Consider the following 49412-nt stretch of genomic DNA (forward strand, 5'->3'; position numbering starts at 1 on the left):
GGGCCGGAACCGCACCGGCGCGAACCCGGCCGCCCAGTCCTGACCCGTTCCTGCGTACCGATGGGACCCCGATGACCAGCAGCACGCCCCTCGCCCCGCACTCCGGCCTGTCGACCGTGAAGGCCGCGAAGCTCGCCGCCGTCGGCCTGCTGGCGGACCGGAAGGAACGCCGGGACCTGGAGCGGCCGGTGGAGGCCGCCAACCGCAAGCTCAGCCTGAAGGTCGAGCGGCCGATCTTCATCCTCGGCGCGCCCCGCTCCGGCACCACGTTCCTGGGCAGCTGCGTGGGCGCGCTGCCGGACGTGTCGTACCACTTCGAGCCCCGGCTGACCAAGGCGGTGGCCCGCTGCGTGTACGAGGGGAGCTGGACCCCGCAGCGGGCGGCCCGCTACTTCCGCGGCTACTACGGGGCGCTGCTCGCCGCCTCCGGTCACGGCGGGCTGCGGTTCGCCGAGAAGGACCCGGAGAACTGCTTCATCGTGCCCTTCCTGACCGAGGTCTTCCCGGACGCGGTCTTCCTGCACGTCTACCGGGACGGCCGGGACGTGGCGGTGTCGCACGCCGAGCAGCCGTGGCTGAACGCCGCCTCGACGGGCACCGGCAGGAGCGGCCGCGGCGGCACGCCGTGGGGGGCCGCGCCCCGGTTCTGGGTGGAGCCGGAGCGGCGCGAGGAGTTCAGCCGGGTCTCCGACCTGCGCCGCTCGGCCTGGATGTGGCGCCGCTTCACCAGCAGCGCGCTGGCCCAGCTCGCCGGCCTGCCGGCGGAACGGGTCCGGCACCTCCGCTACGAGGACATCGTCAGCCGCCCGGCCGAGGCGGCCGAGGTGGTCGCCGACTTCCTGGCGGTCGGCGACCCGGCGGGCCGGGAGGCGCTGCACGCCCGGTTCGCCAAGGCCCGGCCGAACTCGGTCGGTCGCTGGCGGCAGCGACTGACCGAACAGGACCTCGCCGACGTGCTCGCCGAGGCGGGGCCGCTGCTCAGCGAACTCGGCTACACCGCGTGAGGTCCGTCGCACCGGTAGAGTGCCAGGGGTCGCCCGCCCGTCCCGGCGCGCCGCTCCGCTGACGCGGGGCCGCCGGGGCCGACGACCGTGGGGCCGGCGACCATCCTGGGGAGAGGTTGCGGTGGTACGACGGTTACGACGGACGATGGCGGCCGTGTTCGCCCTGGCCTGTCTCGTTCCGGCGATGACGGCCTGTGACTTCGGCTCGACCGACCGGCCGGAGGGCGGGACGACGGCGGCGGCGCCCCCACCCACGGTGACGCCCCGGACCGCCCCGGTCCGGACCACCGGGCGCGGGCCGGACCTGCCGGACGAGGGCGCCTGGGTGGGCGCCTGGGTGAAGCCGCAGTTCCACAACGCCACCGGGCGGGCGGCCGCGTTCGATGACTTCAACCGCGCGGCCGGCGGCGAGCTGACCATCGCGCACATGTTCCACGAGTGGAACGAGGCCTTCCCGGGCGCCACCGAGCGGGCCTTCCAGTCCCAGGGGAAGCTCCAGATGATCTCCTGGCAGGGCACCGACACCCGGTCGACGGTCAGCGGCGTCTACGACTCGCTCATCCGCCAGCGGGCCGCGGACGTCAAGGAGTTCGGTGTTCCGGTGCTACTGCGCTACCGGTGGGAGATGGACCGGCCGAACCTGGCCGCCAGCATGCACTCCCCGGAGGACTACGTCGCGGCCTGGAAGCACGTCCGGGCCATCTTCACCGAGGCCGGCGTCACCAACGCGGCCTGGGTGTGGTGCCCGCACGCGGACGGCTTCGCCGAGCCCGAGCGGGACGCCGCCGCCTACTACCCGGGTGACGACCAGGTCGACTGGCTCTGCGCCGACGTCTACCCCGGCCCGGAGTGGAACAGCTTCACCGACCGGATGGACCACTTCATGGCCTTCGCGCAGAAGCACCCGCGGCCGGTGGTCATCGGCGAGTACGGGCTCACCCAGGAGGGCCGGCCCGGCCAGCGGGCCAACTGGATGCGCGAGGTCGGCCCGTACCTGAAGAAGCACCCGCAGATCAAGGCCGCCGTCTACTTCGCCGCCCGGCAGACCACGAAACCGTTGTACGACAGCACGTTCGGCAACGACCCGGAGAGCGCGGCGGTGTTCCGCGAGATGGCCACCGATCCGTACTTCAACCCTCCGCCGCCGGATCTCAGCGTGTCCTCGGCGCCACCCTCCGTGCCGAGTCGATGATCTTCCCTCGTCTTTTCGTGTGACCTGGGGCGTTTCCTCGGTCAAAAAGGCCGGTCCCGGGTGGACGGGCGACGGGCGGATGCGAGAAGGTGTTGCTCTCACGTCTGCGGTCGGCCGTGCGGCGCCCCACCTCGCACCGACACCGGCCATGACCGCAGCGCCTCCGACATTTCCCCCGGAGTAGCCTGTGGCTTCCTCGATCCTGAGACACCGCTCGGTGTCCGCCCTCGGCGTCGCCGTGCTCGGCATCGCCGCCTTGTTCACCCCCGTGCCCGCGCTCGCCGCGCCCGCGCCGGACCACACCACGATGGTCAGCGAGGTGCCGACGGACAAGACGCCGAACATCAACGACGGCAACGTCGTCGCCATCCATGACGCCGGCACCAAGGTGATCGTGGGTGGCTCGTTCACCAAGGCGCAGAACCGCGGCTCGTCGCCCGTCGAGGTCACCCGGAAGGGCGTGCTGGCCTTCGACAAGGCGACCGGCAAGCTCGACGAGGCCTTCGCCCCGGTGCTCGACGGCGAGGTCACGGCGATCATCGCCGGCCCGACGCCGGGTACCGTCTACCTGGCCGGCACCTTCAACCAGGTCAACGGCACCAACTTCAGGAAGCTCGCCCTGCTCAACGTCGCCGACGGCACGCCGGTCGCCGGCTTCAAGGGCCCGGCGTTCAACGGCACGGTGAGCGACATCGCCCTGGTCGACGGGCGACTCCTGGTCGGCGGCATCTTCTCCACGGTGACCGCGACGACCACCCGTAACGGGCTGGCGTCGCTGAACCCCACCACGGGCGCGGTGACCGACTACCTCACCGTGGCGCTGACCGAGAACCACAACTGGACCAGCACCAACGGCGGCGCCAAGGCCGGCGTCGGCGTGGAGAAGCTGACCGTCTCGCCGGACGGCAAGCACCTCGTGGTCATCGGCAACTTCAAGAAGGCCAACGGCGTCGTCCACGACCAGATCGTCCGGATCGACCTTGGCGACAGCGCCGCCACCATCGCCGACTGGAACACCGACCGCTACTCGGCGGCCTGCCGGTACATCTCGTTCGACTCGTACGTGCGGGACGTGCAGTTCTCCCCGGACAGCAAGTACTTCGTCGTGGTGACCACCGGCGCGGCGTACCCGGGGACGCTCTGCGACTCGGCGGCCCGCTGGGAGACCACCGCCAGCGGTGACGGCCAGCAGCCGACCTGGGTGAACTACAGCGGCGGCGACACCTTCCTCTCCACCGGGATCAGCGAGAAGGCCATCTACGTCGGCGGCCACTTCCGCTGGTCGAACAACCCGATCGGCCGGGACAAGGCGGGCCCCGGCGCGGTGCCGCGGGCCAGCATCGCGGCCCTCGACCCGGCCAGCGGCCTGCCGCTGTCCTGGAACCCGGGCCGCCACCCGCGCGGCTACGGCGTCACCGAGATGCTGGTGACCCCGGAGGGCCTCTGGCTGGGCAGCGACCAGGAGTACATCGGCAACTTCGACTACCAGCGGAAGCGGCTCGCCTTCTTCCCGCTGGACGGCGGCAACGCCCCGCACTCGACCAGCACGAAGGGCCTGCCGGGCGACGTCTACCAGGCCGGCCGCGCGGCGCAGACCGAGGTCCTCTACCGGGTCAACGCCGGTGGTCCGGCCATCCCGGCGACCGACGGCGGCCCGGACTGGGCCGGCGACACGGCCACCGAGCCGAGCCCGTACCACAACAGCGGCAGCAACGTGCAGCCGTACTCCACCAACGCGACGTTCGACGCGACGGTGCCGGCGAGCACCCCGGCGACGCTGTTCAACAGCGAGCGGTGGGACCAGGCGACCGCGCCGGACATGCAGTGGGACATCCCGGTCGCCGCGGGCACCCGGGTCGACGTGCGGCTCTACCTGGCCAACCGGTACGCGAAGACCGGCGTGGTCGGCGCCCGCAAGTTCGACGTCAGCATCGACGGCGTGCTCAAGCTGAACGACTTCGACCCGGTGGCCGCCGCCGGCGGCACGGACCGCGGCACCATGCGGTCCTTCTCCGTGGTCAGCGACGGCGTGGTCGACATCGACTTCGGCCGGGTCGTGGAGAACCCGCTCGTCCAGGGCATCGAGATCGTCAAGACCGCGCCGACGCCGGACGCGGCGGACGTCCTCTACCGGGTCAACGCCGGTGGCGACCAGCTGGCCGCCCCGAGCGGGCCGGCCTGGGCCGGCGACACCGTGGCGGCGCCGAGCCCCTACCACAACACCGGTAGCAACGTTCAGCCGTACACCACCAACGCCAAGCTCGACGCCACCGTGCCGGCCGGCACCCCGGTCGCGCTGTACAACAGCGAGCGCTGGGACCTGGCGACCGCTCCGGACATGCAGTGGGACTTCCCGGTCCCGGCGGGCACCCCGGTCCAGGTGCGGCTCTACCTGGCCAACCGCTACGCGAAGACCGGCGTGGTCGGCGCCCGCAAGTTCGACGTCAGCATCGACGGCGTGCTCAAGCTGAACGACTACGACCCGGTGGCCGGCGCGGGCGGCACGGACCGCGGCACCATGCGGGCCTTCGCGGTCACCAGCGACGGCAACATCGACATCGACTTCGGTCGGGTCGTGGAGAACCCGCTCGTGCAGGGCATCGAGATCGTCAAGCTCCCGCCGGTGCCGCCGACGACCACGCTGGACACCGTCACCAAGCGGTCGTACGACGGCGCGACCGCGGTGGGCAACGCCAGCTCGGTGGCCAACCCGGACAACACCAAGTGGTCCGCGGTCAAGGGCGCCTTCTGGGTCGGCGGTGACCTGTTCTACGGCGTCAACGGCGACCTCTACAAGCGCTCGTTCGACGGCACGACGTTCGGCACCCCGAAGAAGGTCGACCCGTACCACGACGCCAAGTGGGACCTCGTCGTCACCGGCTCGGCGCCGGAGGGCTCGACCTACGCGGGCATGACGGTCGACTTCTCCGCCGAGCTGCCGAACGTGACCGGCATGTTCTACACCGGCGGCCGCATCTACTACACGCTGGCCGGCCAGAGCACCCTGTTCTGGCGCGGGTTCGCGCCGGACACCGGCGTCGTCGGCGCCGAGCGGACCACGGTCACCGGCACCACGGCGTTCGCGGACGCGGGCGGCCTGTTCCTGGACGGCAGCACCCTCTACGTCGTCTCCCGGATCACCGGCAACCTCTCCTCGATGGCGTGGTCGGACGGCGCGCCGACCGGCTCCGCCACGGTGCGCAGCGGCCCGGGCGTCGACAACGTGGACTGGCGCGGCACGTCGGTCTTCGTCGGCCCCTGAGCCGAAGCGGTACGACACGACGATGGCCCGGCCGGTATCGGCCGGGCCATCGCCCTTTCCGTCGTCGGTTCAGACGCGGGGCGCCGCGTGCTCCCGCGCCCAGACCCGCATCAGGTCGCGTACCGAGATGACCCCGGCCACCTCGCGACCGTCGAGCACCACCAGGTGCCGGAAACCGCCCCGGGCCATCGCCGCGGCGGCCTCCTCCACCGTCCAGTCCGGGCCGGCGTAGACCACGTCCCAGGTCAGATGGGCTCCGGTGCGTTCGACGTCCGGGTCGAGCCCGGCCCCGATCGCGTTGAGGACGTCGCGTTCGGTCATGATCCCGACCCCCTCGGAGTCCGGGTCGATCACGACCGCCGACCCGACCCGCCGGGCCGACATCATCCGGGCCGCCTGGCGGAGCGTGTGCTCCGGGCCGACCACGAGAATCTCACTGGACATCGCTTCCCGTACCTGCATCACATCACCCCTGTGGGACGGCGGCCTCGGTACGGACATGGTGGGCCATCGATGCGGAACGGGACAAGACCGGGCATCGCCACGAACGGCGCGGGATCGCTACTGTCGTGAGGTGCCCACCGAGCCCCTCCGCTGCGCCGGCGCGCTGATCGTGGACGACGACGGCCGCATCTTCATCCAACGCCGGTCCCCCGAGCGGCGCCTCTTCCCCGACTGCTGGGACATCGTCGGCGGCCACCTCGAACCGGGCGAGGAGGTGGAGGACGCGCTGCGCCGGGAGGTCACCGAGGAGACCGGCTGGACCGTGTCGCACGTGCTCGGCCAGGTCGGCGAGTACCGGTACACCGGCGACGACGGGCTGACCCGGGTGGAGACCGACTTCCTGGTCCGGGTGGACGGCGACCTGAGCCGGCCGCGGCTGGAGGCGGGCAAGCACACCGAGTTCCGCTGGCTGGCGGAGCAGGACGTCGACCTGCTCGACGAGCACCGCGACGTCAACGACGGGCTGATCCGGCGGATCGCCGAGAACGCGTTCGCCGCCCTGCGTTCGATCGGTCTGTGAGCGCGACCGTTCCGGGTCGCGGCGCGCCGCGGTCTCCGACGCACCGGGCCGCAGCGGGCGACGGGGTCGAGTTGCCGCCGCACCGGTTCGCGGGGCTGGTCGCCCCGGCCGTCGACCGGGCCTTCGTCGCCGGCATGCTCGCCGGCCGCGACGGCGGCGGCGCGGAGCTGAGTTCCCGGTACGGGGGACCCGCCGCCACCGGCTTCCTGGTGGAGTTCCGCACCCGGCTGGCCGTACCGGGCGGCACGGTGGACGCCGAGGGCTTCGCGGCGGTGACCCGCTACCGGGACCCGGCCGCCTGCCAGCGGGCGCTGGACAAGCAGGTCGCGTACGGGATGATCCAGCGCTTCCCGGGCGGCGGCTTCTGCGCCACCGAGCGTGGGCTCGCCTTCCTGGCCGAGCTGTTCGGCGTGCACGGCGAGGTGACCGAGGAACTCTGGGCGGGGCACGACGAGCGGGTGGCGCGGCTGGTCCCGGCGCTGGGCCGGGTGCTGGCGTACGCGGTCGCGGCGGCGGAGCCCGGCGCCTTCGCGACCATGGCCCCGCCGTACGAGCCGGACGGCACCCCGCCCGGGGTGCTGCTGCTCAACCGGCTGGGGACGCTGCGCTACCACCGCGCGGACGCGCACGCGGCCGCGTGGACGGCCGCGGGGCACACCGCGGCCAGCGTCGTCGAGCTGCCCGAAGGGCCGGAGCGGCTGGCGATCGAGCAGGAGACGGACCGCCGGGCGGCCGGCCCGTGGGCGGTGCTCGCCGCGGAGGAACGCCTGGAGCTGCTCGCCGACCTGGCCGCCCTACCGGGCTGAACCACGGCCGACGGCGGCGCGACGATATCCTCCCCCGGTGGAGCGGAGTCGAGAAGAGGATGGTGCCGGCATGATCGGGATGGTGCTCGCGGCCGGTGCGGGGCGCCGACTGCGCCCGTACACCGACACCCTGCCCAAGGCCCTGGTGCCGGTCGACGGGGAGACCACCATCCTCGACATCGCGCTGCGCAACCTCGCCGAGGTGGGGCTGACCGAGGTCGTGATCGTGGTCGGCTACGCGGCGGACGCGGTCCGGCAGCGGCAGGCCGCGCTGGAGGAGAAGTACGGCGTCACGATCACCCTCGTGCACAACGACAAGGCCGAGGAGTGGAACAACGCGTACTCGCTCTGGCTGGCCCGTGAGCACTTCTCCCGGGGCGTGCTGCTGGTCAACGGCGACACCGTGCACCCGGTGAGCGTGGAGAAGACCCTGCTGGCCGAGCGCGGCCCGGGCATCCTGCTGGCCATCGACAACATCAAGGCGCTGGCCGAGGAGGAGATGAAGACCACCTTCGACGCGGCCGGCCAGCTCACCCGGATCACCAAGCTGATGGACCCGGGCGAGGCGTACGGGGAGTACATCGGCGCGACGCTCATCGAGCCGCAGGTGGCCGACGCGCTCGCCGACGCCCTGGAGGCGACCTGGCGGCGCGACCCGAACCTCTACTACGAGGACGGCTACCAGGAGTTCGCCGATCGGGGCGGCGAGGTGCGGGCCGCCCCGATCGGCGACGTCTCCTGGGTCGAGGTCGACAACCACGCCGACCTGGCCCGGGCGCGGGAGATCGCGTGCCGCTACTAGCCCGGACGATCCTCACCCCGCTGCACATCGACGTGCGGCGTGGTGCGGTGGCCGACCTCGCCGCGATCCTGGTCGACGGGCGGATCTCCGCCGGGGGCGACGTGGCGGTGGTGGTCGGTCCCGGGCAGGGCGAGCAGATCGCGGAGCTGATCCGCCCCTCGTTGCGGTCGGCGGACCTGTTCACCGTGGCGGGCGGCACCCTGGACGCCGCCGACGACCTGGGCGCCAAGCTGCGCAACCGGTCGTACGACGCGGTGGTGGGCATCGGCGGGGGCAAGACCATCGACGTGGCGAAGTACGCGGCCACCCGGCGCGGGCTGCCCATGGTCACCGTGGCGACCGCGCTGGCCAACGACGGCATCGCCTCGCCGGTGGCCAGCCTCGTCACCGACGGGATCAAGGGCTCCTACGGCGTGCACATCCCGATCGCCGTGATCGTCGACCTGGACTTCGTCGAGGCGGGGCCCGAGCGGCACAACCGCGCCGGCATCGGCGACGTGGTGAGCAACATCAGCGCGCTGGCCGACTGGGAGCTGGCCCGGCAGGTCCGTGGGGAACCGGTGGACGGCCTGGCCGCCTCGCTGGCCCGGATGGGCGCCGAGGCGGTGCTCGCCCACCGGGGCGACATGAGCGACGACGCCTTCGTCACCGTGCTGGCCGAGGCGCTGATCTCCACCGGTCTCGCCATGGCCGTCTGCGGCACCAGCCGCCCGGCCAGCGGCGGCTGCCACGAGATCATGCATGCCGTCGACGCGCTCTACCCGGGCACCGCGTCGCACGGGGAGCTGGCCGGGCTCGGCGCGCTGTTCTGCACCTTCCTCCGCGGCGACGAGCGCCGGTTCGCGGAGATGTCGGCCTGCCTGGCCCGGCACGGCCTGCCCCGGCTCCCGGCCGACGTGGGCCTGAGCGACGAGCGGTTCGTCGAGGCGGTGCAGTTCGCGCCGGCCACCCGGCCGGACCGCTACACCATCCTCGAACACCTGGCGATGTCGCCTACCGAGACGCGGGAGCGGCTGGCAGACTACGCCGGTGCACTCCGCGACCACCTTGGCTGAGCCGTCCCGCCCCTCCGTCGCCGACTTCCACCGGGTCAACCGGGGCGGCGGCCTGTTCAGCGAGTCGATCAGCCAGTGGATCGGCGCGGTCTTCGCGCTGGCCGCCCAGCGCCTGGGGCTGCGCCCGACCGCGCTGACCATCACCAACCTGGTGCTCGGCCTGGCCGCCTCGGTCACCGTGGTCGCGCTCGCCCCGAAGGTCGCCGCCGGCTCCGTGCCGGCCTGGGCGGTCGGCCTGCTCGCTCTGGTCGCCTGGCAGATCGCGTACGCGCTGGACTGCGCGGACGGTCAGCTCGCCCGGGTCACCAAGCAGAACAACCCGGCGGGCGCCCGGGTCGACGTGCTCTGCGACGTGGCCGCCCAGATCGCCCTGGTCACCGCGCTGGGGGCGACCGCCGTGGCGCAGCGCCCCTCGACGCCCACCTGGCTGGTCGCGGTCTTCGCCGGCACCTGGATGGTCAACCTGGTCACCTCGGTGATGCAGGCCGGCCCGAACGCGGCCAGCATGGTCACCTCGACCTCGCTCCCGGTACGCCTCGCGAAGCTGGTCCGCGACTACGGCGCCGTGATCTTCCTGGCGGGCCTGGTCCTGACCTTCGCCCCCGCCCTGACCGTCTGGGTGGTCGTCGCCTTCACGATCGTCAACGGCGGCTTCCTCCTGGCCAGCATCGCCTTCTCCGCCCGCGCCTCGCTGCGCTGAGCCGCCCGGCGGGGCCGGATCAGCGGCGGCTGCCGGCGACGTCGGCGTAGATGTCGATGAGGCGCTTGGTCACCACGTCGGGGTGGAAGGTGCGCTCGTAGCGGGCGCGGGCCGCGGGGGCGAGCGTCGCCGCGCCGGCCCGGGCCACCGGGAGGGCGGCGGCCAGCGCCTCCGGGTCGGGTGCGACGACCCAGCCCGCCTCGCCGCGCTGCACCCCCCGCGGCAGGGAGACGTGCCCGTCGCCGGGTGCCGCGGTGGCCACCTCGGCCGGGCCGGTGCCGGCGGGCTCCCGGGGAGCGTCGGCGCCGACCAGGTACGGGATGCCGCCCAGCGCGGTGCCGAGCACCGGCCGGCCGCTGGCCAGCGCCTCGATGATCACGGTGGGCAGCACGTCGTGCCAGGTGGAGGTGGCCAGCACCACGGCGCTCCCGGCCAGCGCGGCGCGTACCCCGGGCCGGTCGAGCTGGCCCAGGTAGACCACGTCGGGCCGGTCGGCGGCGGCCGCCTCGGCCAGCGGTCGCAGCTCGCCGTCGCCGGCGATCCGCAGCGGGCCCAGCGAGCCCACCGGGTGCCGCCGCCACGCCGCCAGCAGCAGGTCGAGCCCCTTCTCCGGGCTCAGCCGGCCCATGAAGAGGAACCCGTCCCCGGGCGGCGCCGGGGTCCCCGGGTCGGGCACCGCGTTGGGCTTGACCACGATCCGCTCGTCCGGGATGCCGTAGTCGCGCAGGTGGTCGGCGACCGCCGTGGTGAGCGCGATGTACCGGTCCACCGACTTCCAGGTCGGGCGGTGCACGGCGAGCGTGGTGGCCATCAGCGCGCTCTGCGCCCGGGAGCCCCGGTAGCAGCGGTGCACGATAGCCGGCACACCCAGCGCCCGGCCCCGGCAGTCTTGGCAGATCACCCCGTCGCGGAAGTAGAGCCCGGAGGAGCAGACCTGGCGGTAGTTGTGCACGGTCTGGACGACCGGCACCCCACGCTTGTGCGCGGTCCGCACCACCCAGGGCGAGAGCAGCGGGTACGGGTTGTGCAGGTGCAGCACGTCCGGACGGTGCTCGGTGAGCAGGCGGTCCAGGTCGTGCTGGGCCTTCGGCGCCCAGATCGGCGAGATCGGCAGCAGCGCCTTGGCCGGCTTCGACATCGCCGGGATCTCGTCGGAGCTGCGCAGGAACGGCAGCACCTCCACCCCGGCCGCGGTGAGCTGGGCGATCTCCGCGTCGACGATGGTGTTCTCGCCGGAGGGCTGGGCTTCCCGGTACCGGTTGTGCGCCACCACGATTCTCACGGGAAAGAAGGCTACCGTTGTACGGTGCCTGAACTACCGGAGGTGGAAGCGCTCGCCGGCTACCTGCGCGAGCGGGCGGTCGGCCGGCGGGTCGAGCGGGTCGAGGTGGCCGCGATCAGCGCGCTGAAGACGTACGACCCGCCGCCGAGCGCGGTCGCGGGCCGGGCGGTCGTCGGTGCCGGCCGGTACGGGAAGTTCCTCGACGTCCGGTTCGACGAGGGCCTGCACCTGGTGGTCCACCTGGCCCGGGCGGGCTGGTTGCACTACCGGGAGGCGTTCCCCTCGGCCGCCCCGCTGCGCCCCGGCAAGGGCCCGATCGCCCTGCGGGTACGCCTCGACGACGGCTCCGGCTTCGACATGACCGAGGCGGGCACGCAGAAGAAGCTGGCCGCGTACCTGGTGACCGACCCGGCCCTGGTGCCCGGGGTGGGGAAGCTGGGCCCGGACGCCCTGGAGGCCGACCTGGCCACCTTCGGCGCCCAGCTCCGCAGCCGCCGGGGGCAGGTCAAGGGGGTGCTGACCGACCAGTCGGTGCTGGCCGGGATCGGCAACGCCTACTCCGACGAGATCCTGCACGCGGCGAAGCTCTCCCCGTTCGCGATCACCGACCGGCTGACCGACGACCAGCTCGCCACGCTGCACGCGGCGACCCGCGCGGTGCTCGGCGACGCGGTCCGGCGCTCGATGGGGCAGCGGGCGGCGGAGCTCAAGGGGGAGAAGCGCTCCGGGCTCAAGGTGCACGCCCGGAAGGGGCTGCCCTGCCCGGTCTGTGGCGACCTGGTGCGGGAGGTGTCGTTCGCCGATTCGAGCCTCCAGTACTGCCCCACCTGTCAGACCGGCGGCAAGCCGCTGGCTGACCGACGGTTGTCCCGCCTCGTACGGTGAGTAACCGCACTCCGCGATTACGGAGCGGAATCGCCCCGGGATCGTGGAAGGTCCCACTCCGCGCCTCTACCGGGGCCGCCATCCATCGGTATAGTGGCTCGGTCCCCGGCTTCACAACCGACTCGAAGCCGGCCAGATCTCCGCGAGCACCATCGGACGGCTTCTCCCTCGGGGACGGTCCGGCCCGGGCCCGCGTGGGAGACTGGGACGGTGGGCGACCCGGGTTCTCACGGCGAGTGAGGGCGCGCGTCATGCGGGAGGACACTGGTTGAGGTGACGACAAGCCTCCAGCGCCCGGTAACCAACACAGGCCGGAGCAAGAGCGTGCGGCACGTCGACAGCTTCGAGATCCAGCCGCCGACTCCGCCGTCGCACAACGGCGTACCCCGGTTGGCGTGGGCCCGTGCCCGGCGCCGGGTGTCCCGCTGGCATCGCCCCTACATCGCGATCCTCCTGCTGCTCGACTTCGGCGCGGCGGCGCTGGCCAGCTTCCTGGCCATCCAGATCTTCGAGCAGGCCGACTCGGGCTTCCGGCACGCGCCCCAGTCGTGGTTCTACACGGTCGCGTTCGTGCTGCTGCCGCTCGGCTGGCTGCTCATCCTGTGGGGCAACCGGGCCTACGACCGGCGCTACCTCGGCCTCGGGCCGGACGAGTTCAAGCGGGTGACCCGGGCCGGGGTGGCGGTCGCCGCCACCGTCTCCTTCATCGCCTTCGCGACGAAGACCTACTCGCTCTCCCGGTGGACGGTCGGCTTCGCCCTGCTCGGCGCGATGCTGCTGATCCTGCTGGTCCGGATGGTGGCCCGGCTGGCGCTGCACACCATCCGCCGCCGCATCGGCCACGCCGGGCACCGGATGGTGCTGGTCGGCACCCTGCCGGAGTGCCTGGAGGTCTACACCGCGGTCACCCGCAACCCGGGGGCCGGCCTGGTTCCGGTGGCCATCCACCTCACCGACGGGTACGCCGCCGCCCGCGGCATCGAGACCCCGGTGCCGGTCTACGCCGGCCGGGACGTGCTCGCCCTGGTGCGCGAGGTCGGCGGGGACACCATCGCCGTCTGCGGCTCGGCCAGCGCCGAGCCGGGCGAGCTGCGCCGGATGGCCTGGCAGCTGGAGGGCTCCGGCGTCGACCTGGTGGTCGCGCCCCAGCTCACCGACATCGCCGGCCCGCGGGTGCACATCCGCCCGATCGAGGGCCTGCCGCTGCTGCACGTCGAGGAGCCGACCCTGTCCGGGCCGGCGCTGCTGGCCAAGAGCCTGATGGACCGGGTCGCCGCCGGGCTGGGCCTGGTGCTGCTGGCCCCGCTCTTCGCCGCGATCGCGATCGCCATCCGGATCTCCGACCGGGGGCCGGTCTTCTTCCGGCAGCCCCGGGTCGGGCACGAGGGGCGGACCTTCCGGGTCTGGAAGTTCCGCACCATGTACGTCGACGCCGAGGAGCGGCTGGCCGGCCTGGTCGACCAGAACGAGACCGACGGCATGCTGTTCAAGATGAAGCAGGACCCCCGGGTCTTCCCGGTGGGCCGCTTCCTGCGCGCCTCCTCGCTGGACGAGCTGCCCCAGCTGATCAACGTGCTCTGGGGCGAGATGTCGCTGGTCGGCCCGCGCCCGCTCCCCGCCGACGACGGCGACTTCCTGGGCGACGTCCGGCGCCGGCTGCTGGTCCGTCCGGGCATGACGGGGCTGTGGCAGGTCTCCGGCCGCTCCGACCTCTCCTGGGACGAGGCGGTCCGGCTCGACCTCTACTACGTCGACAACTGGTCGCTGGCGTACGACCTGAGCATCCTGTGGCGGACCGTCGGGGTGGTGCTCGCCCGCAAGGGCGCGTACTAGGCGGAGCGCCCGGAGCGACCGACGCGGGAGGTCACGTTGCTCCAGGAGGAGATCCGCCGACGCAACCTCGGCACCCTGCTCCGGCACGTCCATCTCGACGGGTCGGTCTCCCGGGCGGCGCTGGCCGAGCGGATGGGCCTGAACCGCAGCACGATCATGGCCCTGACCCTGGAACTCACCGCCGCGGGGCTGGTCCGCGAGGAGGCGCCGACGGACACCGGCCGGACCGGCCGGCCGTCGCTGGTGGTGCGACCGGAGACCACCGGGGTGTACGTGCTGGCGTTCGACGTCGCCGTGGACTGGCTGACCGCCGCCCGCGTCGGGCTGGGCGGCGTCATCCTGGACCGCCGGTGGGCGGCCCGCCCCCGCGCCGGCGCCGACCTCGACCGGGTGGTCGAGGTTCTCGCCGGGTTCGGTCGCGAACTGCACGACGCGGCGCCGCCGGAGGCGGTGTGTGTCGGGGTCGGCGCGTCGTACTGCGGGATGATCCGGCCGGGCGACGGGATGGTCCGGTTCGGGCCGGACATGGGATGGGTGGACCAGGCGTTCGGTGCCGAGCTCGGCCACCGGCTGGGCCTGTCCCGGCCGGTGCCGGTGGGCAACGAGGCCCATCTCGGGGCGGTCGCCGAGCAGCAACGCGGCGCGGGCCTCGGCTTCCAGAACATGATCTACCTACATGGCGACGTCGGCGTGGGTGGCGGGATCATCGTCGGCGGCAAGCTGCTCGACGGTGACGGCGGCTACGCCTGCGAGCTGGGGCACATGGTGGTCAACCCGCATCACGGGCGGCCCTGCGGGTGCGGCTCCCACGGCTGCCTGGAGGCGGAGGTCGGCGAGCGGGCGCTGCTCGACGCCGCCGGGCGGCCGGCTGACCTGTTCGGCCGCGACGCCCTGCGGGACGTGGTGACCGACGCCGGCCGCGGCGACCCGGCAGCCCGCGAGGCGCTGCACCGCATCGGCGACTGGCTCGGAGTAGGCGTCGCGAATCTGATCAACCTCTTCAACCCGGGCATCGTGATCTTCGGCGGAATGCTGCGCGACGTGTACCCGGGCGCGACGGAACAGGTCCGTACCCGCATCGCCGACAACGTGCTGCCGGTGGCCAGGGAGCGGGTACGGCTGCGTACCTCGGCGCTCGGCGACGACGCCACCCTGGTCGGCGCCGCCGAGCTGGGCTTCTCGGAGCTGCTGGCGGATCCGCTGGGCGGTGTCGTCCCGGCGCTGCCACCCCGCCGCTAGGCGACCGGCGAACGACGCCGGGTTGGCGTAGCGGCCGGCACCGGCCAGGATCTGTGTCGTGGGTGGCAACCTCTCGGCCGCGTTCGGCGTCGTCTCGCTGGTCACCGCGCTGGCCGCGGCGCTCTGGGCGGTGCTGCGGCTGCGCGCCCGCCGGGGCATCGCCACGGCCACCCAGCGGGCCACGTACGAGGTGCTGCACACCGCCGGGCTCGCCGCCGAGCCGCTGCGGGGCGGCCTGAGCGCGGCGGGCGCGGCGAAGGCCGTACGCCATCTGCGGGCCCTGGTGGGCGCGGCCGGGCTGGCCCTGACGGACCGGGACGCCCTGCTCGCCCTCGACGGGCACGGCGCGCACCACGGCGACCAGCTGCTCGCGGCGGCCCGGAAGGCGGTCGGCACCGGACGCTCGACCGTGCTGCGCGAGTCGGAGCTGCACTGCGACCTGGTCGACTGCCCGGTCCGCGGCGCCGTGGTGGCCCCGCTGAGCGCCGACGGCCGGGTGCTCGGGGCGCTGGTGGCGGTGGCCGACGAGCAGCCGGCCCCGGGCCTCGTGCAGGCGACCCTGGAGACCGCGCACTGGGCCGGCGACCAGCTCGCCCTGGCCGAGCTGGACTCCTCCCGGGAGCGCCTGGCCCGGGCCGAGGTACGCGCACTGCGCGCCCAGATCAGCCCGCACTTCATCTACAACGCGCTGACCGCGATCGGCTCGTTCGTCCGGACCGACCCGGAGCGGGCCCGCGAGCTGATCCTGGAGTTCGCCGAGTTCACCCGCTACTCGTTCCGGGCGCACGGGGAGTTCACCACGCTCGCCGAGGAGCTGCGCTCGATCGACCGCTACCTGACCATCGAGCGGGCCCGCTTCGGCGAGCGGCTCCAGGTGCGCCTCCAGATCGCGCCGGAGGTGCTGCCGGTGACCCTGCCGTTCCTCTGCCTCCAGCCGTTGGTGGAGAACGCGGTCCGCCACGGGTTGTCCCGCAAGCCGGGCACCGGCATGGTGAGCATCGAGGCCCGGGACGCGGGCGCCGAGTGCCACATCACGGTGGAGGACGACGGGGTGGGGATGGATCCGACGACGTTGACCGCCGGCATCGCCGAGGTCTCCGGCGCCGGCAGCGACCCGGCCGACGACCCGGGCCAGCACGTCGGCCTCTCGAACGTCGACGAGCGGCTCCGGTCGGCCTTCGGGGACCGGTTCGGCCTGGTCGTCGAGACCGGCCTGGGCTCGGGTACGAAGGTCAGCATGCGGGTGCCGAAGTTCCACCCCGGGGTACGGGCGACGTCATGAACGCCGCGACCGGATTTCTCCGCGTGCTGGCGGTCGACGACGAGCCGCCGGCCCTGGACGAGTTGGCGTACCACCTGCGGGCCGATCCCCGGGTGGCCCGGCTGGACACCGCCGGCGACGCGACCGAGGCGCTGCGGGTGCTGCGCGACGGCGACGTGGACGTGGTCTTCCTGGACATCCGGATGCCCGGGCTGGACGGCATGGAGCTGGCCCGGGTGCTGCGCCGGTTCGCCCGGCCGCCGGCGATCGTCTTCGTCACCGCGTACGACGACGGCGCGGTGGACGCCTTCGACCTCGGCGCCACGGACTACGTGCGCAAGCCGGTCCGCGCCGAGCGGCTGGCCGAGTCGCTGCGCCGGGTGATCGGTGCGCGGGTGGTCCCGTCGCACCCGGCGGCGCTGGCCCGGGCCGAGGAGGACCCGACCATTCCGATCGAGCTGGCCGGCACCACCCGGATGCTGCCCCGCTCGGCGGTGCGCTGGGTGGAGGCGCAGGGCGACTACGCCCGGCTGCACACGTCGGACGGGTCGCACCTGGTCCGGGTCTCGCTGGCCACCCTGGCCGAGCGGTGGGCCGACGCGGGGTTCGTCCGGATCCACCGGTCCTACCTGGTGCAGCTCAAGCTGATCGCCGAGCTGCGGCTGGTCAACTCCGGCTACGTGGTGGTGATCGACGGGACCGAGCTGCCGGTGAGCCGCCGGCACACCCGGGAGCTGAAGGACAAGCTGGTCCGCGCGGCCAAGCAGGACTGGAACCGCTGATCCCAGAAATTCTTCCGCCGGTCGGGAATACGCGCCCGTTGTCGTACGCTGTACGGCAGGCCGTACGACAAAGTGGAGGCCCCATGCCCGACAGCCGCTACGACGCCGCGACCGAATTCGACCGTCAACTCGACCGCCTGGTGCAACTCGGCTACCCCGCCCTGGCCGGGCTGACCGAGGGCGCCTTCCGTGACCTGCTCACCCCGCTGCGCGGGGCGGCCGTCGCCGGGGCGGCCGACCTGGCCGCACCCACCGACGGCCGGGTGCCCTTCCTGCTGGTGACCACCCGCGAGCTGGTGCCCGTCCAGGAGCGGATCGCGCTGACCACGCTCGCCGGCAAGCGGAAACCCGGCATCCTCGACCGGAACTTCCCCGCCGACGACCTGCCGACGTTCGACCCGATCAAGGAGCTGGAGGTGCCGGCCGGGCCGGCGTACCTGCTCTTCGACGTCGACCGGGGCGAGGAGTACCGGAACCTGCCGCCCTCGACCGCGCTGGCGGAGATGACCGCCTGGGGCCGGCTGCCGATCACCATCGACGAGGGCCTCGCCTTCGTCACCCTGCACCCGCCGGCGCTGGCCAGCAACCGGTGCTTCTCGCTGGTCGGCTCCCGCTGCGGGGACAAGCGGGTCCCGGCGCTCTGGATCAGCCAGGGTGCCCCCAAGCTCGGCTGGTGCTGGTTCGGCAACCCGCACACCTGGCTCGGCTCGGCCACCGCCCACCCGGTGCGGACAGGGCTGGAGTGAGGTACGGCGTCGGCGCGGCCCCTCGGGGGTGCCGCGCCGACGCCCCGCTCAGTGCGGCAGCGGGAACCGGGTCCAGCCCATCCCATCGGCGGTCACCACCACGTGGTCCGGCGCGGCGTCCGACCGGTCGTCCCGCCCGTAGAGCCACGCCGCGCCCGGACCGGCACCGACGGCGCCCTCGAGGCGCCGGTACTCCCGGGCCACCGTGAAACGCCAGCCACTGTCGCGGCTGACCAGGAGCCGCCCGACGATCTCCGGATCGTCGTACCCCGACATCGGCACCAACAGCGCCCCGTCCCGCCCGAGGGCGAGGCCCGGGAGTTCCTGCGTCGCCGGCAGGTCGGTGCCGGTGTCCGCCCAGGTCTTCCCGCCGTCGGTGGTGCGCAGCAGTGTCGCCGGGCCGGTCGGCGTGGTCGACCCGGCCGGCGGTGCCGGTTCGATCAGCAGGTACGCCTCGCGGTCGTCCACCCCCACGACCGCCACCACGTTCGTGCGGACCTCTGGCCGCCAGGTGCTCCAGGTCGCACCGCGGTCGGCGCTGCGGGCGACGACCGTCGGCCGGTCGATCTCCCCCGGCCAGTAGGTCACCCAGACCGTCCCGTCCGCCGCCGGATAGATGCTGAAGGGCGGGTACGGCGACGGTGGCTTCCCGGTGAGCCGGTAGACCGTGGAACCGGCCACCGCCAGCGGCTCCCGGACCGCGCCGCAGCCCTGCTGGCAGAAGACCGGGCGGGCCTTCGCCGGGAACGCCGCCACCGGCACGATGGCCCGGTCCGCGTCCCGCCAGGTGCGGCCGGCATCGGTGGAGAGGCGCGACCCGCCCTCCTCGCGGACGAGGTAGACGTCCTCGGCGAGCACGGAGTACTCCAGGTCCGCAGGGCTGTCGTCGGACTGGCAGGTGCCGGGCCGGTAGTGGGCCTCGTCCCAGTCGGACCAGTTCCGGCCGCCGTCGTCGGAGTGCGCGAACCAGACCGCGCAGCGGGACCGGACCACGGCGACCCCGGAGTCCGGGCCGGTCAGCACGAACTCGCCAGCCCGCGTGGGCCGGGCCGGCGGCTGGTCCGGGCCGCCCCAGCCGGTACCGCCGGAACGGGCGGCCAGGGGCACCGCCCCCAGGCCGGCCAGGGCCACCAGTACGGTCACCGCCAGCACCGCCGACCGCTGCCGACGGCGGGACCGGGCCGCCGCCCGCAGGTCGGCCAGGGGCGGCTGTCGTATCGCCTCGGCCACGGTGTCGACGTCGAAGCCGGCGAACTCACGATCGGACATCGATCCTCCCGATGCTGGTCTCGGCGGTGTCGGAATCGGCGAGCAGGGCCGCCAGCGCCTGCCGGCCACGGGAGAGCCGGGACTTGACCGTGCCGGGGGAGACACCCAGCGTCACCGCGACCTCGTCCACCGGCAGGTCGACCAGGTAGTGCAGCGCCAGCGCCTGCCGCTGCCCCTCGGGCAGCCCGCGCAGCGCGGCGAGCAGGGCCAGATGCTCGGGCGACCGGTCGGCCACGGTGGGCGGTGGACCGATCCGCCGCAACAGGGTGTCCAGCACGCGGCGCCGCCGGTGTCGGCTCCGGGCGACGTTCACCGCTACCCGACGCAGCCATGCCTCCGGGTTGTCCAGGCCGGCGAGACGCCGGGGCGCGGTCAGCGCGCGGGTGAACGCCTCCTGGACCGCCTCCTGCGCCTCGCTCAGATCACCGGTCACCGCGTACAACTGAACGACCAGCCGGCGGAAACAGCCGGCGTACAGCTCGGAGATCAGCTCGCCGTCGGACACCGTCACCTCCCCTCTCCACCTGTTCCACTCACCAGGCGGGCGGAAGGTTCCGGGGAACGCTCAGAAGATGTCGCCGACGGGCAGCGCCAGTGGGGAAGGGCTCGTCGCTCCGGAGGACGTCGGTCACGGTGAGCACGGCGGCCTCGCGGTAGGCCCCGCCGACCTGCTCCAGCACGGTCAGGGTCTGCATGCGCGGCTCGACCAGCCAGTAGCGGGGGATGCCGGCCACCCCGTACTCGTGCCGCTTGAGGACCAGGTCACGGCCCGCGTTGCCGGGCGAGACCACCTCGACCACGAGGAGGACGTCGGCCGGGGCCAGCGCGGGCCCACCCCGGTCGAGGGCGTCCTCCCGGGCCACGAAGAGATCCGGGACGAAGTACGACGAGCGCTTCGCGCTGACCCCGATGCCCTGCCCCACGAGCAGGCCGGGTGGCGCCTGCCGGTCGAGGAGGCGGCGGAGGCGGTTGGTGATCGCGCCGCGGAAGACGTCCGCGTGGGGGGACACGAGCAGGCTCCCGTCGAAGATCTCGTAGTCCTGGCCGTCCTCCGGAAGATCCTGGAGGTCGTCCAGCGTCCAGGCGCCGCCGTCGGGACGAGCTGGGCTGGTCACCGTCACACCTCCTCTCTACCGGCTCACCCTGACATCCCGCTCCGTCGTCCACAACGAGGTGGCCGTCATCCACCGGGTTGTCCACAGGAGTGAAGCGTTATCCACAAGTTGTGCACAGGGCCGTCCCGGCGCTCTTGACATTCCCGCTGATCAGGCGAGACTGCCGAGGATGACCGGAGCGGAGGAGCGGGACGTTCCGGGGCGGCCCGCGCAGGCGGCTCCGGTGCCCGTCCCGCGCGCCCCGCAGCCGGCCCGGACCCGGGTCGTGCTGGCCGAGGTCTCCCGGCCAACCAGCCGCGCCGACCGCACCCGCTCCGAGCTGACCCAGCAGACCCGGGTCGGCGAGACGCTGGTGCGGGGCCTGATGCGGGCCCAGCTCTCGCTCGCCCTCCGGCTGAGCCTGCTGGTGCTGATCGGGCTGGGCGGCCTGCCGTGGCTCTTCGCCATCGCGCCCTCGGTCGGCCGGGTCACCCTGCTGGGCGTCAACCTGCCCTGGCTGCTGCTCGGGGTGGTCGCCTTCCCGTTCCTGATCGGGGTCGGCTGGGCGTACGTGCGGCTCGCGGAACGGAACGAGCAGGACTTCACCGACCTGGTCCAGCGGCCGGAGCGCTGATGGCCAACGACTACGTGGTCCCCGCGATCGTGGCGGTCACCCTGGTCACCGTCGGCATCGGCTTCTACGGGCTGCGGCTGGCCCGAACCACCTCCGACTTCCTGGTCGCCTCCCGGGCGATCAGCCCGACCTGGAACGCCGCCGCCATCGGCGGGGAGTACCTGTCGGCGGCGAGCTTCCTGGGCGTGGCCGGGCTGATCCTCAAGTACGGCGTCGACGTGCTCTGGTACCCGGTCGGCTTCGCCGCCGGCTACCTGGCGCTGCTGCTCTTCGTGGCCGCCCCGCTGCGCCGCTCCGGCGCGTTCACCCTGCCCGACTTCTGCGAGGTGCGGCTCGGCTCGCGGCGGCTGCGGAAGCTGGCCACCGTCTTCGTGATCTTCATCGGCTGGCTCTACCTGGTGCCGCAGCTCCAGGGGGCCGGGCTGACCCTGGCCACGGTGGCCGGCTCGCCCTACCCGGTGGGAGCGCTGCTGGTCGCCGTGGTGGTGACCGCCAACGTGGCGCTGGGCGGGATGCGGGCGATCACCTTCGTGCAGGCCTTCCAGTACTGGTTGAAGCTCACCGCGCTCGCCGTACCCGCGATCTTCCTGGCGTTGCAGTGGCAGGCCGACGCCCGCCCGGCGGTGACCCCGCCCGACGGGCCGATGTTCCGGACCGCGACCACCGTGGTGGTCGAGCACCGCGCGACGCTCACCCTGCCCGACGGCGACATCCGGGAGGTACGCCCCGGCGACCGTCTCGACTTCGCCGCCGGCGACCCGGTGCCCGAGGTCTCCGGCACGGCCACCGCCGCCACCGACTGGCTGCTGCCGGACACCGCCGGCGACGACGACCGGGGCCTGTTCGGGACGTACTCGCTGATCCTGGCCACCTTCCTCGGCACCATGGGCCTGCCGCACGTGCTGGTGCGCTTCTACACCAACCCCGACGGCGCCGCCGCCCGGCGGACCACGCTGGTGGTGCTGGCCCTGGTCGGCGTCTTCTACCTGCTGCCCACGATCTACGGCGTGCTGGGCCGGATCTACACGCCGCAGTTGCTCGTCACCGGCCAGACCGACGCGGTGGTGGTGCTGCTGCCCGGGGCGACGCTGGGCGACGGCATCACCGGCCGGCTGCTCGCCGCGCTGGTCGCCGCGGGGGCGTTCGCGGCCTTCCTCTCCACCTCGTCCGGCCTGCTCACCAGCGTGGCGGGGGTGATCTCCACGGACGTCCTCGGCCGCGGCTCGGTACGCGGCTTCCGGCTGGCCACGGTGATCGCCGGTGGGGTGCCGGCGGTGCTCGCGCTCAACGTCTCCGGGCTGGACGTCTCCCAGGTGGTCGGGCTGGCCTTCGCGGTGGCCGCGTCGAGCTTCTGCCCGCTGCTGGTCCTCGGCATCTGGTGGCGCGGCCTGACCGACCTGGGCGCCGCCGCGGGGGTGCTGGCCGGCGGCGGCGCCGCGATCGGCGCGGTGCTGCTCACCGTGCTCGGCCCGCCGCTGTCCGGCTGGCCGGCCACGCTCACCACCCAGCCGGCCGCGTGGACGGTGCCGCTGGCGTTCACCGTGATGGTGGCGGTGTCCATGGCCACCCGGCGGCGGCTGCCCCGGGACGTCGGCGTCACGATGCTCCGCCTGCACACCCCGGAGACGCTGCGCCTGTAGCTGCTGGCGTCCGGCTCAGGTAGGACGAGAAGATCATCCTCCGGCGGGAGCGATCGCTGGTCGGCGCGGGCTACGGTCGTGGGCATGACCGATCAGCACCCGGCGCTGTCCCTCCGTGGCCTGGCCAAGCGGTTCGACACCAAGGTGGCGGTCGCCGGCGTCGACCTCGACGTGCCGACCGGCTCGTTCTACGGGCTGCTCGGCCCGAACGGGGCCGGCAAGACGACCACCCTCTCCATGGCCGTCGGCCTGCTGCGGCCCGACGCCGGCCAGGCCCGGGTCCTCGGGCACGACGTCTGGGCCGACCCGGTGCACGCCAAGGGGCTGCTCGGCGTGATGCCCGACGGGGTACGCCTCTTCGACCGGCTCAGCGGGGCGGAACTGCTGGCGTACCAGGGTCTGCTGCGCGGCATGGACCCGGCGGTGGTCGACCAGCGGGCGGCGGAGCTGCTCGACGTGCTGGCGCTCACCGACGCCGGCCGCACCCTGGTGGTCGACTACTCGGCCGGCATGAAGAAGAAGATCGGCCTGGCCTGCGCGCTGCTGCACGGCCCCCGGCTGCTGGTGCTGGACGAGCCGTTCGAGGCCGTCGACCCGGTGTCCGCGGCGCTGATCCGGGACATCCTGCACCGCTACGTCGTGGGCGGCGGCACGGTGATCTTCTCCAGCCACGTCATGGAGGTCGTCGAACGGCTCTGCTCGCACGTGGCGATCCTGGCCGACGGCCGGATCAAGAGGGTCGGCACGCTCACCGAGGTGCGCGGCGACCGGTCGCTGGAGGAGGTCTTCGTCGAGGTGGTCGGCGGGCGTACGGCGACGGGCGAGGAACTGTCGTGGCTGTCCCGGTGACCGCGGCCGAGCCGCCGGCCCGGGCCGTCTCGCCCCGGCACTTCGTCCGCCTCAAGCTGCGGGTGCTTCGCAACAACTTCCGCGGCCAGGCGTGGCGGATCGCGCTGTTCGTGGGCGGTGTGCTGTTCGGGCTCTGGTTCGCCGCCGGGGGCTTCTTCCTGTTCGCCGCGCCCGGCCTGGCCGGTGAGTCCCGGTACGCGCTGATGACCGCCGCGTTCGGCGGCGGCCTGCTGACCCTCGGCTGGCTGCTGCTGCCGCTGGTCTTCTTCGGTGTGGACGAGACCCTGGACCCGGCCCGGTTCGCGCTGCTCCCGCTCTCCCGCCGCACCCTGGTCACCGGGCTGTTCGCGGCCGCCCTGGTCAGCGTCCCGGTGCTGGCGACGCTGGTGACGGCCGCCGGGCTGGTGCTCACCGCCGGCGCGCTGGGCGGCTGGTTCGCCGCGCTGGTCGCGGTGCTCGGGGTGCTCCTCGGCCTGCTGCTCTGCGTGGCCGGCGCCCGCGCGGTGACCAGCGCCTTCGCCACCATGCTCCGCTCCCGCCGGGTACGCGACCTGGCCGCCGTGCTGCTCGCGGTGCTCGCCGCGCTGCTCGGCCCGTTGCAGTTGCTGGTGCTCGGCGCGGTTCAGCAGGCCGACTGGGACCGGTTGACCGGGGTGGCCCGGGTGGTGGGCTGGACCCCGTTCGGGGCGCCCTGGACGGCCGGCGTCGACGTGGCCGAGGGCCGGTCCTGGGCCGCCGTGCTGAAGCTGCTGATCACCGTGGCGGCGATCGGCGTACTCCTGTTCTGGTGGTCGCGGTCGCTGGAATCGGCGATGGTGGGCGCGGCGAGCGCCGGGCCGGCCCGGGACCGGCGCGGCGCTGCGGCCGGCGGCGCGGTCGGGCAGCTCTTCCCCCGGGCGGTCGGCTGGGCGCGGCGGGACCGGTTCGGCGCGCTGGTCGCCCGGGAGTGCCGCTACTGGTGGCGGGACGCCCGGCGGCGGGCCAACCTGATCACCGTGGCGGTGGTCGGCATCTTCGTGCCACTGATGGTCAACCTGGGCGGCTCCCGGTTCGCCACCGAGGGCGGGGCCGCGTTCGGTCAGGCCACGGCCGATGCGTCTCCGGTGGTGGTCAGCCTCTCGATGCTCTTCGTCGGGGTGCTCGCCTCGGTGACCCTGGCCAACCAGTTCGGCTTCGACGGCAGCGCGTACGCGGCCAACGTGGTGGCGGGCGTGCCGGGGCGGGTGGAGCTGCGGGCCCGGATGGCCGCGTTCTCGCTCTACGTGGTGCCGATCCTCGGCACCGTCGCCGTGGTGCTGGCCGTCCTGCTCGGGCGACCCGGCTGGCTGGGCCTGATGGCCGGCGGGCTGTTCGCCGCGTACGGCTGCGGGCTGGCGATCAACGCGGCGGTCTCGGTGCTCGGCGGCTACGCGCTGCCGGAGACCAGCAACCCGTTCGCCATGAACACCGGCGCCGGGATGGCGAAGGGCCTGTACGCCCTGGTGTCGATGGTGGCCTCGGCGGTGGCGGGGGTGCCCGTGGTGGTGGCCGCCGCGCTGCTCGGCGACGTCTGGCTCTGGCTGGCCCTGCCGGTCGGCCTGGCGTACGGGCTGGGCGCGGCGCTGCTCGGCGCGTACCTGGCCGGCGACGTGCTGGACCACCGGCAGCCGGAGCTGCTGGCCGCCGTCACCCCGAGGCGCTGATGCCGGTCGTCGAGGCGGTGACCACCGTTCCGGTCCCCCCGGAGCTGGCCTTCGCCGTGTCGCAGACCGTGGCGCCGGTCCGCTACCGCTGGGACCCGTTCGTCCGCGAGCAGCACTTCGTCGACGGGGCGACCCGCCCCGGCCGGGGCGTGCGCACCTTCACCCGGTCCCGGCACGGCCTCGTCATGGTCAGCGAGTACATCTCCTGGGCCCCGCCGACAAACGTGGGCATGAAGATGGTCCGCGGGCCCTGGTTCTTCGAGCGGTTCGGCGGCGGCTGGCGGTTCGCCCCGGGCCCGGAGCCCGGGACGACACTGGCCACCTGGCGGTACAACTTCCGGTGCTGGCCGGCGTTCCTGCGCCCGGTCGCCGAGCGGCTCGGGGTCTGGCTGCTGCGCCGGGACATCCGCCGCCGGATCGCCGGGTACGCCGCCGGCTGCGCCGACCCGGAGGTGCTGGCCGCCGCCCGCCGCTCCCTCGCCGAATAGCCGGTTCAGGCCGAGCGGCGCATGGCCGCGTAGAGATGGTGGCCGTCACCGACGCTGGTCACGTTGACCAGCTCCCAGCCGTAGTTCGACAGGTGCTCGACCGCCTCCATGAGCGGCCGGAACCCGCTGCGTCCCCAGGAATGCTTGGCGGTGACCACGAGGTGCCGGTGCGGGTAGGCGCGCAGGTCGACCTGGCCGCCGAGAATGGCGTCCGCGCTGACGACGCGCTCCTGGGCGAGCTGCTGCGGTGAGACGAGAGACATGCCCGGCAGGGTAGGGCCCTCAGTCGAGCGCGCGCCGGCGGAGGCTGGTCACCAGGGAGCGCCAGGCGTCCGGGGTGAAGGCGAGCGCGGGCCCGGACGGGTCCTTGCTGTCCCGCACCAGCACCACCCCGGGCAGGTTGTCCGCCACCTCGACGCAGTTGCCCTCGTTGGCCGACCGGACCGACTTGCGCCAGCGGGGCGCGACACTCGTCATGGCGTCACCTTCAGCTTGTTGATCAAATCGAGTGAGGCGCTTTCGCCGAGCGCCTCACCAAGCAGATGCTCCCATTTGCGCTGCACCAAGCCTATCCACTCCGGATAGTCGGCGATCTGACCGCGAGCGGCGTTGTCGAGACAGAGCAGACGGTCGTGTCCGGGTAGCTCCGCGAGCACGAAGCCACCGCCCATCGAGACATGCGCGCCGACATCGAGCGGCAGGACATGCAGCCGCACGCCGGGAAGCTCGGCAGCTTCGAGCAGCCGGCCAAGCTGGCGGTCCATGGCTGCCGGTCCTCCGATCGGCCTGCGCAGAGCGCTCTCGTCGATGACGAACATGCACTCAGGCGGATTCTCCCGGTAGAGCAGGCGCTGCCGGCTCATCCGGAGGCTGACCAACTCCTCCACCCGATCGCTCCGGTACAAGCCGCCGGCCGAGGCGACCGACCGGGCATACTCCTCGGTTTGCAGGAGGCCAGGGACCAGACACGGCTCGAAGTAGCACAGCCGGATCGCCCGCTCTTCGTGGCCGGGCCACGACTCGAACCAGGCTGGCCCGCTGTTCTCCTCGCCCGCCGCCAGCAGGCTGGCGAGGAGGCCGCCGGTGCCGAGGGCCTGGTCGGCGGCGACCGCGAACTCCATGGTCGGCCGGCGTCGCCCGGTCTCGATGGCGGCCACCGTGGACGGGCTCCACCTGATCAGCGCGGCCAGCCCTTCCTGCGAGACGTCCGCACCCGCCCGGGCGGCCTTCAACGCCCGGATCCACACCTCGATGTTCATCCTTACCTCTCCGGTAAGTACGTGATCGCGCTGTGTAGTAAGCCCTGGCATCCTCCCCTGCCCGAGCCGCCGAGTCCAGGGTGGAGGGGCGCGGCCCGGCTGGTGGAGGCGACGACCCGGCGGCCGGTCCTGCGGCAGGTCGCCCCGGCCATCCCCCGGCCGGGGCGACCCCTTCCCGGGGAGGCCCTGATGAGCGACGACCGCCGAGATCTTGGACGCAGACGGCCCCCTGCGGGGCCGAATCCGTCCAAGATCTGGAAGAGACCGGGCCAGGCCAGGGCGCACGTGGCAATGCGGCCGGCGTGGCGGTGTCGGGCGTGCGGGGCGCACTGGCCGTGCCAGCCGGCGCGGCTCGCCCTGCTGGCGGAGTACCGGCACGACCGGACCGCGCTGCTGCTCTTCCTGGGTCGCCTCCTGGCGGAGGCCACCGAGCAGCTTCCCGGCGCCCGGGACCTGCACCGGCGCTTCCTGGGTTGGGCCCGGGGCCGGGGCGGCACAATGTTTCACGTGAATCATGAGCCGGGCGCCGAGATCCACCACACCGACCCGTTCGCCGTGCCGGCCGGGCAGCGCTCGCCGGTCCGCCGGCTGCGTGGCCGGCTGGCCGCTCCGGTGACGCTCTGGACCGCGCCCGGCCCGGCGGGGCTGACCGTCTCGTCCACCCTGGTGGCCGAGGGGGAGCCGGACCGGCTGCTCGGGCTGGTCGACCCGGAGTCGGACCTGTGGGCGGCGGTGGAGGAGGCGGGCCGGTTCGCGGTCGCGCCGCTCGGCCCGCAGCACCGGCAGCTCGCCGACCGCTTCGCCGGCCTCTTCCCCTCGCCGGGCGGCCTCTTCGCCCTCGACTCCTGGACCGACACGCCGTACGGGCCGGTGCCCACGGACGCCGGCGGGTGGGCCGGGTGCCGCCTCGACACCGCCCGGGAGTACGGCTGGGGCCTGCTGGTCGAGGCGACCGTCGAGGCGGTCGACCTGGCCGAGGAGACCGCGCCGCTGCTGCACTACCGCGGCCGCTACCGGGGGCTGACCGACTGACCACCGACCGGTGACCGGAGTGACGTAGGTCACTCGGCGCAGCCGGACTGCCGTTCGGCGCAGCCGTCGACCGTCGCCGATCCGAGCCTTCCCCGGCGGGGAGCGCGCTCTCTACCGTGCGCGGAAACTCCCCACGCCTGCGAAGGTGGTGATCCACAGATGTCCACGGACACACCCGCGTCCGCACCCGCCGAGTCGGCGGCGGAACGGTACCTCGCCGTCCAGCGGTCGGACGAGTTCGCCGGGTTGCGGCGCGCACTGCGCGGCTTCGTCTTCCCGATGACCGTCGCGTTCTTCCTGTGGTACGCGCTCTACGTCATCCTCTCCGCGTACGCGCGGGGTTTCATGGGCACGAAGCTGGTCGGCAACATCAACGTCGCCCTGGTCTTCGGCCTGCTCCAGTTCGTCTCCACGTTCGTCATCGCCTGGCTCTACTCGCGGTTCGCCGACCGGCGGATCGACCCGGTGGCCGACCGGCTCCGCGCCGAGGTGGGGGAGGTGACCCATGAACACGGTTCTCGCGGCTGAGGCGGGCGGCACGACCGCCCGCAACCTGACCATCACGCTGTTCCTGGTCTTCGTGGCGATCACGCTGGCCATCACGGTCTGGGCCAGCCGCCAGACCAAGACCGCCACCGACTTCTACGCCGGCGGCCGGTCCTTCTCCGGCTTCCAGAACGGCATGGCGATCGGCGGCGACTACATGTCCGCCGCGTCCTTCCTGGGCATCGCCGGCATCATCGCCCTGTACGGCTACGACGGCTTCCTCTACTCGATCGGCTTCCTGGTCGCCTGGCTGGTGGCGCTGCTGCTCGTCGCCGAACTGCTGCGCAACTCCGGCCGGTACACGATGGCCGACGTGCTGGCCTTCCGGATGCGCCAGCGCCCGGTCCGGACGGCGGCCGCGGTCTCCACCATCACGGTGTCGATCTTCTACCTGCTGGCCCAGATGGTCGGTGCGGGCGCGCTGGTCGCCCTGCTGCTCGGCATCAAGCCGGGCACCACCTTCCTCGGCATGGACGCCGACACCGCGAAGGTCGCCACCATCATCATGGTCGGCGCCCTCATGATCATCTACGTCACCGTGGGCGGCATGAAGGGCACCACGTACGTGCAGATCGTCAAGGCGTTCCTGCTGATGACGGGTGCGCTGGTGATGACCCTGCTGGTGCTGGCGAAGTACAAGTTCAACCTGTCCTCCCTGCTCGGTGACGCGGCCGACGCCTCGGGCAAGGGAGCGGCCTTCCTCGAACCCGGGTTGCGCTACGGCGTGGAGACACCCGGCGACGCGCTGAAGACCTTCTACAGCAAGATGGACCTGCTCTCGCTGGGAATCGCGCTGGTGCTCGGCACGGCCGGCCTGCCGCACATCCTGATCCGCTTTTACACCGTGCCGACCGCGAAGGCGGCCCGGAAGAGCGTGCTCTGGGCGATCGGCATCATCGGCACCTTCTACCTGCTCACCCTCGCCCTCGGCTTCGGCGCGGCGGCGCTGGTCGGCGGCAAGGCGATCACCGCGCAGGACAAGGCCGGCAACACGGCCGCCCCGCAGCTCGCCGAGGCGCTCGGCAAGGACTTCTTCGGCGGGAACCTGGGCGGGGCGACGCTGCTGGCGATCATCGCGGCGGTGGCCTTCGCCACGATCCTGGCGGTGGTCGCGGGGCTCACCCTCGCCTCGTCGTCCAGCCTGGCGCACGACTTCTACGCCAACGTCATGAAGAACGGCCAGGCGTCCGAGCGGCAGGAGGTGAACGTCGCCCGGATCTCCGCCCTGGTGATCGGCGCGATCTCCATCGTGCTGTCGATCTTCGCGCAGAGCCTGAACGTGGCGTTCCTGGTGGCGCTGGCGTTCGCGGTCGCCGCCTCGGGCAACCTGCCGGCGATCCTCTACAGCCTGTTCTGGAAGCGGTTCAACACCTCGGGCGCGGTCTGGGCCATCTACGGCGGCCTGCTCGCCGCCGTGGTGCTGGTCTTCTTCTCCCCGGTGGTCTCCGGGGCGCCGACGGCCATGTTCCCCGACCACGACTGGCACTGGTTCCCGCTGTCGAACCCGGGCATCATCTCGATCCCGTTCGGCTTCCTCTGCGGCTGGATCGGCACGCTGCTGTCGAAGGAGCACGACGAGGAGAAGTACGCCGAACTGGAGGTGCGCTCGCTCACCGGCGCGGGCGCGCACTGACCACACCCCCACCCCGGTGGGCCGGAGCCGTCGTCGGCTCCGGCCCACCGGCTTGAGTAGGCTGGCCGGCATGAAGGTCGCTCCCCGCTTCGGCTCCGGACATCGCATCCTCGTCACCGGCGGCGCCGGCTTCGTCCCGTCGCACCTGGTCGACCGGCTCATCGAGCGCGACTGCACGGTCGTGGTGCTGGACAACTTCGTCACCGGCTCCAAGGACAACATCGCGCACCTGCTCGAGAAGCCGACCTTCTCGCTGATCGAGGCGGACATCTCCGAGGGGCTGCCGACCGACCACCCGGCGATGGCCGAGCGGTTCGACGCGATCCTGCACATGGCCTCCCCGGCCAGCCCCACCGACTTCGAGAAGCTGCCGGTGGAGATCCTGCGGGTCGGCTCGGTGGGCACGCTGCACCTGCTGGAGCGGGCCACCGCCGACGGCGCCCGGTTCCTGATGGCCTCCACGTCCGAGGCGTACGGGGACCCGAAGGAGCACCCGCAGCGCGAGACGTACTGGGGCAACGTCAACCCGATCGGCATCCGGAGCGTCTACGACGAGGCGAAGCGCTTCTCGGAGGCGGCCACCATGGCCTACCACCGCAGCCGGGGCACCGACACCGCGATCGTCCGGATCTTCAACACTTACGGCCCGCGGATGCGGCCGGACGACGGCCGGGCCATCCCGACCTTCATCTCCCAGGCGCTGCGCGGCGAGCCGATCACCGTGCACGGCACCGGCAACCAGACCCGGTCGATCTGCTACGTCGACGACCTGGTGCGGGGCATCCTGCTGCTGCTCGACTCGACCGAGACCGGCCCGATCAACTGCGGCACCGAGCACGAGATGTCGATGCGGCAACTGGCCGAGACGATCGTGTCACTCACCGGAAGCAGCTCCGAGGTGAGCTACATCACTCGCTCGGCCGACGATCCGGAGATGCGCCGCCCCGATCTCACCCTCGCCCGCGAGCTGCTGGGATACGAACCCACCGTGGCGCCCGAAGACGGCCTCCGACGCACGATCGAGTACTTCCGCGACCGGCTAGGTTACTGAGTCCCGCTGGGAGGAGGCTGACACCCGCCTGCGCCTCAGGGCGCGGGTGGCTCGACCGACCTACCCTCGGTTACATGTCAGCGACCTCGTCTGCCGGCGTCCCGTTCCCCGCACCCCTGAGCCGGAGCGCGGGCCGCGCCCAGGTTCCCGGCTCCGGCCGGGGTACCAGCGGGCGTGCCCGCGCCACCGACGCCCGCTGGTACCCCTCGTACGACGAGGAGCCGCGCTCGGGCGGGCCCGGCGGTCCGGGTGGACCGACCGGCCCGGACGGGCCGGGTGGCGGCGCGGGCGGTCCCGGCCGGCGCGGCCCCCGTCCGCGCTGGGGGCGGATCGGCCTGGTGGCCGGCGTCGCCGTGCTGGTGCTGGCGCTGCTCGGCGGCGCCGGTGCCTGGCTCTACGCCCGCAACCTCAACGGCGACCTGGCCCGGACCGACCCCTTCTCCCAGATCACCGGGGGGCGGCCGGCCAAGCAGGTCGAGGGCGCGTTGAACATCCTGCTGGTGGGCAGCGACTCGCGGGACCCGGACGCCGAGGTGGACGCCGCCGGCAAGTGGCGGGCGGACACGCTGATCGTCATGCACATCCCGGCCGACCACAAGCACGCCTACCTGGTCTCCATCCCGCGTGACCTGTACGTGCCGATCCCGGAGAACGCCGGCGCGTCCTGCGACTCGGGTTCCCGCAACAAGATCAACGCGGCCTTCGCGTTCGGCGGCCTGCCGCTCGCGGTGAAGACCGTGGAGTGCTTCAGCGACGTCCGGATCGACCACGTGATGGCCATCGACTTCGGCGGCTTCAAGGAGGTCACCGACGCCCTGGGCGGGGTGGACCTCAAGGTGGAGCGGACCATCACCTCGATCCACAAGCCGTACCGGACGTTCACCAAGGGCGTGAACCACATGAACGGCGCCGAGGCCCTGGACTGGGTCCGGCAGCGCAAGCAGTTCCCGGACGGCGACTTCGCCCGGATGCGCCACCAGCAGGAGTTCCTCAAGGCGCTGATGGACAAGGCGGCCAGCACCGGGACATTGACCAACCCCAAGAAGCTCAACGATTTCCTCAAGGCGGTCACCGCCGCCGTCACGGTCGACCAGGGATTCTCGTTGACCGACATGGCGCTGCAGTTCCGGAGCCTGCGCGGGGAGAACCTGACCTTCGTCACCAGCCCCAACCTGGGCGGCCAGACCATCGACGGCCAGTCGGTGGTGGTCTCCGACCGGGAGAAGGCACTGGCGATGTACAAGGCCATCGCCGCGGACACCATGGCCGACTGGCTGAAGGCAAACCAGAAGACGGACACCGACGGGAGCGGCGGCTGACGCCACCCCCGCGATGGTGGCACATCCGGTCGGCGGTCAAGGCTCATCCCGCAGTGAGCCAACCGCCGGCCGGATCTTTTCATTTGGCCGTTCGGCCACAACCCGGAGTCATTGGCCGAGATTGACGGGAATAGCCCTCGCACGAGGTCGCGAGAACGGGAACAGATACGTAAAGTGGTCCCGCCCCCGATCACCGAGCTGGAGCACGCATGCCGGTCCAGACCAGCCGTCGCCCTCAGTCACTGGAGCCCGGATCACCCGGGTGGGTTCCCCCGATCATCCCGACGCAGCCCGACCCCGGCGGCCGCGGTCCGGGTGGCGGGAAGAAGCGCACCAAGCGCAAGGACCCGCTCTGGGCCAAGCTCACCGTGATCTTCGGCGCCGTCCTGATGATGACCAGCGGCCTCGCGATCGTCGGCAGCAAGGCGGTGATCGGCCAGGCGACCGGCAACATCGCGCAGCGCAACCTGCTCGGTGACGCGGGCAAGACCAACGCCGAGGGTGGCAACAGCCTGGACGGCCCGATCGACATGCTGCTGCTCGGCGTGGACGCCCGGCAGCGCTGGGCCGCCGACGACGTCCGCTCGGACACGATCATCATCCTGCACATCCCGGCCAGCCACGACCAGGCCTACCTGATCTCCATCCCCCGGGACACCGAGGCGCGGATCCCGGCCTTCGAGAAGAGCGGCTACCGGGGCGGCACCGACAAGATCAACGCGGCCTTCCAGATCGGCGCCCGCAACGGCGGCGGCTGGGAGGGCGGTGCCCAGCTCATGGCCAAGACCATCAAGTCGATGACCGGGATCAGCTTCGACGGTGCCGCGATCATCAACTTCGGCGGCTTCAAGAACGTCATCGACGCGCTCGGCACGGTGCGGATCTGCGTCAGCCACGAGGTGCCGTCGCACCACATGTCGATCGTCGACGGCAAGCCGATGTGGAACGCCGACGCGAAGAAGACCGGCAAGCCCTACAAGCCGGTGGTGCACAAGAAGGGCTGCAAGGAGATGGAGGGCTGGGAGGCCCTCGACTTCGCCCGCCAGCGCTACGGCCTGCCGAACAGCGACTACGACCGCCAGCAGAACCAGCAGCAGCTGATCAAGGCGATGGCGAAGAAGGCGACCGACAAGGGCATGCTGACCAACCCGATCAAGCTGAACCAGCTGATCAAGGCGGCCGGCAAGGCCTTCATCCTGGACACCGGCGGCGTGCCGATCGCGGACTTCATCTTCACGCTCAAGGGCGTCAGCGGGAACGACCTGGTCACCCTTCGTACCAACGGCGGCACCTACAGCCCGAACGCCGACCACACCAAGGAATCGCTCAACGAGCAGAGCATGGACATGTTCAAGGCGGTGAAGGAGGACAAGCTCGCCGACTTCGTGGTGGCGAACCCGAACGTCCTCTCCACCCGCAAATGACCTGGTGACCGGTCGGTAGCCGCGGCGAAAGCGGCACCGCCCGGCGGTTCCCCCCGTAGCCTGACGTGAGCGGGTCTCATGTCGCGGCTACGGGGGGAACGTCACGTTCAGGCCAGCACGGAACGCACGCGGGCGGACCCGATCCGCCCGCTGGCCGCGGTTCCTGCTCGGCGCCGGTCTGGCCCTGCTCCTGCTCGCCACCCTCGGCGTGGCCGGCATGCACTGGCTCACCAACCGGTACGACCGCACGGTCACCAAGGAACAACTGCTCGACGCGTCCGCCCGGCAGAAGCGCACCAACCTCTCCGGTCCGCTCAACTACCTGCTGATCGGGTCGGACCACCGGCTCGGCGCGAACCCCGAGGACCAGCGCTCGGACAGCATCCTCATCGTGCACGTGCCGGCCGGGCTGCGGCAGGCGTACCTGATCTCCGTGCCGCGCGACCTGCTGGTCGCCATCCCGGCGGCGCCCGGCTACGGCGGCGGCCAGGACAAGGTCAACGCGGCGTACGAGCACGGCGGCGGGGGCGAAGCCGGGGCCCGGCTGCTCAGCGCCACCCTGACCCGGCTCACCGGGGTGCGCTTCGACGGCGCCGCACTTGTCGACTTCTCCGGCTTCAAGCAGGTCATCGACCTGCTCGGCGGCATCCGGATGTGCGTCGACACCCCGGTCCGGTCGATCCACACGAAGACCCAGTTCGACCCCGGCTGCCAGCAGATGGACGGCGCCCGGACGCTGGACTACGTACGGCAGCGCTACGACCTGCCCGGCGGCGACTACGACCGGCAGCGCCACCAGCAGCAGATGCTCCGGGCGGTGCTCGACAAGGCCGGCGAGACCCACCTGCGCAGCGACCCGGTGAAGCTGGACCGGGTGCTCCGGGCGGTCGGCGGCGCGCTGACCCTGGACAGCAACGGCGTACCCGTGGAGGACCTGCTCTTCGCGCTGCGCGGGCTGCCCGCGGACGCCCTGCGCGGGGTCCAGGTGCCCTCCTACCCGCAGACCATCGACCAGGTCTCGTACGTGGTGCTCGACAACGGCGGCGGCGGGCTCTTCGACGCGCTGCGCGGCACCCGGATGCCGGAATGGGCCGGGGCCCACCCCCGCTGGGTCAACCAGCTCTGACCGGAGCGGGCCGCTAGGCTTGGTAGCCGTGTTCGGACCCCAGGTTCCCAGCGTGCCCGCGTCGGCCGTGCCCGACGACATCTACCTCCTCGACGTCCGGGAGGACGACGAGTGGGGCGCCGGCCACGCGCCGACCGCCCACCACCTGCCGATGACCGAGCTGCCCGCCCGGATCGCCGAGGTGCCGGACGACCGCGAGGTGGCGGTGATCTGCCGCTCGGGCGGCCGGTCCGCGCAGGTGGTCGCGTACCTGATGCGCAACGGCTGGGACCAGGTCCGCAACGTCGAGGGCGGGATGGGCGACTGGGCCGCCGCCGGCCGCCCGGTGGTCACCGACGACGGGCAGCCGGGCCGGGTCGCCTGAGGCGCGACGCGGCCATGACCACCCCCCTGGTCTTCGCGCACCGCGGCGCCTCCCACGACCTGCCGGAGCACACGCTCGCCGCCTACCTGCGCGCCCTCGACGAGGGCGCGGACGGTCTGGAGTGCGACGTCCGGCTGACCCGGGACGGGCACCTGGTCTGCGTTCACGACCGCCGGCTGGACCGGACCAGCAACGGTCACGGGCTGGTCAGCGCGCGCACCCTCGCCGAGCTGGAGACGCTCGACTTCGGCTCGTGGCACCCCGGCGGGTCGGCGGCCGACGGGGACGAACCGCTCGACGAGTCACACACCCGGCTGCTGACGCTGGAGCGGCTGCTCGACGCGGTGCTCGCCGCCGGGCGGCCGGTCCGGCTGCTCGTCGAGACCAAGCACCCCTCCCGCTACGGCCGGGACGTCGAGCGCCGACTGGTCACCGTGCTGCGCCGGTACGGCCTGGCCGAGCCCGGCCCGGACGACCCGGTCCGGGTCACCGTGATGTCCTTCTCCCCGCTGGCCGTCCGCCGGATCCGCGACCTCGCGCCGGCGCTGCCCACCGTGCTGCTGCTGGAGGTGCTGCCGCGCTGGCTGCGGCTGGGCCGGCTGCCGTTCGGCACCCGGATCGCCGGGCCGGGCATCGGCCTGGTCCGGGCCCGCCCGCAGCTCGTCCCCGCGCTGCGGGCCGCCGGCAACCAGGTCTACGTCTGGACGGTGAACGAGCCGGCCGACCTTGAGCTGGTGCTGGCCGCCGGGGTGGACGGGGTGATCACCGACCGGCCCGCCCGGACGTTGGCCCGGTTGGGCCGATGAGCCCCCGGTCCGACCGGTGGGCGGTCGCCCGGCCAGGGGGTGTCCCCGGGCCGGGCGGCACGGCACACTCGGGACATGCCGGAGCGAACCGACTTCACCGCCCTCATCGCCGGCCACACCAACGTGATCAAGATGATCAACTCGGGTGAGTCCGGGCTGGCCGTGCTCACCCGGCTGCTCCGCGAGGTCGAGCCGGCAGTCGGCGCGGCCGGCCTGGTGTTCGTGGAGTTCGCCCCCGCCGGTGGGCGGGTGATCGCGGCGACCGGCACTGCGGAGTTCCTCACCGGCTGCCCGCTGCCGGCCACCGACCCGGCCACCGTCTGCCTGCTCTCCGGCCCGCCCGTCCGCGAGGTCCGGGTCGACGCGATCCCCGGCGCGCTCGCCGACGAGGTCGCCGCGCGCGGGCTGCGCCGGATGATCCTGGCGCGCGCCGAGATCGGCGGCCTGACGGTGGGCAGCCTGCACGCCCTCTACCCGGAGGGCGGGCCGCTGGACGCCTCCCAGCGCGCGGTGGTCGGCTACGTGGCCGCCTGCATCGCCCACATGTACGGCGACCAGACCGGCCTGCCGGTGCACGGCGACGGCCCCGTGGTGGCGGCGCTCGCCGACGGCCTGGCGGTGGTCGACCGCGACCACCACGTCCGGCTCTGGAACCCGGCCGCCGCCCAGGTGACCGGCCGGCCGGCCGGCGAGGCGCTGAACCGGCCGCTGCCGTTCCCGCTCCCCCCGTCCGGCCAGGTGCTCGACCACCGGCTGCCGGACGGCCGCTGGCTGCGGATCACCTCCGGCGAGCTGCCCGGGCCGGGCGCGCTGCGGGTGGTCACCTTCCGCGACATCACCGACCAGCAGCGGCGCGACCACGACCGGGACCTCTTCGTCGCGGTGACCAGCCACGAGCTGCGCACCCCGGTCACCGTGATCAAGGGGTACGCGGACACCCTCACCGATCACTGGGAGTCGCTCAGCGACGACGACCGGCGGCAGGCCGCCCGGATCATCGGGCAGCGCGCCAACGATCTGGCCCGGCTGGTCGACCGGCTGCTCACCGCCGCCACCGAGAACCGCCCCGGCGGCGAGCCGGCCGCCCCGTTCGACCTGGGCGACGCGCTGCGCGCGGCGGTGCTGGACCTGCCGGCGGACGTCCGGCACCGGATCGTCCTCGACCTGCCGGCCGACCTGCCCAAGGCGCTCGGCGACCGGCACACCCTGGCCACCGTGCTCACCGAGCTGAGCACCAACGCCGGCAAGTACTCGCTGCCGGACACCCCGATCGAGGTCTGCGCCGAGGCCAACGAGCGGACCGTCTCCTTCCGGGTCGCCGACCGGGGCATCGGCATCCGGCCGGAGCACGTGGAGCGGGCATTCGACCGGTTCTGGCAGGGGGAGTCCGGTGACCGGCGGCGCTACCCGGGAGCCGGTCTGGGGCTCTATCTCGTCCGGCAGATCGTTGAACAGCAGAATGGATGGGTATCCCTCCGACCGAGAGCCGGTGGGGGTACGGTCGCAGAGGTGCGGCTGCCACGGGGATGAACCCGGCCCGCACGGGGGTGGGAAGGAACGACGGTGTCGACGGGTTCGGCCGAACGATCGTGGTGCGTGGTGGTGCCCCACCACGCCACCGGCGCGCGTCGGGCCCGGCACCGCCTCGCCGACGAGCTGGCCGAGGTCGTACCCCCGACCCTGCTGGCCGACCTGGTCGCGGTCCTCGCCGAGCTGGTCGGCAACGCCGTGCGACACGCCGACCCGCTGCCCGGGGGCGTGGTCCGGGTGTCCTGGCGGCTGCGGACGACGGCCGGCGGGCAGACCGTCCAGCTCCGGGTGACCGACGGCGGGGCCGCCTCCGGCCCGCTGATGCGGGTCGCCAACCCCGACGCCGTCGACGGGCGCGGCCTGCACATCATCTCCGGGCTGGCGAGCCGCTGGGGGGTCGAGCGGGACGGCCTGGGCCAGAGCGTCTGGGCGGAGTTCGACCCGACCGGCGTGACCCGGTCGGATCTGGTCGTGGCCGGTTGAGCCGACCGGGCAGGCGGGTTGCGCCCACGGCCGTCCGGTCCGGCATCTAGGCTGTTTCGCCGTGAGCAAGCGTCGAAAGACCCAGCGGGCCGCCGAAGCCACCCCCAAGCGGGAGAAGGTGCGCGACGTCTTCGTGCCCCGACCGTTCGAGGGCCTGGTCGACGAGCCGGAGTGGATCGCCCTGCGCGAGCTGGTGCCGGCCGCCTCCGCGCCGCTGCGGCTGACCCCCGAGCTGGTCGAGGAGTACGGGGACCGGGCGGTCACCCTGGCCACCGTGCTGCCGCTGGCCGCCCCGGCGATGACCAAGCCGGACGGGCGCGTCTTCATCGGCCTCCAGCGGCACCAGCAGTCCGGCGACGTCTCCCGGGACCTGGCCGACGCGCTGCTCTGCGCGCTGCGGACCGAGCCGGGCGGCCAGGTGAGCGTGCCGCCGCTGCCCGGGCCGGGCCCCCGTCTCCAGGACATCCTGGTGGACGGCCCGCTGGAGATCAGCATGCATGGGGGGTTCGAGTTCTGGCTCGACCCGGGTGCCGCCGACGACCCGAACGTGCAGGCGTCCCTGGAGCGGGCCAACGCGGCGATCTACCCGACGGTGAAGCTGGCCGCGGCGCGGGCCGCGTACTGGTGCCGGGTGCCGGAGAAGGCGCACGTGCGCTGGGTGCTGCCGGAGGACGAGGACGTGGCGCTGGACGCCCTGTCCCGGCTGAGCGCGGCCGGCACGCTGACCCTGGGCGACAACACCCGGTTCGCCGGCATGTTCCGGGCGCACGGCCGCCTGGTGCCGGTGTGGGACCTGCCCGAGGACGCGCCGGCCACCGACTGGGAGGAGCCGGTGACCGGGTTCGCCAAGCGGTACGCCGAGGCGCTGGAGGAGCGGGGGCCGCTGGACGCCGCCGGGCGCCGGGCCCGCCAGGGCCTGCTCGGCCGCCAGCTCACCCTGCGCTGAGCCGATCGTCGCCGCGGTCCCCGGTCACCGACCGGGGCCCGTCGTCGTTCAGCGGCGCAGCGGGTCGCGGACCAGCGGGCAGGACATGCAGCGCGGGCCGCCCCGTCCGGAGCCCAGCTCCGACCCCGCGATGGCGATCACCTCGATGCCGGCCCGCTCCAGCTGGGCGTTGGTCTCCACGTTCCGCTCGTAGCCGACGCAGAGTCGTGGCGCCAGGGCGAGGGTGTTGTTGCCGTCGTCCCACTGCTCCCGTTCGGCGGTGACCGGGTCGAGACCGGTGTCGATCACCCGGAGCTGGTCGAGGTCCATGGCGTCGGCGGCGGCCCGCAGGAACGGCGCCGGGCCGTCGACCCGCGGATCCTCGCCGTCCGCGCCGGCGATGACCGTGTACGCGGTGAGCTCGTTGGCGATGTTCGGGTACATCAGCACGGCGTCGACGTCGACCATCGTGCAGACCGTGTCCAGGTGCATGGTGGCCCGCTCCTGGGCGATCGGCACCACCAGGATGGTGTGCGCGAGCCCGGCGGCGAATACCTGCCGGGCCAGCCGCTCCGCGCCGGCCGGCGTGGTCCGCTCGCCGACGCCGACCGCGAGCACCCCCGGCGCGAGCAGCAGCACGTCGCCGCCCTCCAGGTGCTCCAGCTCGGGGTGGTAGACGAACTCGGTGCCGACGAAGCGGGGGTGGTAGCGGTAGATCGCGTCGGTCAGCGTGGTCTCGCGGCGGCGGGCCGGCATGGCCAGGCTGGTCACCCCGACCCGGTCCCCGATCCAGACCGACGAGTCGCGGGTGAAGAGCAGGTTGGGCAGCGGGTCGATGACGAAGTCGTGCCGGTCCATCAGCGTCCAGACCAGACCGCCGGGGCGGTCCGGGCCGATCCGCACCTCCTCGTGGGCGAGCCCGGCGACGAACACGTCGGCCAGGGCGGCCGGGTCGAGGTAGGTGAGGTGGTCGGCGACCCGGCGGCGCAGGGTGTCGCCCAGCCGGGGCGAGCGGAGCACCAACTCGGTCAGCTCGGCCCGCGCGTCCGGCACGGCCAGGGTTTCGGCCAGCAGGGTGGCCAGGTAGAGCACCTCCACCCCGCGGGACCGCAGGGCCGCCGCGAAGGCGTCATGCTCCTCCTGCGCCCTGCCCACCCATGGGATAGCGTCGAAGAGCAAGGAGTCGTTGTTGCGTGGGGTGAGGCGGGCGAGTTCCGGCCCCGGGCGGTGCAGCAGCACCGTGCCGAGCCGACCGACCTCGCTGTCCACGTAGTGGGTCACCCTCGCAGCGTAGGACAGGCTTCCGCACCATCCGGGAAAAGAAGTGTGAATGAATATGGCATTCATCCGCACTCATTCCGGCGCTCCAACTTGCCGAACACCGGGGTGTGCAACGTAGGGTAGTGAAGACATAACTTCGAGAGACCTTTTGCCGGAGGTCGCGATGACTGTCTTTCCCGCTCGCCGAGCCGTACCGAGCCGGGCACTGCCGCCCGTCTCGGTGCCGCATCCCCGGGTCGAGTCCACCTCGGTGCTCGAGCCGGCCCGACCGACTCCGCTCGAGTGGGCCCGCCGCCGCCGGGCCGAGCGGGGGGCCCGCAGGTTGGAGGCGGCCGGGGCCCGCGCCCTCGGCCAACTCGACCACCTCGGCCCCGCCTGGCACGTCATCGAGTGGCCCCGCACGGACGCCGCGGACGTGCTGCTCGACCGCACCCAGGACGAGCGGGCCGGTTTCCTCGCCATCGGGCCGAGCGGGCTCTTCGCGGTCACCGTCGCCGACCACGGCCGGGCCCGGGTGCTCGTCGCCGGCGACGTCGTGCAGATCAACGGCAAGCGTCCGCCCTATGTGGCCGAGGCCCGCCGCGACGCCAAGCGGGCCGCCAAGGCCCTCTCCGACGCCGTCGGCCTGCCGATCCCGGTTACCCCGGTGCTGACCTTCGTCGGCTCCGGGGTCATCAGCGTCTACGGCCTGCCCAAGGACTGCCTCATGGCCACCCACCGGGAGTTGGACCGCCTGCTCGTGGCGGGCGGCAACCGGATCAGTCCGGCCACCGCCGAGAAGCTCTCCCGGGTCGCCCAGGCTCCGTCGACGTGGCTCAACGGCACGTACCGTCCAGCCGCCGACTACCGGTGGTACGAGGAGGGCCGAACGGCCGCTGACAAGCGGGCCGCCCGCCGGTAACGTCTCCGGCGACGCCACGCGGTCCGCGGCTCCGCCCCGGTGGTTCCGTCGGCCCGCGCCGTCGCCGGCCGCCTGACACCGGGCACCCGTCGCACCGACCCGTGTCCCCGGTCGCCGAGCCCTCGAATGCCCGTGCGGCTCCGGTGACCGGACGCAGCGCGGTCGGGCGGTCGTCGTGACGACCGGCTAGCGTGGACAGACCGTCGGTGTACATAGGAGGCGCGGTGGCCCACGTCGAGCTCTCGCTCTCGGAAGTGTTCGTGCCCGCAGCGGGGACACCGACCGAGCAGGAGTCCGACAACTTCGGGCAGTGGTCCGACACGGTCTCCCGGGCCGCCGAGCCCTGCCTGCTCATCGACGCCGACACCACCGTGGTGGCGATCTCCTCGTCCGGCTGCGACCTGCTCTGCCTCGGCGCCCCCGAGGACGTCATCGGCCGGCCGCTGCTGGAGGGCGGCCTGCGCCTGGTCGACTTCACCGCCAGCCCGAGCGAGCTGACCGAGCAGGAGACCGACAAGATCCCGCCGCTGCTCGCGCTGCTCTCCGGCCGGCTGGCCCGGGGCCTGCTCCGGGTCCAGGGGCCCGGCGCCGACGCCGTCACGACGGTGGACGCCATCTCCACGCCGGTGCTCACCGACGGCGAGGTGGCCGGCTCGCTCACCTTCTTTTCGGCCGTCTGACCTGCGACGACGTGTGGCAATCGCCGCACCGGGCGGTGCTGGGGCGGTGCCGCGTCAAGGCCGTAGGGTGCCCTCATGCTCGATGTCGCTCTGTTGCCGGGCGAGTACGCCGTGTGCCGCCTGCCGGCCGGCACCGTGCTGCCTCCACGGCTCTGGGGTGCGTTGACCGGCCGCGACGTGGTGACGGTGAGCTGGACCGCCGACGGCGTGTCGGTGATCTGCCCTGCCGAGCGGGCGCCCGCCGGGGCGGACGTGGAGACCGAATGGCGCTGCCTGCGGCTGGTCGGCCCGCTGGACGCGGCGGTCACCGGCACCCTCGCCGCCCTGGTCGACCCGCTCGCCCGGGCCCGGGTCGACGTGGTGGCCTTCTCCACGTACGACACCGACCACGTGCTGGTGCCGGCCGTGCAGCTGGCCGAGGCGACCGGCGCGCTGGAGCGGGCCGGGCACCGGGTCCACAAGTAACCTTCACCCGATCGGGTGATCCACCTACGATGGGCTCGGCCGACCGGCCGTGACGACGTCCCTCGATGCCGAGGATCGCACCGTGCCCTGCACCCCGCCCCGCCCCGCCCGCCGCCACCTCGCGGTGGCGCTGGGCGCCCTGCTCGCCCTCGCCGGCTGCGGCGCGCCGCCCGAGCTGCGCCACCCCGCCGCGTCCGCGACCACCCTGCCGACCACCTCCGCCACCCCGACCCCCGGCCCGACGCCGACCGCACCGGTGACCCCGACCCGGCCGGCCCGCACGGCACCGGTCCCGGACCCGACCGCCACGCCCTGCCGGTCCGGCCCCTCCGGCGACCGGGTGGTCGCCCTGCTGCGCGGTTCGGCCGGGGTGCTGCCCCGGGACGTCCGGGTCACGGTGCGGACCGGGCCGCTCTGCGCCGAGGGCTGGCAGTACACGGTGCTGGCGGTGAGCGGGCACGAGGAACTCCAGGTGGTCACCCGGGGCCGGCCCACCGCGCTGGAGCTGGTCACCGCCGGCACGGACGTGTGCGGCGTGGAGGTACGCGCCACCGGCCCGTCCGGCATCCGGACCCTGGCCTGCGACGGCACCCCGGGTGCGTAGTCTGGTCGACATGCCGGGAACACCGCCGACCCGCTTCGTCTACCTGGGCCCCGAGGGCACCTTCGCCGAGCAGGCGCTGCGTACCGTCCCCGCCGCCGAGCGGGGTGACCGGACGCCGGCGCGCAGCGTGGGCGAGGCGCTGGACGCCGTACGGGCCGGGGAGGCGGACGCGGCGCTGGTGCCGCTGGAGAACTCCATCGGCGGCGCGGTCGGGGTGACCCTGGACGAGCTGGCCGAGGGGGAGCCGCTGGTGATCACCCGCGAGGTGATCCTGCCGGTCGAGTTCGTGCTCGCCAGCCGCGCCGGCATCGCGCTGGCCGAGGTGCACAGCGTGGCGGCCCACCCGCAGGCGTCCACCCAGTGTCGGGGCTGGCTCCGCGACCACCTGCCCGACGCCACCGTGGTCGACGTGCTCTCCAACGGCGCCGCCGCGGCGGGCGCGGCGAGCGGCGAGTACGACGCCGCCATCTGCGCCCCGATCGGCGCCACCCGGCACCGGCTGACCGTGCTCGCCGACAAGATCGCCGACCACCCGGACGCGGTGACCCGGTTCGCGCTGGTCTCCCGCCCCGGCCCGCCCCCGCCGCCGACCGGCGACGACGTCACCTCGCTGGCGGTCTACATCGCGCACGACCGGGTCGGCGCGCTGCTGTCGGTGCTCACGGAGTTCGCCACCCGCGGGGTGAACCTGAGCCGGATCGAGTCCCGCCCGACCGGCGAGGCGCTCGGCCGGTACGTGTTCTTCCTCGACTGCACCGGGCACGTCGCCGACGTACGCCTCGGCGAGGCGTTGCAGGGGCTGCGCCGGGTCTGCGCGGACGTGCGCTTCCTCGGCTCGTACCCCCGGCACCGCTGGAATCCGGCGGCGAGCGACCGGCCGGTCCCCGCGCCGGCCGGCCTCTCCGACGCCGACTACGCGGACGCGGCGGCCTGGCTGTCCCGGCTGCGCGCCGGCGAGCTGAACTGACGGTGCGTGGGGTGCCCGAGCGGGCACCCCACGCACCGGACGGTCACTGCAGCAGGCCGCCGAGCAGGCCGCCCTGCTGCTGCTGAGCGCCGCTGCCCTGCACCGGAGGCTCCTCGGAGGGCTGGACCACGACGAATCCCTGCCCGGCGAAGCTCATCGTGAACGCCTCGCCGGTGCTGCGGCCGAGCAGCGTGCCCAGGCCGAGCTGCTCCGCCCGGTGGTAGCCGGTCTGGAGGTTGGCCGACCAGCAGACCGCGGCCTGCGGGTCGACGTAGGTGGGCTGGTCGACGTTGAGCACGACGGGGGTGCCCTTGGTGGTGATCGCGATCCGGCCGTGGCCGGTGAAGACGCAGTTGAACAGGCCGGACGAGGACGCCATTCCGGCGCCGCCGACCATCTTGATGTCGTACTGGAGGGTGGAGTCGAAGGCCAGCACGCTGGAGCCGTTGATCGACAGGGCGTCGCCGGGCTCCAGGTCGATGATGTGCACGTCCTTGGCCAGCTCGGCGAGGAAGACGTCGCCGCGGCCGGAGAGCTTCATCAGCGGCACACCCTCACCGGTGAGCCGCTGCTTGATGAACTTGCCGATGCCGCCGGAGCCGAGCGCCTGGAACTGCACCTGACCCTGGTACGCGACCATGGACCCGACCCGGGCCATCGCCTCGCCGTTCAGCTCGATCTTCAGCATCTTGGAGTTCTGCAGCCGCATGCCCGGCTGCTGGGACTCCTTCTCAAGGTTCTCCGCGGAGAACAGCGCGCTGCGCATGGGTTTCCTCCTGCATCGGGTGTGCCTGCACCGGAGGTTAGGGGACCCGCGCAACAGCGGGGATCGGCCGAGCGGGGCGCGACGCCGGCCCGGTCAGGCCCAGCCGAGGGCGTGCAGTCGGTCATCGTCGATGCCGAAGTGGTGGGCGATCTCGTGCACCACCGTCACCGCCACCTCGTCCACGACGTCCTCCTCGGTGTCGCAGATCGCCAGGATGGGGTTCCGGAAGATGAGGATGCGGTCGGGCAGCACACCGGCGTAGTCCCAGCCCCGGGACGTGAGCGCGTGCCCCTCGTAGAGCCCGAGCAGGTCCTCGCCGGGCGGCGGGTCGTCCTCGACCAGGATGACGACGTTGCTCATCAGCGCGAGCAGCTCCTCGGGCACCTCGTCGAGCGCCTCGCCGACGAGCTCCTCGAACCGCTCCCGGCTCATCTGCACGGCCACGCCGCCCGGTCACCCCTTCACGATCGGCACGCAGCGCGGCAAGGGCGCCCGGCAGGGCACCCTTGCCGACGTCGCGCGTGGTCAGGCCAGGCGGGCGTTCAGCGTGATCTGCGCGCCCGGGGAGAGCAGCCGGGAGATCGGGCAGTTCTCCTTGGCCGCCTCGGCCAGCTTGGTGAACTGGGCCTCGTCCAGGCCCGGGACCTGGCCGACGGTCTCCAGGTCGATCCGGGTCACGGTCATGCCCGCGTCGGTCTTGTCGAAGTGCACCTTGGCGGTGGTCTCCACCGACGTGTCGGTGGCGCCGGCGTCGGCGAGCTGCTTGGAGAGGGCCATCGAGAAGCAGCTGGCGTGCGCCGCGCCGATCAACTCCTCGGGGTTGGTGCCCTCGCCTTCCTCGAAGCGGGACTTGAATGAGTAGTTACCGGTCAGGCCGCCCTTGCCGGTGCGGACGGTGCCGGACCCCTCGGTCAGGTTGCCCTGCCAATGAGCGGAAGCGGTACGGATAGGCATGGCATCGACGCTAACCGAAAACGGCTCGCACCGCACCGGGCTGTCCGCTTGCGGTCTCTGTCACCGGGTGCCGGCTGTGTCATGATTCGACGCAGGCCCGCGTACGGGAAGGGTGGCCGATGTCCCAGGATCTCCCCATCCCCAGGCAGGACAACCGGTCCGACGACACCACCGTCGTGGAGTGGGGCGACGTCGAACCGGCCCCGTCCGGCCGGGTCGGGCGGAGCCTGGCCGGCCTGGGCCGCGACCACCGCCTCCCGCCGGTGCTCACCGGGCTCGGCGCGGTGGCCGCGGTCGCCTCCCTGATCGGCGAGTGGCTGGTGCTGACCGTGCCGAACGACGACCCGTCGGCGAACAGCCCGCTCCGGCTGCCGAGCGGGGTGGCGGAGGTGGGCGGCTTCGGGGTGGCGTACCTGGTGGGTCTGCTCGGCCTGGCCGCCGCCGTGGCCCTGGCGCTGCGCGGTGCCCCGGCGGTGCGGCAGCACGCCCGGCTCGCCGGCCTCGGCATCGCGGCGGCCCTGCTCGCCGTGCTGACCGCGACCGCCTTCTCGCTGCAGGAGCTGGGCCAGCGCGCCCTCTTCTTCCCCACCGAGCAGCGGCTCCAGGTGGAGCACGGGCGCGGCCTGGTCACCGCCTTCCTGGCCACCCTGCTGCTGGCCGCCGCGCTGCACCTGTCCGGCCGGTCCGACGCCGAGCCCGCCGACCGGGCGGGCGAGCCCGGGGCGGAGCCGGCCACCGGACCCGCGGACGGGCGGTCCGGCCGGAGCCGGCGCCGGGCGGCCGAGGACGAGCTGCCACCCGCCCCGGCCGACCTGAGCGTCCAGCCCACGACGCCCTTCGCCCACCCCGAAACGCCCCGCTGACCGGGCGCGGCCGGGTCCTCGGGCCGCGCTCCGGACCGCCCGGAACCGCCCGCGCGCCGCGCGTCGGGCCGGCCGTGGTGGGACACCGGACGGCCGCCGCGGGTTGGTGTCCGATTCGCCGAAAAGCCATGGTTGCGACTCGTTCCGCGAGATACGGTTGCTGCCCGCCGTCCGGTGGCCGCGGCACCGAGGACCTGGACGGCCGACGCGACGGCGGCGGGCGAAGGAGGAACCATGACCCGCCCGGGACTGCCCAAGCTGATCGCCACCGACCTCGACGGCACGCTCGTCCGCAGCGACGAGACCGTCTCCGCGTACACCCACGAGGTGCTCGACCGGGTGCGGGCCGCGGGGATCCCGGTGGTCGGCGCCACCGGCCGGGGGCCGCGCCTCACCGAGCTGACCCGCAACGACATCCGCGCCGCCGACTTCCTGGTGATGGCCGGCGGGGGTCGGGTGGTCGACCAGAGCGACCCGGCCGGGCCGCTGGTGCTGCGTGACGAACGTCTCTCCGGCGCGGTCCTGGCCCGGATCCTGGCCGACCTGGAGGCCGCCGCCGGCCCGCTCACCGTGATGGTGGAGGCGTCCGACGAGCACGACGCGCCGCTCTGGGGTGACTACCATCCGAGCTGGCCCTACCAGGACCGGTTCGAGGCGCGCAGCCGTGCCGAGTGCCTCTCCGGCGACGTGCTCAAGGCGTTCGCGCGGACCGCCGACCACCACGTGGACGAGCTGCTGGCGGTGGCCCGCCGGATCGTCCCGGCCGAGCTCGCCACGCTCACCCAGGCCGGGCTCGGCTTCGTCGAGATCTGCCCGCCCGGGGTGGACAAGTCCACCGGGCTCACCGTGGTCGCCGAGCGGCTCGGCGTCGACCCGGCCGAGGTGCTGGTCTTCGGCGACCAGCCGAACGACCTGCCGATGTTCGGCTGGGCCGGCTGGGGCCGGGTGGCGGTGGCCAACGCGCACCCGGACGTGCGCGCCGCAGCCGACGAGATCACCCTGCGCAACGACGACGACGGCGTCGCCGTCTACCTGGACCGACTACTCTCCCGGTGATGGGAGAGGTACCTCGACTGGTCGCGACCGACATCGACGGCACGCTGCTCCGGGACGACCGGACGCTCAGCCCGCGTACCGCGGGGGTGCTGGCCCGGATCTCCGCGGCGGGCACGCCGGTCGTGCTGGTCACCGGCCGTCCCATCCGCTGGCTCCAGCTCGTGTACGACCAGCTCGCCGAACCGCTGCCGGCGATCTGCGCGAACGGCGCGGTGGTGTACGACCCGGTGGCCGACGAGGTGCTCCGCGCCGACCCGCTCGCCCCGGAGCTGCTGGCCGAGGTGGCCCGGCGGCTGCGCGCCGAGGTGCCCGAGGTGAGCTTCGCGGTCGAGATCGTGGACAGCCGGCAGATGCGGCACGAGGCGCACTACCCGCTGCGCTGGGACGCGGACGCCGACGCGATCCGGGCCATCGAGTCGCCGGAGGAGCTGCTCGCCGTGCCGGCGGTGAAGCTGCTGGCCCGGGCCGGCGAGCAGGACCCGGACGTGTTCGTCCGGGTGGTGGCCGGCGCCCTGCAGGGGTTGGCCGAGGCGACCCACTCGTCGTACAGCGGGCTCGTGGAGATCTCCGCCGCCGGGGTGACCAAGGCGGCCGGCCTGGCCTGGTACGCGGCGCGGCTCGGCATCGACGAGCGGGACGTGCTGGCCTTCGGTGACATGCCGAACGACGTGCCGATGCTGACCTGGGCCGGCCGGGCGGTGGCGGTCGCCAACGCGCACCCGGCCGTCCTGGCGATCGCCGACGAGGTGGCCGGGGCGAACACCGAGGACGGCGTGGCCGCGTATCTGGAGCAGCTCTTCGGGGTGGCCTGACCGGCCGGGGCGTGCCCGGCCGGTCAGCGTTCGCCGGCGCCCCGGCGGTTCAGAGGTACTGCCCGGGCGCGTGGCCCTCGTTGGTCTGCGGCATGCCCGGCATGCCCGGCACCATCCCGCCGCCCGGGCCGCTGGGCAGCGCCTGCCGGCCGGAGCGCATCTGCTCCAGCTGGACACGGGCGGCCATCTGTTGGGCGACCAGCGCGGCCTGGATGCCGTGGAACAGCCCCTCCAGCCAGCCGACCAGCTGGGCGTGGGCGATCCGCAGCTCGCTCTCGCTGGGTGCCTGGTCCTCGGTGAAGGGCAGCGAGATCCGTTCCAGCTCCTCGCGCAGCTCGGGGGCGAGGCCCTCCTTCAGCTCGACGATCGAGCGCTCGTGGATCTCGCGCATCCGGTGCCGGCTGGCGTCGTCCAGCGGCGCTGCCTTGACCTCCTCCAGCAGCTGCTTGATCATGCTGCCGATCCGCATCACCTTGGCGGGCTGCTCGACCAGGCGGGTCGGATCCTCCCCCTGGCCCTCGTCGGTCTGCACGGTGCCGACCGGCCGACCGTCCGGCCCGACCACCACCACGGTGCCGGGGATGCCATCGTTGCCCTGTTCGTCGTCCTGTCCGGCGGAGCGCGCTTCGGTCATGGGACCCATCTTTACCCACCCCCACCACGCGCACGCGCCCGGACCGGCTGCCGGCGCGGAACCACCCGGCCGGGGGCGCGCTACCGTCGCCCTCATGCCCGCAGACCCGCGCGCCGTGCTGACCCGGCCGGCCCCGCCGCCGGACGCCACCGTCGCCTACGGCGACCACCCGGACCAGTGCGCCGACCTGCGCCGACCGGCCGGCGACGGACCGCCCCGGCGGCTGGTGGTTGTGGTGCACGGCGGGTTCTGGCGGGCCGAGTACGACCGCACCCACACCGGTCCGATGGCGGCGGCGCTGGCCGCGCTCGGCCACCCGGTCGCCCAGGTCGAGTACCGGCGCACCGGCCAGCCGGACGGGGGCTGGCCGCACACCCTCGCCGACGTGCTGGCCGGGGTGGC

The 49412-nt window shown here is 73.2% G+C and carries 52 protein-coding genes and 1 pseudogene; 40 read left to right on the forward strand and 13 right to left on the reverse strand.

The genetic code is table 11. The features are described from left to right. The first annotated feature begins 71 nt into the window (after positions 1-71). The 3 genes from B0E53_RS04965 (at position 72) to B0E53_RS04975 (ending at position 5458) form a co-directional block, all read left to right on the forward strand. The gene (locus B0E53_RS04965; protein ID WP_107074884.1) at positions 72-1004 is read left to right on the forward strand and encodes a sulfotransferase; all 933 of its coding nucleotides are present in this window, start codon (positions 72-74) and stop codon (positions 1002-1004) included. A 184-nt stretch (positions 1005-1188) separates the two neighbouring features. Further along, positions 1189-2196, forward strand: a complete 1008-nt coding sequence (locus B0E53_RS04970) for a glycosyl hydrolase (protein ID WP_246835248.1) — start codon at positions 1189-1191, stop codon at positions 2194-2196. 187 nt (positions 2197-2383) lie between these two features. Continuing rightward, entirely contained in the window at positions 2384-5458 is a 3075-nt protein-coding gene (locus B0E53_RS04975; RefSeq protein WP_107074886.1) for a malectin domain-containing carbohydrate-binding protein, read from the forward strand. 69 nt (positions 5459-5527) lie between these two features. Here B0E53_RS04975 and B0E53_RS04980 read toward each other — a convergent pair whose 3' ends face one another. After that, on the reverse strand, positions 5528-5920 hold the full coding sequence (locus B0E53_RS04980) for a CBS domain-containing protein (protein ID WP_107074887.1): 393 nt from the start codon (positions 5918-5920) through the stop codon (positions 5528-5530). Between the two features lie 112 nt (positions 5921-6032). Between B0E53_RS04980 and B0E53_RS04985 the strand changes: the two genes are divergently transcribed. The 5 genes from B0E53_RS04985 (at position 6033) to B0E53_RS05005 (ending at position 9845) form a co-directional block, all read left to right on the forward strand. Beyond that, the gene (locus B0E53_RS04985) at positions 6033-6482 is read left to right on the forward strand and encodes an NUDIX domain-containing protein (RefSeq protein ID WP_168215225.1); all 450 of its coding nucleotides are present in this window, start codon (positions 6033-6035) and stop codon (positions 6480-6482) included. Continuing rightward, on the forward strand, positions 6479-7288 hold the full coding sequence (locus B0E53_RS04990) for a hypothetical protein (protein ID WP_246835249.1): 810 nt from the start codon (positions 6479-6481) through the stop codon (positions 7286-7288). Before B0E53_RS04985 ends, B0E53_RS04990 begins: the two co-directional genes overlap by 4 nt. A gap of 70 nt (positions 7289-7358) precedes the next feature. Then, a complete protein-coding gene (locus tag B0E53_RS04995; protein WP_107074888.1) occupies positions 7359-8090 on the forward strand; it encodes a phosphocholine cytidylyltransferase family protein in 732 nt (243 codons plus the stop codon). Continuing rightward, positions 8078-9145 carry an iron-containing alcohol dehydrogenase family protein gene (locus tag B0E53_RS05000; protein ID WP_107074889.1) on the forward strand — a complete coding sequence of 356 codons (1068 nt, stop codon included), beginning with the start codon at positions 8078-8080 and terminating at the stop codon, positions 9143-9145. Before B0E53_RS04995 ends, B0E53_RS05000 begins: the two co-directional genes overlap by 13 nt. Next, positions 9120-9845, forward strand: coding sequence for a CDP-alcohol phosphatidyltransferase family protein (locus B0E53_RS05005; protein WP_107074890.1), 726 nt, complete (start codon positions 9120-9122; stop codon positions 9843-9845). Before B0E53_RS05000 ends, B0E53_RS05005 begins: the two co-directional genes overlap by 26 nt. A 19-nt stretch (positions 9846-9864) precedes the next feature. Here the strand turns inward: B0E53_RS05005 and B0E53_RS05010 are convergent, their stop codons facing one another. Beyond that, positions 9865-11127 (reverse strand): glycosyltransferase family 4 protein, encoded by a 1263-nt coding sequence (locus B0E53_RS05010; RefSeq protein ID WP_107074891.1) that lies wholly within the window; start codon positions 11125-11127, stop codon positions 9865-9867. Positions 11128-11151: 24 nt separating this feature from the next. Here B0E53_RS05010 and B0E53_RS05015 point away from each other — a divergent pair, with 24 nt between their 5' ends. The 6 genes from B0E53_RS05015 to B0E53_RS05040 all read left to right on the forward strand — a co-directional run bounded on the left by B0E53_RS05015 (position 11152) and on the right by B0E53_RS05040 (position 17873). Continuing rightward, positions 11152-12012 (forward strand): DNA-formamidopyrimidine glycosylase family protein, encoded by an 861-nt coding sequence (locus B0E53_RS05015; RefSeq protein WP_107074892.1) that lies wholly within the window; start codon positions 11152-11154, stop codon positions 12010-12012. A gap of 324 nt (positions 12013-12336) precedes the next feature. After that, a complete protein-coding gene (locus tag B0E53_RS05020; protein ID WP_107074893.1) occupies positions 12337-13845 on the forward strand; it encodes a sugar transferase in 1509 nt (502 codons plus the stop codon). A 36-nt stretch (positions 13846-13881) separates the two neighbouring features. Beyond that, the gene (locus tag B0E53_RS05025) at positions 13882-15084 is read left to right on the forward strand and encodes an ROK family transcriptional regulator (RefSeq protein WP_107074894.1); all 1203 of its coding nucleotides are present in this window, start codon (positions 13882-13884) and stop codon (positions 15082-15084) included. A gap of 58 nt (positions 15085-15142) precedes the next feature. Beyond that, positions 15143-16366: a histidine kinase gene (locus B0E53_RS05030; protein ID WP_107074895.1), complete on the forward strand. Its 1224-nt coding sequence runs from the start codon at positions 15143-15145 to the stop codon at positions 16364-16366. Further along, positions 16363-17127 carry a LytTR family DNA-binding domain-containing protein gene (locus B0E53_RS05035; RefSeq protein ID WP_107074896.1) on the forward strand — a complete coding sequence of 255 codons (765 nt, stop codon included), beginning with the start codon at positions 16363-16365 and terminating at the stop codon, positions 17125-17127. The genes B0E53_RS05030 and B0E53_RS05035 overlap by 4 nt, the downstream gene beginning before the upstream one ends. Positions 17128-17210: 83 nt before the next feature. Further along, positions 17211-17873: a DUF5701 family protein gene (locus B0E53_RS05040; protein WP_107074897.1), complete on the forward strand. Its 663-nt coding sequence runs from the start codon at positions 17211-17213 to the stop codon at positions 17871-17873. A gap of 48 nt (positions 17874-17921) precedes the next feature. Here B0E53_RS05040 and B0E53_RS05045 read toward each other — a convergent pair whose 3' ends face one another. From B0E53_RS05045 to B0E53_RS05055, 3 genes are read right to left on the reverse strand one after another with little or no spacing between them, the layout of a single operon-like run. Further along, positions 17922-19142, reverse strand: coding sequence for a hypothetical protein (locus B0E53_RS05045; protein ID WP_107074898.1), 1221 nt, complete (start codon positions 19140-19142; stop codon positions 17922-17924). Continuing rightward, positions 19129-19647, reverse strand: a complete 519-nt coding sequence (locus tag B0E53_RS05050) for a sigma-70 family RNA polymerase sigma factor (RefSeq protein ID WP_210405928.1) — start codon at positions 19645-19647, stop codon at positions 19129-19131. The genes B0E53_RS05045 and B0E53_RS05050 overlap by 14 nt, the downstream gene beginning before the upstream one ends. Before the next feature lie 28 nt (positions 19648-19675). Further along, entirely contained in the window at positions 19676-20257 is a 582-nt protein-coding gene (locus tag B0E53_RS05055; protein WP_168215226.1) for a Uma2 family endonuclease, read from the reverse strand. 169 nt (positions 20258-20426) lie between these two features. Between B0E53_RS05055 and B0E53_RS05060 the strand changes: the two genes are divergently transcribed. From B0E53_RS05060 to B0E53_RS05080, 5 genes are all read left to right on the forward strand, one after another. Next, entirely contained in the window at positions 20427-20870 is a 444-nt protein-coding gene (locus B0E53_RS05060; RefSeq protein ID WP_107074901.1) for a hypothetical protein, read from the forward strand. Continuing rightward, a complete protein-coding gene (locus B0E53_RS05065; protein ID WP_107074902.1) occupies positions 20870-22510 on the forward strand; it encodes a cation acetate symporter in 1641 nt (546 codons plus the stop codon). Before B0E53_RS05060 ends, B0E53_RS05065 begins: the two co-directional genes overlap by 1 nt. An 84-nt stretch (positions 22511-22594) precedes the next feature. Continuing rightward, on the forward strand, positions 22595-23359 hold the full coding sequence (locus B0E53_RS05070) for an ABC transporter ATP-binding protein (protein WP_107074903.1): 765 nt from the start codon (positions 22595-22597) through the stop codon (positions 23357-23359). Continuing rightward, positions 23344-25041, forward strand: a complete 1698-nt coding sequence (locus B0E53_RS05075; protein WP_107074904.1) for an ABC transporter permease — start codon at positions 23344-23346, stop codon at positions 25039-25041. The genes B0E53_RS05070 and B0E53_RS05075 overlap by 16 nt, the downstream gene beginning before the upstream one ends. Continuing rightward, positions 25041-25529 carry an SRPBCC family protein gene (locus B0E53_RS05080; protein ID WP_107074905.1) on the forward strand — a complete coding sequence of 163 codons (489 nt, stop codon included), beginning with the start codon at positions 25041-25043 and terminating at the stop codon, positions 25527-25529. Before B0E53_RS05075 ends, B0E53_RS05080 begins: the two co-directional genes overlap by 1 nt. A gap of 5 nt (positions 25530-25534) precedes the next feature. Here B0E53_RS05080 and B0E53_RS05085 read toward each other — a convergent pair whose 3' ends face one another. From B0E53_RS05085 to B0E53_RS05095, 3 genes are read right to left on the reverse strand one after another with little or no spacing between them, the layout of a single operon-like run. Beyond that, complete coding sequence (locus B0E53_RS05085) at positions 25535-25792, reverse strand: hypothetical protein (protein WP_107074906.1); 258 nt, start codon at positions 25790-25792, stop codon at positions 25535-25537. A gap of 19 nt (positions 25793-25811) precedes the next feature. Next, complete coding sequence (locus B0E53_RS05090; RefSeq protein WP_107074907.1) at positions 25812-26006, reverse strand: DUF397 domain-containing protein; 195 nt, start codon at positions 26004-26006, stop codon at positions 25812-25814. Next, on the reverse strand, positions 26003-26788 hold the full coding sequence (locus B0E53_RS05095; protein WP_107074908.1) for a helix-turn-helix transcriptional regulator: 786 nt from the start codon (positions 26786-26788) through the stop codon (positions 26003-26005). Before B0E53_RS05095 ends, B0E53_RS05090 begins: the two co-directional genes overlap by 4 nt. A gap of 291 nt (positions 26789-27079) precedes the next feature. Here B0E53_RS05095 and B0E53_RS05100 point away from each other — a divergent pair, with 291 nt between their 5' ends. The 12 genes from B0E53_RS05100 (at position 27080) to B0E53_RS05155 (ending at position 39048) form a co-directional block, all read left to right on the forward strand. Then, entirely contained in the window at positions 27080-27820 is a 741-nt protein-coding gene (locus tag B0E53_RS05100; RefSeq protein ID WP_107074909.1) for a flavin reductase family protein, read from the forward strand. Between the two features lie 159 nt (positions 27821-27979). Continuing rightward, entirely contained in the window at positions 27980-28348 is a 369-nt protein-coding gene (locus B0E53_RS05105) for a DUF485 domain-containing protein (protein ID WP_107074910.1), read from the forward strand. After that, positions 28326-29999 carry a cation acetate symporter gene (locus B0E53_RS05110; protein WP_107074911.1) on the forward strand — a complete coding sequence of 558 codons (1674 nt, stop codon included), beginning with the start codon at positions 28326-28328 and terminating at the stop codon, positions 29997-29999. Before B0E53_RS05105 ends, B0E53_RS05110 begins: the two co-directional genes overlap by 23 nt. Before the next feature lie 70 nt (positions 30000-30069). Continuing rightward, positions 30070-31050, forward strand: a complete 981-nt coding sequence (locus B0E53_RS05115) for a UDP-glucuronic acid decarboxylase family protein (RefSeq protein WP_107074912.1) — start codon at positions 30070-30072, stop codon at positions 31048-31050. 74 nt (positions 31051-31124) lie between these two features. Then, positions 31125-32369, forward strand: a complete 1245-nt coding sequence (locus B0E53_RS05120; protein ID WP_107074913.1) for an LCP family protein — start codon at positions 31125-31127, stop codon at positions 32367-32369. A 209-nt stretch (positions 32370-32578) separates the two neighbouring features. Continuing rightward, positions 32579-33793, forward strand: coding sequence for an LCP family protein (locus B0E53_RS05125; RefSeq protein WP_107074914.1), 1215 nt, complete (start codon positions 32579-32581; stop codon positions 33791-33793). Between the two features lie 217 nt (positions 33794-34010). Then, the gene (locus B0E53_RS05130) at positions 34011-34919 is read left to right on the forward strand and encodes an LCP family protein (RefSeq protein ID WP_107074931.1); all 909 of its coding nucleotides are present in this window, start codon (positions 34011-34013) and stop codon (positions 34917-34919) included. Between the two features lie 28 nt (positions 34920-34947). Then, positions 34948-35283: a rhodanese-like domain-containing protein gene (locus B0E53_RS05135; RefSeq protein ID WP_091316463.1), complete on the forward strand. Its 336-nt coding sequence runs from the start codon at positions 34948-34950 to the stop codon at positions 35281-35283. A 14-nt stretch (positions 35284-35297) separates the two neighbouring features. Beyond that, positions 35298-36089, forward strand: coding sequence for a glycerophosphodiester phosphodiesterase family protein (locus B0E53_RS05140; protein ID WP_107074915.1), 792 nt, complete (start codon positions 35298-35300; stop codon positions 36087-36089). Between the two features lie 75 nt (positions 36090-36164). Further along, the gene (locus tag B0E53_RS05145) at positions 36165-37619 is read left to right on the forward strand and encodes a PAS domain-containing sensor histidine kinase (protein ID WP_107074916.1); all 1455 of its coding nucleotides are present in this window, start codon (positions 36165-36167) and stop codon (positions 37617-37619) included. Between the two features lie 66 nt (positions 37620-37685). Beyond that, positions 37686-38102 carry an ATP-binding protein gene (locus B0E53_RS05150; protein WP_210405929.1) on the forward strand — a complete coding sequence of 139 codons (417 nt, stop codon included), beginning with the start codon at positions 37686-37688 and terminating at the stop codon, positions 38100-38102. Between the two features lie 61 nt (positions 38103-38163). Further along, complete coding sequence (locus tag B0E53_RS05155; RefSeq protein ID WP_107074918.1) at positions 38164-39048, forward strand: DUF5926 family protein; 885 nt, start codon at positions 38164-38166, stop codon at positions 39046-39048. Between the two features lie 48 nt (positions 39049-39096). Here the strand turns inward: B0E53_RS05155 and B0E53_RS05160 are convergent, their stop codons facing one another. Then, the gene (locus tag B0E53_RS05160) at positions 39097-40308 is read right to left on the reverse strand and encodes an arginine deiminase (protein ID WP_107074919.1); all 1212 of its coding nucleotides are present in this window, start codon (positions 40306-40308) and stop codon (positions 39097-39099) included. 163 nt (positions 40309-40471) lie between these two features. Here B0E53_RS05160 and B0E53_RS05165 point away from each other — a divergent pair, with 163 nt between their 5' ends. From B0E53_RS05165 to pheA, 5 genes are all read left to right on the forward strand, one after another. After that, positions 40472-41209, forward strand: a complete 738-nt coding sequence (locus tag B0E53_RS05165; protein WP_107074920.1) for a hypothetical protein — start codon at positions 40472-40474, stop codon at positions 41207-41209. Positions 41210-41433: 224 nt separating this feature from the next. Further along, complete coding sequence (locus B0E53_RS05170; RefSeq protein WP_107074921.1) at positions 41434-41889, forward strand: hypothetical protein; 456 nt, start codon at positions 41434-41436, stop codon at positions 41887-41889. Between the two features lie 75 nt (positions 41890-41964). Continuing rightward, positions 41965-42354 carry an ACT domain-containing protein gene (locus B0E53_RS05175; protein WP_107074922.1) on the forward strand — a complete coding sequence of 130 codons (390 nt, stop codon included), beginning with the start codon at positions 41965-41967 and terminating at the stop codon, positions 42352-42354. An 82-nt stretch (positions 42355-42436) separates the two neighbouring features. Further along, positions 42437-42958, forward strand: coding sequence for a hypothetical protein (locus B0E53_RS05180; protein WP_107074923.1), 522 nt, complete (start codon positions 42437-42439; stop codon positions 42956-42958). A 10-nt stretch (positions 42959-42968) separates the two neighbouring features. Next, positions 42969-43925 (forward strand): prephenate dehydratase, encoded by a 957-nt coding sequence (gene pheA / locus B0E53_RS05185; protein WP_107074932.1) that lies wholly within the window; start codon positions 42969-42971, stop codon positions 43923-43925. 43 nt (positions 43926-43968) lie between these two features. Here the strand turns inward: pheA and B0E53_RS05190 are convergent, their stop codons facing one another. The 3 genes from B0E53_RS05190 to B0E53_RS05200 form a co-directional block, all read right to left on the reverse strand. Then, the gene (locus B0E53_RS05190; protein ID WP_089011966.1) at positions 43969-44691 is read right to left on the reverse strand and encodes an AIM24 family protein; all 723 of its coding nucleotides are present in this window, start codon (positions 44689-44691) and stop codon (positions 43969-43971) included. 93 nt (positions 44692-44784) lie between these two features. After that, positions 44785-45129 (reverse strand): metallopeptidase family protein, encoded by a 345-nt coding sequence (locus B0E53_RS05195; RefSeq protein ID WP_210405930.1) that lies wholly within the window; start codon positions 45127-45129, stop codon positions 44785-44787. Positions 45130-45216: 87 nt separating this feature from the next. Then, complete coding sequence (locus B0E53_RS05200) at positions 45217-45645, reverse strand: OsmC family protein (protein ID WP_107074925.1); 429 nt, start codon at positions 45643-45645, stop codon at positions 45217-45219. A gap of 119 nt (positions 45646-45764) precedes the next feature. Between B0E53_RS05200 and B0E53_RS05205 the strand changes: the two genes are divergently transcribed. The 3 genes from B0E53_RS05205 (at position 45765) to B0E53_RS05215 (ending at position 48376) form a co-directional block, all read left to right on the forward strand. Continuing rightward, positions 45765-46508, forward strand: a complete 744-nt coding sequence (locus tag B0E53_RS05205; RefSeq protein ID WP_107074926.1) for a hypothetical protein — start codon at positions 45765-45767, stop codon at positions 46506-46508. Between the two features lie 234 nt (positions 46509-46742). Then, positions 46743-47564 carry an HAD family hydrolase gene (locus B0E53_RS05210; protein ID WP_107074927.1) on the forward strand — a complete coding sequence of 274 codons (822 nt, stop codon included), beginning with the start codon at positions 46743-46745 and terminating at the stop codon, positions 47562-47564. Beyond that, on the forward strand, positions 47564-48376 hold the full coding sequence (locus tag B0E53_RS05215) for an HAD family hydrolase (protein WP_107074928.1): 813 nt from the start codon (positions 47564-47566) through the stop codon (positions 48374-48376). The genes B0E53_RS05210 and B0E53_RS05215 overlap by 1 nt, the downstream gene beginning before the upstream one ends. A gap of 49 nt (positions 48377-48425) precedes the next feature. Here the strand turns inward: B0E53_RS05215 and B0E53_RS05220 are convergent, their stop codons facing one another. Further along, on the reverse strand, positions 48426-49019 hold the full coding sequence (locus B0E53_RS05220) for a bacterial proteasome activator family protein (RefSeq protein WP_107074929.1): 594 nt from the start codon (positions 49017-49019) through the stop codon (positions 48426-48428). Positions 49020-49104: 85 nt separating this feature from the next. Between B0E53_RS05220 and B0E53_RS05225 the strand changes: the two are divergent. Next, positions 49105-49412, forward strand: a pseudogene (locus B0E53_RS05225) (alpha/beta hydrolase); the annotation flags it as partial.

It is taken from the genome of Micromonospora sp. MH33 (assembly GCF_003013775.1).
Taxonomy (GTDB): Bacteria; Actinomycetota; Actinomycetes; order Mycobacteriales; family Micromonosporaceae; genus Micromonospora; species Micromonospora fulviviridis.

Coding starts and splice junctions, on each gene's coding strand:
- B0E53_RS05085 (WP_107074906.1), bottom strand. CDS start 25,792: ATGTCTCTCGTCTCACCGCAGCAGCTCGCCCAGGAGCGCGTCGTCAGC.
- B0E53_RS05095 (WP_107074908.1), bottom strand. CDS start 26,788: ATGAACATCGAGGTGTGGATCCGGGCGTTGAAGGCCGCCCGGGCGGGT.
- B0E53_RS05080 (WP_107074905.1), top strand. CDS start 25,041: ATGCCGGTCGTCGAGGCGGTGACCACCGTTCCGGTCCCCCCGGAGCTG.
- B0E53_RS05145 (WP_107074916.1), top strand. CDS start 36,165: ATGCCGGAGCGAACCGACTTCACCGCCCTCATCGCCGGCCACACCAAC.
- B0E53_RS04980 (WP_107074887.1), bottom strand. CDS start 5,920: ATGCAGGTACGGGAAGCGATGTCCAGTGAGATTCTCGTGGTCGGCCCG.
- B0E53_RS05165 (WP_107074920.1), top strand. CDS start 40,472: ATGACTGTCTTTCCCGCTCGCCGAGCCGTACCGAGCCGGGCACTGCCG.
- B0E53_RS05065 (WP_107074902.1), top strand. CDS start 20,870: ATGGCCAACGACTACGTGGTCCCCGCGATCGTGGCGGTCACCCTGGTC.
- B0E53_RS05035 (WP_107074896.1), top strand. CDS start 16,363: ATGAACGCCGCGACCGGATTTCTCCGCGTGCTGGCGGTCGACGACGAG.
- B0E53_RS05140 (WP_107074915.1), top strand. CDS start 35,298: ATGACCACCCCCCTGGTCTTCGCGCACCGCGGCGCCTCCCACGACCTG.
- B0E53_RS05070 (WP_107074903.1), top strand. CDS start 22,595: ATGACCGATCAGCACCCGGCGCTGTCCCTCCGTGGCCTGGCCAAGCGG.
- B0E53_RS05220 (WP_107074929.1), bottom strand. CDS start 49,019: ATGGGTCCCATGACCGAAGCGCGCTCCGCCGGACAGGACGACGAACAG.
- B0E53_RS05040 (WP_107074897.1), top strand. CDS start 17,211: ATGCCCGACAGCCGCTACGACGCCGCGACCGAATTCGACCGTCAACTC.
- B0E53_RS05190 (WP_089011966.1), bottom strand. CDS start 44,691: ATGCGCAGCGCGCTGTTCTCCGCGGAGAACCTTGAGAAGGAGTCCCAG.
- B0E53_RS04965 (WP_107074884.1), top strand. CDS start 72: ATGACCAGCAGCACGCCCCTCGCCCCGCACTCCGGCCTGTCGACCGTG.
- B0E53_RS05215 (WP_107074928.1), top strand. CDS start 47,564: ATGGGAGAGGTACCTCGACTGGTCGCGACCGACATCGACGGCACGCTG.
- B0E53_RS05110 (WP_107074911.1), top strand. CDS start 28,326: ATGAACACGGTTCTCGCGGCTGAGGCGGGCGGCACGACCGCCCGCAAC.
- B0E53_RS04995 (WP_107074888.1), top strand. CDS start 7,359: ATGATCGGGATGGTGCTCGCGGCCGGTGCGGGGCGCCGACTGCGCCCG.
- B0E53_RS05120 (WP_107074913.1), top strand. CDS start 31,125: ATGTCAGCGACCTCGTCTGCCGGCGTCCCGTTCCCCGCACCCCTGAGC.
- B0E53_RS05060 (WP_107074901.1), top strand. CDS start 20,427: ATGACCGGAGCGGAGGAGCGGGACGTTCCGGGGCGGCCCGCGCAGGCG.
- pheA (WP_107074932.1), top strand. CDS start 42,969: ATGCCGGGAACACCGCCGACCCGCTTCGTCTACCTGGGCCCCGAGGGC.
- B0E53_RS05090 (WP_107074907.1), bottom strand. CDS start 26,006: ATGACGAGTGTCGCGCCCCGCTGGCGCAAGTCGGTCCGGTCGGCCAAC.
- B0E53_RS05200 (WP_107074925.1), bottom strand. CDS start 45,645: ATGCCTATCCGTACCGCTTCCGCTCATTGGCAGGGCAACCTGACCGAG.
- B0E53_RS05210 (WP_107074927.1), top strand. CDS start 46,743: ATGACCCGCCCGGGACTGCCCAAGCTGATCGCCACCGACCTCGACGGC.
- B0E53_RS05130 (WP_107074931.1), top strand. CDS start 34,011: ATGCACTGGCTCACCAACCGGTACGACCGCACGGTCACCAAGGAACAA.
- B0E53_RS05125 (WP_107074914.1), top strand. CDS start 32,579: ATGCCGGTCCAGACCAGCCGTCGCCCTCAGTCACTGGAGCCCGGATCA.
- B0E53_RS05105 (WP_107074910.1), top strand. CDS start 27,980: ATGTCCACGGACACACCCGCGTCCGCACCCGCCGAGTCGGCGGCGGAA.
- B0E53_RS05205 (WP_107074926.1), top strand. CDS start 45,765: ATGTCCCAGGATCTCCCCATCCCCAGGCAGGACAACCGGTCCGACGAC.
- B0E53_RS05115 (WP_107074912.1), top strand. CDS start 30,070: ATGAAGGTCGCTCCCCGCTTCGGCTCCGGACATCGCATCCTCGTCACC.
- B0E53_RS05100 (WP_107074909.1), top strand. CDS start 27,080: ATGCGGCCGGCGTGGCGGTGTCGGGCGTGCGGGGCGCACTGGCCGTGC.
- B0E53_RS05045 (WP_107074898.1), bottom strand. CDS start 19,142: ATGTCCGATCGTGAGTTCGCCGGCTTCGACGTCGACACCGTGGCCGAG.
- B0E53_RS05175 (WP_107074922.1), top strand. CDS start 41,965: ATGCTCGATGTCGCTCTGTTGCCGGGCGAGTACGCCGTGTGCCGCCTG.
- B0E53_RS04970 (WP_246835248.1), top strand. CDS start 1,189: ATGACGGCCTGTGACTTCGGCTCGACCGACCGGCCGGAGGGCGGGACG.